Here is a 56895-nt window from a genome sequence, read left to right on the forward strand (position 1 = left end):
CCACGTCCTAAGACTCTACCCCCGACGCCTCGGATCGACGTCAGGAAATAATGTGAATTACCGTTTTTGCACTTTGAGGTGCAACGACATCTGCGGCCATCGAATGCGTTATGTCATGCAGCAGTCCCGTCAGGTGCGGCAACATATCGCGATCAAAATGCGATACCAGCAGTATGTGGTTTAACGCCCGACAGTAATCACACTGTGCTTCGGCGTCTTCAAGCAGCCACTCTTTTTGTCTCGGTTGTTCCGCGTCGTCCTCAAATTCCACCACCTGAAAATCACGCATTGATTCTGTGAGGCCGGCTTTCATTTCTTCCAGATACGCACCCAGGCAGCGGCAGACGGGCTGCGTTTGTGGGAGTGATTTGCAGTCGAGGAGGATTTCAGTGAGCAGTTTGCAGCGCTCTGCAAGTGTTGGGAGATCGGGGTTGAGGGAGAGTTCGCTATAGAGTTGGGCGAAATTATTAGTATCAGTCATATGTGATCCTTTATGCACGTAAGATTGTCTGTGCACACACTTTCAGGACGCCAATCCCGGCACCTTATTTTGCAGGTGCGCCGCCATTTTATTACTGTGGATTTATCCAGCAACTGACTTCGAAAGAAACTGGAAAGCGCCTCGCAAAATTCCTCTGCGGCCTGATGCCCTCACCCCCCCCCTCTCCCACGGGGAGAGGGAGAAAACAAAAAAAACGGCAACCGAAGTTGCCGTTTTGCTTTTACCTTATAACTCAGTGAGCCGCTTCCGGCTTGTGCTTCGCCGCACTCTGGAAATCGTACGTCAGTTCGTTATTCGCCTGATCCAGCGCCACGGTCACCTGACCGCCGTCCACCAGCGAGCCAAACAGCAGCTCGTTCGCCAGCGGTTTCTTCAGGTTGTCCTGAATCACGCGCGCCATCGGACGGGCACCCATCGCACGGTCGTAGCCTTTCTCGGCCAGCCAGTTGCGGGCCTCCTGGCTCACTTCCAGCGACACGCCTTTCTGATCCAGCTGAACCTGCAGCTCGACGATGAACTTGTCCACTACCTGGTGAATCACGTCGGTAGACAGGTGATCGAACCAGATAATGTTGTCCAGACGGTTACGGAACTCCGGCGTGAAGATCTTCTTGATCTCCTCCATCGCATCGGTGCTGTTGTCCTGGTGGATCAGGCCGATGGATTTACGCTCGGTTTCACGCACGCCGGCGTTGGTGGTCATCACCAGCACCACGTTGCGGAAGTCCGCCTTGCGCCCGTTGTTGTCGGTCAGCGTCCCGTTGTCCATCACCTGCAGCAGGATGTTGAACACGTCCGGGTGCGCCTTCTCGATTTCATCGAGCAGCAGGACCGCGTGCGGATGCTTGATCACCGCGTCGGTGAGCAGGCCGCCCTGGTCAAAGCCCACGTAGCCCGGAGGCGCACCAATCAAACGGCTGACGGTGTGACGCTCCATATACTCGGACATATCAAAGCGCAGCAGCTCAATGCCCAGCGCTTTGGAGAGCTGAACCGTCACCTCGGTTTTCCCCACGCCGGTTGGGCCAGCGAACAGGAAGGAACCGACAGGCTTGTGGTCATGCCCCAGCCCGGCGCGGGCCATCTTGATCGCTTCGGTTAAGGCCTCAATGGCTTTATCCTGACCAAAGACCAGCATTTTCAGGCGATTGCCGAGGGTGCGCAGCGTGTCGCGGTCGCTCTGAGAAACGCTCTTCTCAGGGATACGCGCGATGCGGGCCACCACGGACTCGATATCCGCCACGTTAACGGTTTTCTTACGCTTGCTGGCCGGCATCAGGCGCGCACGCGCCCCTGCCTCATCAATCACGTCAATCGCCTTATCCGGCAGATGACGGTCGTTGATGTATTTCACCGCCAGCTCCACCGCGGCACGGACCGCTTTCGCAGTGTAACGCACGTCGTGGTGCGCTTCGTACTTCGGCTTCAGGCCGTTGATGATCTGCACCGTCTCCTCGACGGACGGCTCGGTCACATCGATTTTCTGGAAGCGGCGCGCCAGCGCACGGTCTTTCTCAAAGATGTTGCTGAACTCCTGGTAGGTCGTGGAGCCAATTACGCGGATCTTACCGCTGGAGAGCAGCGGTTTGATCAGGTTCGCGGCATCCACCTGGCCACCGGAGGCCGCACCTGCGCCGATGATGGTGTGGATCTCATCGATAAACAGGATGCTATTGGTGTCCTGCTCCAGCTGTTTTAACAGCGCCTTGAAGCGTTTTTCAAAATCACCGCGGTATTTGGTGCCCGCCAGCAGCGAGCCGATATCCAGCGAGTAAATGGTGCAGTCGGCAATCACTTCCGGCACGTCGCCCTGCACAATGCGCCAGGCAAGCCCTTCGGCAATCGCGGTTTTACCCACGCCTGACTCACCCACCAGCAGCGGGTTGTTCTTGCGGCGACGGCACAGCACCTGGATCGCGCGCTCCAGCTCTTTATCGCGACCAATCAGCGGGTCGATACCGCCAACGCGAGCAAGCTGGTTAAGGTTGGTGGTGAAGTTTTCCATACGATCCTCCCCGCCTGCTTGCTCTTCATTGTTATTGACCTGATTGCTGGAATCCGATGCCTGGTTAGGCTCGTCTTTGCGCGTTCCGTGAGAAATAAAGTTAACCACGTCGAGGCGGCTGACTTCGTGTTTGCGCAGCAGGTAGGCAGCCTGTGACTCCTGCTCGCTGAAGATGGCGACTAAGACGTTTGCGCCAGTCACTTCGCTACGCCCGGAAGACTGGACGTGGAATACCGCGCGCTGCAGCACGCGCTGGAAGCTGAGCGTCGGCTGCGTGTCGCGCTCTTCTTCACTGGCTGGCAGCACCGGTGTGGTTTGTTCGATGAAGGCTTCGAGTTCCTGACGTAGCGCCACCAGATCCACGGAGCAGGCTTCCAGCGCTTCGCGGGCAGATGGGTTGCTAAGCAGTGCGAGCAGTAAATGCTCGACGGTCATAAACTCATGTCGGTGCTCACGCGCTCTGGCGAAAGCCATGTTTAAACTGAGTTCCAGTTCTTGATTGAGCATAGGCACCTCCCCCAATTTTATGCCTTATCAGGCCTTTTCCAGCGTACACAGCAACGGATGCTCGTTCTCCCTCGCATAGTCGTTCACCATCGCCACTTTGGTTTCCGCCACTTCGGCTGTGAAGATGCCGCAGATAGCTTTGCCACGATAATGAACGGTAAGCATCAGTTGCGTTGCACGTTCTACATCATAAGAAAAGAACTTTTGTAGCACGTCAATAACAAATTCCATCGGCGTGTAATCATCGTTCATTAACATAACTTTATACATAGATGGCGGTTTTAGCGCGTCGCGCACTTTATCTTCCGCCAGCTGGTCGAAATCCAGCCAATCGTTGGTCTTACCCATTATGCATAACCACTTTGAATCTACCTCAGATGTTAGATAACAATCATCTATTACTGTCATCCGCGATGTCTGTCACAAACTGTTGCAATAGCGTTAACTGCTTCAAACTTTGGTTGATTATTGTCCCATCTCCAGCGCCAAACGCTTGACGACTTCTTTCGTTTCTCTAAATTGTACAAGCGTGAGATGGCGAGGTTTTGAACAGCCCCCACTCCACCACCGGTTCATTCCATCTTAACTTATAAGATTTACGAAGGATGTCGAAGCATGGAAATGGGTACTGTTAAGTGGTTCAACAACGCCAAAGGGTTTGGCTTCATCTGCCCCGAAGGCGGCGGCGAGGATATCTTCGCTCACTATTCCACCATTCAGATGGATGGTTACAGAACGCTCAAAGCCGGGCAGTCCGTCCGGTTCGATGTACATCAGGGACCAAAAGGCAATCATGCAAGCCTAATCGTACCCGTTGAAGCAGAGACGGTTGCATAGCTCTCTGTTTTATTGTGTACATCCCGCAGTCAAAATGCCAGCCCGATCGGCTGGCATTTTTATTTTCGGGTTATTCCCGAGCCAGCGCGTCCACCGGATCCAGCCGCGCCGCGTTGCGGGCGGGCAACCAGCCAAACAAAATGCCGGTAAAGGTCGAACACAAAAACGCGGTGATAATGGCAACCGGCGAGAAGCCAATCTCCCAGCCGGGTAAAAAGAGCTGGAGCGCAAACGCGATCATCATCGAGAGCGCAATGCCCATCGCCCCGCCGACCAGACACACCAGAACCGCCTCTATCAAAAACTGCTGCAGCACGTCGCTGGCCCGGGCGCCGACCGCCATGCGAATACCGATCTCTCGCGTGCGCTCGGTGACCGACACCAGCATGATATTCATCACCCCGATGCCGCCGACGACCAGCGAGATCACCGCCACCAGCGTGAGAAACAGCTGAAGAGTACGTGTGGTCTTTTCCGCCGTTTTCAAGAGGCCGTCCATATTCCAGGTGAAGAAATCTTTCTTCCCGTGGCGCAGGGTTAACAGCCGCTCAAGCTGCTGTTCGGCGAGCGCGCTGTCGTAGCCCTCCTTCACGCGTACGGTGATGGAATTGAGCCATGACTGCCCCATAATCCGCCCGGAGATGGTGGTATAGGGCAGCCAGACGCGCAGGATCTTGCTGCTGCCAAACATAGACTGCTTCTCTTCCGCCACGCCGATGACAGTGGCAGGCATGTTGCCGACCAGGATCACTTCGCCTACCACGCTGGCTTTATTGGGGAAGAGCTGCCTGCGCGAGTTCGCGTCCAGCACCACCACCTGCGCCCTGCCCGCCAGCTGCTCGGCGTTGAAGGTGGCGCCTTCGCTGAAGGTCATGCCGTAGACGTTGAAGTAGTCTCCGCTGACGCCGTTAGCGCTGGCGGCCACGTCAACGTTGCCCACGCGCAGACGCAGGTTCTGCGAAACCGCAGGCGTGGCGGAGTTCACCCACGGCTGCTTCTGAATCGCCGCCAGATCGTCATACTTCAGCGCCTGTTGATACTGCGGCTCGTCGTCACCAAAATCTTTGCCCGGATAGACGTCAATGGTATTGGTGCCGATGGCGCGGATATCGGCCAGCACCAGCTGCTTGGCCGCGTCGCCCACCACCACGATCGATACCACCGAGGCGATACCGATAATGATGCCGAGCATCGTCAGCAGGGTGCGCATTTTGTTGGCCGCCATCGCCAGCCAGGCCATGGTCAGCGCTTCGCGAAAGCCGCTGGAGAACTGTCCCCAGCCGGTTGATGCCGGTAGCACTTCTTTCGGCGCCGCAGCCCTGGACTCACGCGGCGGTGGATTGCTGACCAGCTCGCCGTCGTGGATCTCAATAATGCGTTCCGCCTGCGCCGCTACCTGCGGATCGTGGGTAACGATAATCACCGTGTGCCCCTGATCGCGAAGCTGATGGAGGATCGCCATCACCTCTTCGCCGGAATGGCTGTCGAGCGCGCCGGTCGGTTCATCCGCGAGGATCACCTGCCCGCCGTTCATCAGGGCACGGGCAATACTCACGCGCTGCTGCTGGCCGCCGGACAGCTGCGACGGCTGGTACTCCACCCGCTCCGCCAGCCCCAGACGCGTCAGCAGCATCTGCGCGCGCTCAAGGCGCTTTTTCCGTTCGACGCCCGCATACACCGCAGGCACCTCCACGTTCTGGGCCGCGTTAAGGTGAGAAAGCAGATGGTAACGCTGGAAGATAAAGCCGAAGTGTTCCCGGCGCAGCTTCGCCAGCGCGTCGCCGTCCAGAGTAGAGACATCCGTCCCGGCCACGCGATAGGTCCCGCTGGTCGGTTTATCCAGACAGCCGAGAATGTTCATCAGCGTCGATTTACCGGAACCCGACGCGCCGACAATAGCCACCATCTCGCCCGCTTCCACGCGCAGGGAGATGCCCTTCAGCACCTCCACCGGGCCGTCGCCTGACGGATAGCTGCGACGAATGTTATTCAGCTCAAGCAGCGCCGTCATTTAGCGGCTCCGGGCAGGCTTTCGCTGACAACAACCTCCTCGCCCTCTTCCAGTCCTTTCACCACCACCACGTCGGTGTCGTTGCGCGCGCCGATAACGACCTCGCGCTCGCGCGTTTCGCCGTTGCGCAGCACTTTCACTTTATAACGACTATCCCCGGCGGATTCACCGAGCGCAGAGAGCGGAATGGTCAGCACGTTCTTCACGCCGGTCAGCTGGATATGCACCTGCGCGGTCATGTCCAGACGCAGCACGCCCTGCGGGTTTGGCACCTCAAAGCGGGCATAGTAAAAGATAGCGTCGTTAACTTTTTCCGGCGTTGGCAGAATGTCTTTCAGCACGCCTTCGTAGCGCGTCTGCGGGTCGCCAAGCACCGTAAACCAGGCGTTCTGCCCCGGCTTAAGATGGATCACATCCGCCTCTGAGACCTGGGCTTTGACCAGCATGGTGCTCATGTCCGCCAGCGTCAGAATGTTCGGCGCCTGCTGCGCGGCAATCACCGTCTGGCCCTGCAGCGTGGTGATCTGGGTGACTTCACCCGCCATTGGCGCGACGATTTTGGTGTAGTCGAGGTTGGTTTTTGCCGTATCCAGCGAGGCCTGATTGCGTTTGATCTGCGCGTCAATCGTGCCAATTTGCGCCTGTTTCACCGCCAGTTCAGTGGTGGCAGTATCTAAATCTTGTTTCGAAATAGCCTGGGTTTTGGCCAGCGCCTGCTGACGGGTCAACGTTACCTGAGCCAGGTTACGTTCTGCCAGAGCCTGGGCACGCTGCGCGCGCAGCTCCATCAGCGTGGCTTCCACCTCGCGGATCTGGTTCTCAGCCTGCTCAGGATCGATAACGCCGAGCAGCTGGCCTTTTTTCACCTTGTCGCCAATCTCAACCGACAGCGTTTTCAACTGGCCGCTGACCTGAGCGCCGACGTCAACCTTGCGCAGCGCGTCAAGCTTGCCCGTCGCGAGGACGTTTTGCTGCAGTTCGCCCGGGCGAACAATCAGCGTCTGATACTGCGGCACCGGCGCATTCAGCACCTGCCATAGCCAGTACCCACCGGCTAAAACCACGACCGCCAGCAGCAGAAACAGCGTTCTGCGTTTTCCCTTGAGGTTCATAAATATTCCAAATAAATGTTCTGGCAATGATAAGCGTTGATTCTAACTAAACGACTCTTCAACGAAAGCCCTGTTCTCCGAAATCGTCCTAATTTGTTTACGAGATGTTGACATTTCTCCTGCTGAAATAGCGATATTCCAAAAGGATCAGGATCTACCATGTCTTCTATCGTCGATACATCACTTTCAAACCTGCCGCAGCCAAAATCCGGCTGGCAGCTCTTCAAAAACCTGGCTTTCGGTGAGATCGCACCCGGGCTGGCATGGGAAAAACCCGCCTATCGACGCAAGTTCATGCTGCGCTCACTGGCGACACCGCTCAGCACCGCTCGACTGCTGTCTGATCTTGCGAAACATCCGCACCTGATGCAAATGCTCCAGGTTCAGCCAGGGCTGCCCTGCCGCCTTCATCGTCCGTGGTTAACGGTCAATATGGAGCGACAGCGTGTGCTGGAGTCGCTGTCCTGGCACTATCAGATGATGTGCCGCCAGCTGCCGGCGACGCTGACAAAGGGTTACCTTTCAAAGCAGGGCGTGACTCTGCTGACCTTAACCGGAAAAGATGAACAGCAATTTACCGTCCGCCTGTGTGCCGACGCGTTTATGGATAAAGAGGGAGAAGCTACCCTCGTTTTCTGTGACAGTCAAAATACGGCGCTGGCGGAGATGACCTTTACGCTATGCCAGTTTGAGGGAAAATCGACGCTGTTCATTGGCGGTTTGCAGGGCGCAAAAGCGCATGTTCCCCATGAGCTGATCCAGGGAGCGACGAAAGCCTGCCACGGCCTGTTCCCGAAACGTCTTCTGGTCGAGGCCGCAATGACGCTCGGCGCCGCGTTCCCGGTAGAGCAGATTGTCGCCGTCAGTAACGATACCCATATTTATCGCAGCTGGCGCTACCGCAAGAAAAAAGAGGGCAAACTGTTGGCCGATTACGATAGTTTCTGGCTCTCCATCGGCGGTGAAAAGCAGGATAACGGTAATTTTATGCTGCCACTCGTCATGCCGCGTAAACCGATGGAAGAGATCGCCAGCAAAAAACGCTCCGAATATCGCCGCCGCTACGCGCTGCTGGATAGCCTGATTCAGCAGATGAAACAGGCGACCCAACGCTAATCCGCTTTCCCGCGTGCCAGCCACAGCACGCGGGAGAACATCTTCCGTAGCAGGGTCGGTACCGCCTCCACGCCCCGCCTACCCGCTTCCGTCGCCACTTCAATGGCTAAATCCGGTTTTGACGAACGGTGAATGGCTTTGGCGATCACCCGCCGCATGTTCATCGGGACATCGACCGGCACCATGGCAATGCGGTGGAAGACGTCGTCGAACCCCTGACGATACATAAAGTGTTCCATGTCCATCGCGGGGAGCATGGTTAAATGGTCGCGTTCTTCCTCGCGCTCGTTATTCAGCAGGCTCCGCACGGTCGAGGCATATTTTTTACCCGCCTCATCACCGTCTACCAGCACGTGCCACTCGATCCCCATCCGGCGGGCGAATTTTATCAGCGGCTTTAATCCCGACTGCGCGAATTCAATCACCTTAATGCCTTCCGCATCAAAATGGTGGCCGCACTGGCGCGCCAGCTCGTTGATGACCCAGGTTTCCGTTTCCCCTTCGACCAGCAGCCAGCAGCGGGCAAAGAGCGACGACGCCCGGTTAAAGCGAATATGAAACGCGATGCGCCGCCCGTCTTCCGCGTTCAAACCGCCCGGCCCAAGCCGGAAAGCGGAGACGCGGGACGATTCACGCACCAGGCGACAGACGTGTTCTACCGGCGTCAGCGATAATAACTCTCCGGAATTGGTGGTCGTAATGCGCTGGAGCGGCAGCAGATTCAGCAGATGCCAGGCCACGGAGAGCATGATGGGATGCAGGCGCGTTTCCGGGTCTTCCACCAGCAGCAGCGGCCGGGCGTCCCGGTCCAGACGAACGGTGCCTTTAGCCTGCAGAAGCGTTGAAAACAGCCCCAGCAGAATCACCCGATGGGTACGACCGCCGGGCCGGTCGATCATCCGGTTAATGATGTCGAGATAACGCCAGCTTCGCTGCTCATCATGGGAGCGGCGGCGCATCAGACGGTGGCGCGACTCCGAGGTTCCCTGCTCGGAAAAATAGTGCTCCAGGAGCTGTACCATTGCGGACAGCCCCTGACGGATTTGTCCGTCGGTCAGATTCTGCGGGCGCGACACCAGCTCTCTGGCCAGAAAATCCAGCTCGCGGGCGGTGACTTCAACTTCCGGCATATTGGGTACGGTTCCGTTACGAATACGCCGCATAAAGCGCGCATCGCGCAGGCGTAACACCGGCGTCAGGCGGATCAGATGACGGGCCAGATCGTCGATATTGTCCAGCGGGATCGGGTTGGCTTTCTCATCGAGAAAATCACGCAGGGTGAGCACCCCCTCGTTCTCCGCCATCTCACCTTCAAGCCGATAGAAAATCCGGTGGAAACCGTCATCGCACGGCACCCAGCAGGGTGACAGCGGGCGGAAGCGACGCACGCGATGACGTCCGGGCTCGGATTCGCGGAACGTCAGGATGATATGCAGGTGCTTCTCACGCCCCGTTACGTCGCCGGGCGGAAACCAGAAATCGTCGCGAACGAAGTGATACAAATCGTCTTCGGGCGAAAGCAGTAGCGTCAATGCATCCAGCAGGCTGGACTTACCCCACGCGTTCTCGCCGATCAGGACGTTGTTCTGCTCCAGCTGCAGCGACAGGCGGTTAATACCGCGAAACCCGACAATTTCCACACGTTCGAGAAGCATAAATCCCCCGCGATATGATCACTTTTTCCTTTAAGTAATCAGCAGTATAGCGGGATGCACACGGGCTTGACACTGCAATCCGCCTCCATAACCTGGCGGAAGCACGAAAAATTCAGAATTTATCCATCAGGTTTCATTTGAAATAACCCACATCTCACAAGATACTACCGCCCGCAAATTGGTCTATGCTCTATTTACCGCTGATTTGAACAAGGATTGACATCACATTGCCTTAAATCAAATTAATCGAATTTATTTAAGTGGCGAAGGGGTGTTGTTGGTTTTTAAAATACGGGCTCTTTGAGTCGTCATCCCTTTATGGCGATATATCCCGTGCGCGGGAAAGCGTGCGGAAAATTATTTGAGGTGGTTATGTTTAGAAAATTGGCAGCAGAATGCTTTGGTACATTCTGGCTGGTATTTGGTGGCTGCGGTAGCGCCGTTCTGGCAGCAGCATTCCCGGAATTAGGCATTGGTTTTGTCGGCGTCGCGCTGGCGTTTGGTTTAACCGTATTAACCATGGCGTTTGCCGTGGGACATATTTCCGGCGGTCATTTTAACCCGGCAGTAACGTTAGGTTTATGGGCGGGCGGCCGTTTCCCGGCGAAAGACGTAATTGGCTACATTGTGGCGCAGGTAGTTGGCGGTATTATTGCGGCGGGCGTTCTGTACGTGATTGCCAGCGGTAAAGCCGGCTTCGACGCGGCGGCCAGCGGCTTTGCCTCTAACGGCTTCGGCGAACACTCTCCGGGCGGTTACTCCATGCTGTCCGCCATCGTGATTGAAATCGTTCTGACCGCCGGCTTCCTGCTGGTGATCCACGGCGCAACGGACAAACACGCGCCAGCCGGTTTTGCCCCGATTGCCATTGGGCTGGCGCTGACGCTTATCCACCTGATTTCTATTCCGGTCACTAACACCTCCGTTAACCCGGCACGCAGCACCGCCGTCGCCATCTTCCAGGGCGGCTGGGCGCTTGAACAGCTGTGGCTGTTCTGGGTGATGCCAATTATCGGCGGTATCCTGGGTGGCGTGCTGTATCGCACCCTGCTGGAAAAACGCGATTAATCTTTCCCTCCCTCTCCCCGTGGGAGAGGGCCGGGGTGAGGGCCACTGGCCGCACACCCCACATCGACACAAGCCGGGTAAGGCGCAGCCGCCACCCGGCTTTCTTTTGCCGCTTTACTGAACAGCCTTTATTGGGTAGTGTCACTGGCGCTTAACCGATACTCAAAAAGGACCGGCTGTTCATGTTTTCAGGACTCCTCATCATTTTGCTGCCCTTGATCGTGGGCTATCTTATTCCGCTGCATCGTGAATCCGCATTAAGGCTCATTAATCGATTCCTGAGCTGGATTGTCTACGTTATTCTTTTCTTTATGGGGATTAGCCTGGCATTTCTGGACAACCTGTCGGCGAATTTACTCTCCATCCTCCATTATTCTGTTGTCACCGTGGTGGTTATTTTGCTGTGCAATATTGCCGCGCTGCTGTGGCTGGAACGCACTATTCCGTGGAAAAATCACCATCATCAGGAAAAGCTCCCTTCTCGAATTGCAATGGCGCTTGAATCATTAAAATTATGCGGCGTCGTGGTGCTGGGTTTTCTTCTTGGGCTGACAGGTTGGGCATTTTTACAGCACGCGACAGAGGCCAGTGAATATACGCTGATCTTCCTGCTGTTTCTGATTGGTATTCAGCTGCGAAATAATGGCATGACGCTGAAACAAATTGTCCTGAACCGTAGGGGGATGATGGTTGCCGTTATGGTTGTCGCCAGCTCAATGGTGGCGGGCGTCATCAACGCCTTTATTCTCGATCTGCCGCTGAAAACCGGCCTGGCAATGGCGTCCGGTTTTGGCTGGTATTCGCTCTCAGGTATTCTGCTGACTGAATCATTCGGCCCGGTGATCGGCAGCGCCGCCTTCTTTAACGATCTGGCGCGAGAGCTGATTGCCATCATGCTGATCCCGACCCTGGTTCGCCGCAGTCGTTCTACCGCGCTGGGCCTGTGCGGCGCAACGTCGATGGACTTTACCCTGCCGGTACTACAACGCTCCGGAGGTCTGGAGATGGTTCCCGCGGCTATCGTGCACGGCTTTATTTTAAGCCTGCTGGTTCCGGTCATGATGGCCTTCTTCTCTGCCTGATACTTCTTTGGCGGTAGGTTTCCTGCCGCCAAAATTGCGCTAAATCAATCTCCCTCTATTTTGTAGCAGAAAGCCCTTTTCTCCGTTCTGGCACAGGCATAACCTTAAACATGTATATTAAATATAACTTTAACAGGTGTGATTATGTTTTGTGTGCAATGTGAACAAACCATCCGTACCCCGGCAGGCAATGGCTGCTCTTACGCACAGGGTATGTGCGGCAAAACCGCAGAAACATCTGACCTGCAGGACCTGCTGATTGCCGCCCTGCAAGGCCTTTCCGCATGGGCGTTCAAAGCCCGCGAATACGGCATTGTCGACCACTACGTCGACAGCTTCGCCCCGCGTGCCTTCTTCTCCACGCTGACCAACGTTAACTTCGACTCTCCGCGCATTGTCGGCTACGCCCGCGAAGCGATTGCCCTGCGTGAAGCGCTGAAAGCCCAGTGCCTGAAGGCGGACGCCAGCGCTCGCGTGGAAAACCCGATGTCTGAACTGCAGCTGGTCAGCGACGATCTCGGCGACCTCCAGCGTCAGGCGGCAGAGTTCACCCCGAATAAAGACAAAGCGGCGATTGGCGAGAACATTCTCGGCCTGCGCCTGCTGTGCCTGTACGGCCTGAAAGGCGCTGCGGCCTATATGGAACACGCGCACGTTCTGGGTCAGTACGACAATGAGATTTACGCCCAGTACCACAAAATCATGGCGTGGCTGGGTACCTGGCCTGCCGATATGAATGCCCTGCTGGAATGCTCAATGGAAATCGGCCAGATGAACTTCCGTGTGATGAGCATTCTTGACGCCGGTGAAACCAGCACCTACGGCCACCCGACGCCGACGCAGGTCAACGTCAAGGCAACCGAAGGCAAGTGCATTCTGATTTCCGGACACGACCTGAAAGATCTCTACAACCTGCTGAAGCAAACCGAAGGCACCGGCGTTAACGTTTATACCCACGGCGAAATGCTGCCGGCGCACGGCTACCCGGAGCTGCGTAAATTTAAGCATCTGATCGGTAACTACGGCAGCGGCTGGCAAAACCAGCAGGTGGAGTTCGCCCGCTTCCCTGGCCCTATCGTGATGACCTCTAACTGCATCATCGACCCGACCGTCGGCGCGTACGATGACCGTATCTGGACCCGCAGCATCGTTGGCTGGCCGGGCGTGAGCCATCTTGAAGGTGACGATTTCGGTCCGGTTATCGCCCAGGCGCAGCAGATGGCGGGCTTCCCGTACAGCGAGATCCCGCACCTTATTACCGTCGGCTTCGGTCGTGAAACCCTGCTGGGTGCCGCTGATTCGCTGATCGATCTCGTCAGCCGTGAAAAGCTGCGCCACATCTTCCTCGTCGGCGGCTGCGACGGCGCGCGCGGCGAGCGTAACTACTTCACCGATTTCGCCACCAGCGTGCCGGAAGACTGCCTGATCCTGACCCTGGCGTGCGGCAAATACCGTTTCAACAAGCTGGATTTCGGCGACATCGAAGGTCTGCCGCGCCTGATCGATGCGGGCCAGTGTAACGATGCTTACTCGGCCATCATTCTCGCGGTCACCCTGGCGGAGAAACTGGGCTGCGGCGTGAACGACCTGCCGCTGTCGCTGGTGCTGTCATGGTTCGAGCAGAAAGCGATTGTCATCCTGCTGACCCTGCTCTCTCTCGGCGTCACCAACATCGTGACCGGTCCGACCGCGCCTGGCTTCCTGACGCCGGACCTGCTGGCGGTGCTGAACGAGAAATTCGGCCTGCGTTCCGTGACCAACGTTGAAGATGATATGAAACAGCTGCTGAGCGCGTAAGGAGTTATTCATGACCATGCCAACCTCACAATGTCCGTGGCGGATGCAGGTTCATCACATCCATCAGGAGACGCCGGATGTGTGGACGCTGTCGCTGCTGTGCCATGACTACTATCCGTACCGTGCAGGCCAGTACGCGCTGGTCAGCGTTCGCAATTCGGCGGATACGCTGCGCGCCTACACGATCTCCTCAACGCCGGGCGTGAGCGAGTACATTACGCTCACCGTCCGCCGCATTGACGACGGCGCGGGCTCGCAGTGGCTGACGCGGGACGTGAAGCGCGGGGATTATATCTGGCTGTCTGACGCGCAGGGCGATTTCACCTGTGACGACAAAGCAGACGATAAATTCCTGCTGCTGGCGGCGGGCTGTGGCGTAACGCCAATTATGTCGATGCGCCGCTGGCTGGCGAAGAACCGCCCGCAGGCCGACGTGCAGGCGATCTTCAGCGTCCGCTCCCCGGAAGATGTGATTTTTGCCGGGGAGTGGCGTAATTATCCGGTGACGCTGGTGGCGGAGCACAACGCGACCCACGGCTTTGTGCCCGGTCGCCTGAGCCGCAAGCTGCTGCAAAGCGTGCCGGATATCGCGAACCGCACCGTGATGACCTGCGGCCCGGCGCCGTACATGGACATCGTGGAAAAAGAGGTGAAAGCGCTTGGCGTGACCCGCTTCTTCAAAGAGCAGTTCTTCACGCCGGTGGCGGAAGCGGCAACCAGCGGCATAACCTTCACCAAACTGCAGCCTGCGCGGACCTTCTTTGGCCGCGTGGGGACCACGCTGCTGGAGGCGCTGGAAAGCAACAAGGTGCCGGTAGCGGCGGCCTGCCGCGCGGGCGTGTGCGGCTGCTGTAAGACGAAGGTGGTTTCCGGGGAGTACACCGTCACCAGCACCATGACGCTGTCCGACGCGGAAATTGCCGAGGGTTACGTGCTGGCGTGCTCGTGCCACCCACAGGGCGATCTCGTCCTCGCATAAACGGTAAGCGTTCGATCGTAGGCCCGGTAAGCGTCAGCGCCACCGGGCTTTTTGTCGGGGGGCACTGCGTTTACCCGACCTACAACAACCTCACCGCCACGCAGGACCTTTCCCTACCGCAAACCGCCCCGCCCCTAAAAACGCGACCGCCAGCGAGCCGATAAAGAAGTACACCAGGCTTTCAATCGCCCATGCGCCTACCTTATCGAGGGCGAGCGTTTCACCCATTCCCACCATCAGCCACGCCACAATCATCGTAAAGGCCAGCACCAGCGCGGCCGGACGTGTAAAGAGCCCGACAATAATCAGAACCGGTGCCACCACTTCTCCAACCAACACGCCGTAGGCGATAAATCCCGGCAGCCCTTTTTCCACCAGCATGCCGCTGATAAAGCCCACGCCGCCAAAAAGCTTGTGCAAACCGTGAAAAAGCATCAGCCCGCCGACGGCAAGTCGTAACAAGAGTTTGCCAAGATCGTCGCACGATAGCTTTTCATTAACAGCGATTAACAATGATTTAACCATTTGAAATAATTCCTGTTTTTACTGAGGTAACACCAGATTATGCCGAATAATTGCGCATGAAAAGCACCTTTTAATTGGGGGGATGCGACGGGCAATACGGAGACTTTCTTCTAAGCTTGTAAGCGATATCACAAAAAGGAGACGGACAACCATGAAACAAACCGTGGCTGCATATATAGCGAAAACGCTCGAACAGGCTGGCGTGAAACGTATCTGGGGCGTAACCGGCGATTCCCTGAACGGACTTAGCGACAGCCTCAACAAGATGAAGACTATCGAATGGATGCCTACCCGCCATGAAGAGGTTGCCGCCTTCGCCGCAGGCGCTGAAGCACAGCTTACGGGGGAACTGGCCGTGTGTGCGGGCTCGTGCGGTCCCGGCAACCTACATCTGATCAACGGGCTGTTCGACTGTCACCGCAATCACGTGCCGGTGCTGGCGATTGCCGCCCACATCCCCTCTTCCGAAATCGGCAGCGGCTATTTTCAGGAGACGCATCCGCAGGAGCTGTTCCGTGAATGCAGCCACTATTGCGAGCTGGTTTCATCCCCGGAGCAGATCCCGCAGGTGCTGGCGATCGCCATGCGCAAGGCCGTGCTGAACCGCGGCGTTTCTGTGGTCGTTATCCCGGGAGACGTGGCCCTCAAGGCCGCGCCGGAAGGGGCCAGCACCCACTGGTATCACGCCCCGCAGCCCGTGGTAACGCCTGCGGAAGAAGAACTGAAAAAGCTGGCGCAGCTGCTGCGTTACTCCAGCAATATCGCCCTGATGTGCGGCAGCGGCTGCGCGGGCGCGCACAAGGAGCTGCTTGAATTTGCCGGGAAGCTGAAAGCGCCGATTGTCCACGCCCTGCGCGGCAAAGAGCACGTCGAGTACGACAACCCCTTTGATGTGGGGATGACCGGTCTGATCGGTTTCTCCAGCGGCTTCCACACCATGATGAACGCCGACACGCTGATCCTGCTCGGCACCCAGTTCCCGTATCGCGCGTTCTACCCGACGGATGCGAAAATCATTCAGATTGATATCAATCCGGCCAGCATCGGCGCGCACAGCAAGGTCGATATGGCGCTGGTGGGCGACATCAAATCCACCCTTGCCGCCCTGTTGCCCCTGCTGGAAGAAAAAACGGACCGCAAGTTCCTTGATAAAGCACTGAGCGACTATCGCGACGCCCGCAAGGGGCTGGACGACCTCGCCAAACCGAGCGACAAAGCCATTCACCCGCAGTATCTGGCACAGCAGATCAGCCATTTCGCTGACGACGATGCCATCTTTACCTGCGACGTGGGCACGCCAACCGTCTGGGCGGCACGCTATCTGAAGATGAATGGCAAACGCCGCCTGCTCGGCTCGTTTAACCACGGCTCGATGGCCAACGCCATGCCGCAGGCGCTGGGCGCAAAAGCGACGGCCCCGGAGCGTCAGGTGGTGGCGATGTGCGGCGACGGCGGGTTCAGCATGCTGATGGGGGATTTCCTGTCGGTGGTGCAGATGAAGCTCCCGCTGAAAATCGTGGTCTTTAACAACAGCGTGCTGGGCTTCGTGGCGATGGAGATGAAGGCCGGAGGCTACCTGACGGACGGCACCGAGCTGCACGACACCAACTTCGCGCGTATCGCCGAGGCCTGCGGCATCACCGGTATTCGCGTGGAGAAAGCCTCAGAGGTGGACGAAGCCCTGCAGCGTGCGTTTTCCATCGACGGTCCGGTGCTGGTGGATGTCGTCGTCGCCAAAGAAGAGCTGGCGATCCCGCCGCAGATCAAGCTTGAACAGGCCAAAGGCTTTAGCCTGTATATGCTGCGCGCCATCATCAGCGGTCGCGGTGACGAGGTGATCGAACTGGCAAAAACCAACTGGCTCAGGTAAAACATTTCGCACGACCTCTTAAAATAAAGGGATGTGAAATGATTGATTTACGCAGTGATACCGTAACCCGCCCGAGCCGCGCCATGCTCGAAGAGATGATGGCCGCCCCGGTCGGGGATGACGTTTACGGCGATGACCCGACGGTCAACGAACTGCAGCGCTACGTGGCTGAACTGAGCGGCAAGGAGGCCGCGCTGTTCCTGCCGACCGGCACGCAGGCTAACCTGGTCGCGCTGCTCAGCCACTGCGAGCGCGGTGAAGAGTATATCGTCGGCCAGGGCGCGCATAACTATCTGTATGAAGCAGGCGGTGCCGCCGTGCTCGGCAGCATTCAGCCCCAGCCGATTGACGCCGCGCCGGACGGTTCCCTGCCGCTCGATAAAGTCGCGGCGAAAATCAAAGCCGACGATATTCACTTCGCCCGCACCCGGCTGCTCAGCCTCGAAAACACCCACAACGGCAAAGTGCTGCCGCGCGAATACCTGAAAGCAGCGTGGGAATTCACCCGCGAGCGCAGGCTCGGCCTGCACGTTGACGGCGCGCGCATCTTTAACGCCGTCGTGGAGTATGGCTGCGAGCTGAAAGAAATTGCGCAATACTGCGACTCGTTCACCATCTGCCTCTCTAAAGGGCTGGGCACGCCGGTGGGCTCTCTGCTGGTGGGCAGCGCGGACTACATCAAGCGCGCCAACCGCTGGCGCAAAATGACCGGCGGCGGCATGCGTCAGGCGGGTATTCTGGCGGCTGCCGGGCTGTATGCCCTGAAAAACAACGTGGCGCGTCTGAAGGACGATCACGACAACGCCGCGTGGATGGCGGCTCAGCTGCGCGAGATTGGCGCCGACGTGATGCGCCACGACACCAACATGCTGTTTGTTCGCGTGGGAGATGACCACGCCGCGCTGGGTGAATTTATGAAATCACGTGGCGTGCTGATCAACGCCTCACCCGTCGTGCGTCTGGTCATGCATCTCGACGTGAGCCGCGAACAGCTGGCGGACGTGGTGAAACACTGGCAGGCGTTTTTACAGCGATAAGGAGCATCACGTGCCGCAACGAATTCTGGTGCTCGGCGCCAGCGGGTACATCGGTCAGCATCTCACCGCGGCGTTAAGCCAGCAGGGACACCAGGTGCTGGCAGCGGCACGCAACACCGAACGCCTGCAAAAACTCAGTTTGCCTGGCGTTACCTGCCACAGCGTTGACCTCAACTGGCCGAAGGAACTTCCCGCCCTGCTGGAAGGGGTCGACACGCTTTACTATCTGGTGCACAGCATGGGCGAAGGCGGGGATTTTATCGCCCACGAGCGTCAGGTGGCGATGAACGTCCGCGATGCCCTGCTGCAAACCCCGGTGAAGCAGGTCATTTTTTTAAGCTCGCTCCAGGCGCCAGAACACGAGCAGTCCGATCACCTGCGCGCCCGCCAGCTGACGGCTGAAACCCTGCGCGGGGCGAATATCCCCGTCACCGAACTGCGCGCCGGGATCATCGTTGGCGCAGGCTCCGCCGCCTTCGAAGTGATGCGCGATATGGTTTACAACCTGCCGGTACTCACGCCGCCGCGCTGGGTGCGCTCGCGCACCACGCCGATTGCGCTTGAGAATTTACTGCATTATCTGGTGGCCCTGCTGGATCACCCGGCGGAGCAACACCGCGTGCTCGAGGCGGCAGGTCCTGAAGTGCTGAGCTATCAGGAGCAGTTCGAACATTTCATGCGCGTCAGCGGCCGCCGCCGCTGGCTGATCCCCATCCCCTTTCCGACCCGCTGGATTTCGGTGTGGTTTTTGAATGTGATCACCTCGGTGCCGCCGACGACCGCCAAAGCGCTGATCCAGGGGCTCAAACACGATTTACTGGCGGACGATCGCGAACTGCGGGCACTCATTCCCCAGGACCTGATCCGCTTTGACGATGCCGTACGCAATACGCTGAAAGAAGAAGAGCAGCTGGTGAACTCCAGCGACTGGGGTTACGACGCCCAGGCGTTTGCCCGCTGGCGCCCGGAGTACGGCTATTACCCGAAACAGGCGGGCTGCACGGTGAAAACCCACGCCAGCCTGGCCGCGCTGTGGGAGGTGGTGAACCAGATTGGCGGCAAAGATGGTTATTTCTTCGGCAATATCCTCTGGCAAACGCGCGGAGCAATGGATCTGCTGGTGGGGCACAGGCTGGCAAAAGGCCGCCCGGCACGTCCGTATCTTGAGGTGGGCGATGCGGTCGACAGCTGGAAGGTCATCATCGTCGAGCCGGAAAAACAGCTGGCGATGCTGTTCGGCATGAAAGCCCCGGGGCTGGGCCGACTCTGCTTTACCCTCAAAGACAAAGGCGACCATCGCGAACTGGACGTCCGCGCCTGGTGGCATCCGCACGGAATGCCGGGTCTGTTCTACTGGCTGTTGATGATCCCTGCCCACCTGTTTATCTTCCGGGGAATGGCGAAACGCATTGCGCAACGGGCAGAACAAAAGACGGAAAAGATCTAAATAAAACTCTCTTTCTTTCACCTTTCCCATTGCATAGCGCCGTAATTCACGAAAGAATGCGCACGAAATTCTTTTCAACACAGTGGATTGATATGAAGGTACTGGTTACCGGGGCGACCAGCGGCTTAGGCCGAAATGCGGTCGAATTTCTGCGCAACAAGGGCATCAGCGTCAGGGCTACCGGTCGCAACGAAGCGATGGGAAAACTGCTGCAAAAAATGGGCGCGGAGTTCGTCCATGCTGACCTGACGGAGCTGGTCTCCTCGCAGGCGAAAGTGATGCTCGCCGGTATCGACACGCTGTGGCACTGCTCCAGTTTTACCTCCCCATGGGGTACCCAGGAAGCCTTCGATCTCGCCAACGTGCGGGCAACCCGCCGTCTGGGCGAATGGGCCGTTGCCTGGGGCGTGCGCAACTTTATTCATATCTCGTCACCGTCGCTCTATTTCGACTATCACCACCATCGTGACGTGCAGGAAGATTTCCGCCCGGCTCGCTTTGCCTGCGAGTTTGCCCGCAGCAAGGCGGCCAGCGAAGAGGTCATTGATCTGCTGGCGCAGTCAAACCCGCACACTCGTTTTACGGTCTTACGTCCGCAGAGCCTGTTCGGGCCGCACGACAAAGTGTTTATTCCGCGCCTGGCACAGATGATGCACCACTACGGCAGCGTGCTGCTGCCGCGCGGCGGCGATGCGATGGTGGATATGACCTATTACGAAAACGCCGTTCACGCCATGTGGCTGGCAAGCCAGCCGGACTGCGATAAGCTCATCTCCGGTCGCGCCTACAACATCACGAACGGCGAACCCTGCACGCTGCGCAGCATTGTGCAGCGCTTAATTGACGAGCTGCAGATCGACTGCCGCATCCGTTCAGTCCCTTACCCAATGCTGGATATGATTGCCCGCAGCATGGAGCGTTTTGGCAGTAAATCGGCCAAAGAGCCTGCGCTGACGCATTACGGCGTATCGAAGCTTAACTTTGATTTCACGCTGGATATTTCGCGTGCGGAGAACGAGCTTGGGTACAAACCGATCGCGACGCTGGACGAAGGGATTACGCGTACGGCGGCGTGGCTGCGGGATCACGGGAAGCTTCATCGGTAGATCGGGTCCTGCATTTTTACGATGAGAAAAAAAACGGCAACCCGAAGGTTGCCGTTTGTCATTTTACTGTTTTGCTGATTACAGCGCAGTCCACGCGTCCTGCCATGCAATCCCTTTACCTGGCTCGTAGTAGGATGGCGCGTTATTGCACCAGCCGCTGTACGGATAAGGTTTGCACTGGAACAGCTGGCCGCGGTTGTTAACGATATCGCCTGCTTTCCATTTGGTTTTGGAAGTCCAGGTCGGGTAAGTCCCGGTCTGGCCGCCGTTGGTCTGCTTAGCCTGGACGTTCAGCGTATAGGTTGTGGTGCTGCTCAGCTCGCCGTCGCTGACGGTAAGGTTGATCGGGTACTGCGTCGCCGCCGCCACTTCCGGTGCATTGAACGTAATAATCGCTTTATCATCGCCGCTTACGGTCTGGCCGTTCGGAGCCGTCCAGGTATAAGTCAGGTGGTTACCGTCTTCGTCAGTCGAGCCAGACGCGTTCAGAGAAACAGATTTCCCCGCTTCAACCGCCCCCACAGGACCGGCGATTTTTGCTACCGGCGCATGGTTTACCGGCGCTGGCGTATTATCATCCGGAGCCGGGGTGTTATCATCTGGCACCGGCGTGGTATTGCCTTCGTCCGTTGGGTCGACAGGGGTCGGCATCGGAGCTGGCGTGACGCTACCGCCGTCGGAAGTCCCGTCTTCACCCACCACGTTGACGTTGAAGTAATGCTTCACGCATTTGGTGTAGTCACCTTCTTTAAAGGCGCTGAATGGCGTCTGGTAACCCACCAGCTGGCAAGAGTAGGTCTGGCCTGACGGGGTATCCGCGCTCCATCCCCAGTCCTGTTCCCAGTAGATCTTCAGCGCGCCGGCACCGCCTTCGTCGAACTGCTTCATGTTGGCGCAGCCCAGCACTTCGTTAGACGGAACAGGCACTTTCAGGTAGTTGGCAAACTCTTTGTAGTATTTGATACGGTTTTGAGACTGGGCGATCTCAGTCGGGCCACCACACTCCACGCCGCCGTTGATGATCTGCGTGGTCACGCCGAAGCCCGGTACCAGACCATTCGCCTTATCGTGATCGTTCGGCTGCCAGGTGCCATCGATAACCTGCAGCATGCTCGGTTTTGGCGGCTGCGGGTAGGCGAAGAAGAAGATCGCGGAAGCAAGGTTCAGCCAGGTGTCCGCCACCAGCTCAGGTTTGTCCAGCAATACGCGGACGTCGCCGTACATCGCTTCAGAGAACGGGCCGTAGTTGTAGTTATAGGAGAGCTGTTTCGCACCGCGACCAAAGTAGCTAACGAAATCACCATCTTTGTCTTTACCGCACGGCCAGGTCTGCCCCTGCCAGACATCCGGGTTACATTCGCCGTTATAGCCACCCTTCTGACCTTCGCTCCAGCCCATCTCACGCACGTAAACCAGCGCCTGACGCCACTCGGCTTCCGGACGCCAGGACTCGTGGCCGCCGGTTTCCTGCGCGAAGTGCGCGAACATGGTTGCCAGAGACTTACGGCAGATGGCATCGCTGTTACGACCATCGGTATAGGTCTGGCACAGCGCCGGGAATTTACCGACCGCTTTCAGGAAGTTGCTGTAGGTATATTCTGGCGCACGCAGTGGGAAGAGGTATTCCCAGTCGCTGGCCTTGATAATCCCTTCCACGCGCTTGACGTTTTCCGGGTTTGTCGATTTACCCGGCTCAATTTGTTCCACCAGGCTGTTGTCCAGCGTGCGAATGGTTGACTTCACTGAAGCCATCAGCGGGAAGTTGGTCAACTCCTGCTCTTTCTTCTGCAGATCGCTGGCCTTAACGGTGTAAGGTTCGCTGCTGGCCTGCAGCTGGGTTGCCTGAGCCATAAACGGTGCAACACATGCGCCCGCAATAAGAACACTGAGTAATGTTCTTTTGTTCATGTCAATGGTCCTCTTAAATATATTAAGGGTCTATAAAAGTTAATTTGTTTCGCGGTTTATTTATTAATCATTTAATAAATAAACCAGGGAGCAGTTTTCGTTTTATGAAGAACACTAGTAGGTACTCTTCAAAAAACAAAAATCAATAATAATAACGGTTACGGGTGCTACGTTTTAACTTCTGATATTTACTCCAGACCTTACGGGCATAGACCATGCGCTGCGAGTAATTCTCTTTTTTCAGACCCGCGTTATAGGCGCCGACCGCCTCCCAGTTATAGCCATAAACTTTAATCATTCCGGATAATATCGATGCGCCAACCATAATCGAGGTGCAGGGCTCGGTAATTAACCGGTACTCATTAATGCCTTTTCGCTCCAGCTCGGAAAAATGTGAACTGTTAATCTGCATCAGGCCGACATCACGCGTGCCATCATTATTCTGTCCAATCGCGTTGGGATTCATTCCCGATTCAACATTAGCAATGGCATACAACAGATAAGGATCCACATGATAATAACTGGCGGCTTTATCCCAGCAGTTGGCAAAGACGCTATGGCTTATTATCAGCAACAATAAAAATAACGTTTTCATTTTCAGTCCGGCTCTTTTTCATTGTCTCCTTACGCGCTTATTGCTCTGTTTCCTGATTTACGGTCCACGTCCGTCGCGGGACGTGGACCGTGATGGCGGGCAAGTTCCTTACCCGCATCGTTATGGCAGTGACTTACTGGCAGTCAGTCGCAGGGCCTTTTTTCACCCATACATCGCTGCTATCTGGTTTATCACCCTTCGTCCACCATTTCGCGGTGTAGGTGTAACCATTGTAGGTAGTGGTGTCGCCGCCGTTATAGACCACGTCGGAGCGCCAGTTGAATTTCACCTGACTGACCAACTCCCATGCATCCACGCCGAAGCCCGGCTGGTTGCCCTGAGTCCAGTATTTTGCTTTCCAGACCAGGTTGTCGAAGCTGACGGTATTCCCGGCGTTGTAAACCTTGCTTGCGCTCCAGGCAGCATACTTACTGGCATTGGCATCAACAGGGTTATCGCAGCTATTGGTGGCAGAACCTTCGTCAGACGGCGTATTGCCTTCATCGGATGGGGTGTTACCTTCGTCAGACGGCGTGTTGCCTTCATCGGCAGGGGTGTTACCTTCGTCAGACGGCGTGTTGCCTTCATCGGAAGGGGTATTGCCTTCGTCAGACGGTGTTTCAGCCACTTTAGGCGTTACCGTTACCTGTACGTTAGTCTGTACGCTGGACTTGCCATCGCTTACCACCACGGTCAGCGTGTACGTAGATTCCGTGTCCACGTCCGGCGCGGTGATGTTCAGGTTCGCGGTGTCTGCGCCTGTCGCCTGCATATTCGCAGGAACGCTCCAGGAGTAGGTCAGCGCGTCGCCATCAGGATCGTTAGCCTGAGCGTGCAGAGAGTAGCTCTGGCCCGCTTCCAGCGTCACGGCTTCCATCTGGTTCACGACCGGCGCCTGGTTTGCTTTCGGCGCTTTGTTCACGACCTGGACGTCAGCGGTGCTGCTCAACCCTTTTGCGTCAGTGACCGTCAGGCGGAACGCCAGAGTCTGGTTACTGGTGACAGCGGCAACGTTGAAGGTCGCTTTCGCTTTGGTGCTGTTGGTGATGGTCACCGACGGGCCAGAGATCTGCGTCCACTTGTAGGTGATGGCATCCCCATCCGGATCGGTGGAAGCCGAGCCATCCAGGGTCACCGTCGCCGGACCGGTTACGCTCTGGTCAGCGGAAGTCGCCACCGGCGCATGGTTGGTCACTACCGGATCAACCGGCGCAGCGCCGCCTGTCAGGCTTTCATTCATCGCGTTCAGAATGTCTCCGGTATCGGAGTCGATAGACCATGAGAACAGACCGCCCAGGTTTTTCGCCAGCACATACTGACCTTTCGCCGTTGCGGAACGCGCATCCTCATAGGTGATCAGATCGCCGGTGGTTTTGTTAAACAGATACGGCGCTTCAGCGGTTGCATCATAGTTGTATTCCCAGCCCGGTTTGCCTTTGTACTCGTTAACGATCTGACGATAGTCAACCACGCCCGGTTCCCAGGTCCCTTTCACCATGCCCGTTGCCGTGCCGGTGAACGGGTTGTTATTGCTGTAACCGTGAACGCCGGTCCAGCCGCGACCATACATGGCCGTCCCCACGACAATTTTGCCGGGCTGTACACCCTGCGCCAGCAGCGCATTCACGCCGTTTTCGGTGGTGTAATTGGTATCCGGTTTGTTCGCCGGCGCTCGCAGTGCCGCCTGGTGACCCAGATCGGTGTTGCTCCAGCCGCCGTAGAAGTCGTAGCTCATCAGGAAGATGTGATCCATGTACTGCTGGGCAGTGGTGTAATCAACGTCTTCAATTTTGTCGCTACCTGAACCGATTGCTGAGGTCAGTTCAAAAGTACGGCCGGTTTCGGCTGACAGTTCATTCATCATGGCGCGCAGTTCGCGCATCAGTGCGGTATAAGTCTCTTTATCCTGTTGTGGGTTGCCCAGCGTTTCGTTCTGACCGCCGCCGCCCGGGAATTCCCAGTCGATATCCACACCGTCGAAGAATTTCCAGGTTTTCAGGAAATCTTTAACGGACGCCACGAAGCGATCGCGGATCGCTTTGTCATGCATTTTGAAGAACGGATCGGAGAGGGTCCAACCGCCGATAGACGGCAGAACTTTCAGGCCAGGGTTGGCTTTCTTCATTGCCATCAGCTGGCCGAAGTTACCTTTGTAGGGGTCGTCCCAGCTGCTGACTCCAGCCTGAGGTTTCTGCAGTGCGGCCCACGGGTCGTGAATCGCCACCTGGAAGTCCTGACGGCCCGCACAGGCGCGCTTAAGCGCTTCGAAGCTGTTACCGCCTTCGATAGTTTTCAGGCTGTCGTTGATGCCATCGCCGCCGCAGATTGGAATGAAGCCATACAGAATGTGGTTAAGGTTAGCCGCCGGGATTTTATCCACCGGGAAATTACGGTCATAAACGCCCCATTCAGGGAAATAGGCACCGACCACTTTATCGGTGTGCTTAGAGAGGGTTTTATTATTTTCCTGCATGGTGGTGTTGAGCGGCAGCAGATGGCTACCGTCGGTATCCGCGACGATAATCAGTTTGCTGGCGCTGGTGCTGCACCCGCTGGCGTTGCAGAGTTCAACCGTTTCCTGATAGCGACCGCCTTTGGTCACTTTAAATGTTGCCGTGCCGGACATGCTGCCTGCACCGGTCCAGACGGTTTTGCCGTCGAGCAGCACTTTCGCAGAAGTCGGCGCCGCGCCGCTCCAGACATCCCACTGCACTTTAACATCAGCGCCATCATGGACTTTGACGAGGCTGTTGTAAGCAGAAGCAGACTGATCAACTTCGACAATGGCAAATTTATCATTACCGCTGGCGATAGTTGCTTTACCCGGCACGGCTGCGAACACCGGGCTTGCAGCCGCTGCAACGAAGAGTGCCAGATATTTAGGCTTCAGAAATTTCATTATTTGATCCTGATAATACGATTTGTGAAATTAAATACCCATGCTTTTCCATTAAACATGGACGAATGTTATTTACTGATAAGTTAATCTTGAACGTTTCTGGTTCGCGAAAGACCTGTTTATAATTGCGCTGTACCTTCCTCCACTCATAAAACCTTCGGAAAATGTTTTATTGCGTAGAGAAGAATACAGTGGGGAATTTATTTTATCCTTTCATTCCCCCGATGAAATAATTTCAAAAAGAACTTGACTGCATTATTTAAAAGATGAGGTATGGGATTTGCGCGATAAATACAACCAGCCCGGAAAATGCAATATATGGACCAAAGGAAATAGGGTTATTTTTATTCTCAAAGGGCTTTAACAGGCAATGCATAATAATGCCACAGAGCGCCGCGATCAGCACAATAGAGGGTAACGCCTGCCAGCCGCACCAGGCGCCAAGCGCCGCCAGCAGCTTAAAATCACCATAGCCTAATCCTTCCCGCCCGGTTAGCAGGCGGAATGCCCAGTAAACCAGCCAGAGCGACAGATATCCCGCCACCGCGCCGTAGATAGCATCGGTCAGCGGTAGCGTACGGAACAGGGCATGGAACATCAGCCCCGTCCACAGCAGCGGCAGGGTCAGGCAGTCCGGCAGCAGCATATGGCGTGCATCGATCACCACCAGCGGCAGCAGCAGACTCCACATCAACCACAGCGCGATCAGCGCCGTAAACGAGGGTGCCAGCGCGGCGCTGGCGGCGAAAAAGGCAGCGCTACATACTTCCACCAGCAGCAGCCGCAGCGGAATCGCGCTATGGCAGTGGCGGCAGTGACCGCGCAGCGCGCACCAGCTAATGATGGGAATATTTTCCCACGCGCTCAGGGCGTGGTGGCAATCCGGGCAGTGAGAGGCGGGAAAGAGCAGATTGCCTGCTCCCTCTTCTTCCATTACCAGCGGCGGAATACGCTCCGCCACTACGCCGAGGAAACTGCCGAGGATCGCGCCCAGCGCTCCGCTCATCATGCACAGACCCGGCAGATTCGCCTGCTGCAACAGCATTAGCGGGTTCATGCGCTTTTCGCCCAGCTCAGCGTAATGTGCGCTTTCACGTCACTCTGACGATCCACCGGCGTTAACGCGAGTTTCTCCAGATGGATACCGGAAGAGACGTTCATCTCACGCAGCCAGTTTTGCAGGGCAGAAACGCTGACGCGCTCGACATCAAAGGTCAGCGACTGCTCTTCCTGACGCACGTCTGTCAACGCGACGTGCACGACTTTGGCACTTTCTTCCACCACGCTGCGCGGGTTCGGGGTATTGACGATTCTGGACTGGAGATGGTTCTTATCAATTTCCTGGCGCATCCAGTTCAGCGTCTGCTTTTGCTTAAATAACACGGCCTCGTTATTTTTGTTCAAAGTATCGAGCGGCATCATCGCGCCGTAATAAACCATCGCACAGCAGAGTGCCCCGCCGCAGAGTTTAAATAAATTACGCTCGCGTGGACTGTAATTTTGCCAGCGGTTTTTTAACTGGGCTATTTGCGTTTTCATTTATAGCTCCCGGTAATAATGGCGGTATAAGGCACCTCGCCGGAAATCGGCTGCATCGTAAATTCAAAAGTTTCGGCGCTGTGGGCAATAAAATCCTGCAGGGTCTGTTTATCCATGGATTTCACATTCAACGTCAGCTGATTTTGCGTTTCGTCATATTCCACGCTGTTGATCTCCAGAGACGGCAATGACTGCCTGATTTGATTCAGCGCTTCGAGCTGCAGGAAGACCCCTTTCTTCGCCTTGCTAATATTTTGCCCGACGTAGTACTTCAGGTTGCTGGTCTGGCGCAGGGTCGGGAAATAGTGCTGCGCTACGGTGGTCATCTCCCAGTGGATCTCGTTTTGCTGATGAGTGAGCATCCACGCCATACCAACGCGGGGGCCGATCAGCAGGCCAAAGCAAAGCAGCGCCGCCGCCGCGAGGGCCGTTTTCGCGTGGCGAAAACGCGGACCGCTGGCGCTGCGTCCGGAAAACTCCCCGTGCAGCATGTTGATACGACAGCCCTGCCACTGGGGCTGGATCAGCACCAGCGGATGCTGCCACGCCAGCCGTTCATCCGCCTGTACCTCCTGCGGCACATCGCCGTAGCAGCACACCTCACCCGCCGGGCATTTACTCAACAGCAGCGGCAGCAGAACCGTATCGACTTCGCCAGCGCTGCCGGGGGAAAAACGCAGCCAGTAGCTCTCCTCCAGGCTCACCAGCGTAGTGCCCCCTTCGCTCACCGGCAGCAGCCAGGCATCCGGCAGCGCCTGGACCACCGCAAGCCCCGCATGAGCGAACAGCTCAAGCCAGTGGCGCAGACGTTCAGCGTCGATGGCCACGGCATCCACCTCCGGCCCCTTTTTGTTCAGCACCGTCCAGTGCAGCGTCTCCACCTCGCCGAGCAGCGTCTCTTCCGCCATCCACGAGAACTGCGCCGTCTGGGCGGAAAGTCCTTTTTTCGGCAGGGTAAAATGACGAAAGATCGTCTCGCTCGCCGGCAGCAGCAGGCACACCTGCTGAGAAAGCGGATGGCAGGAAAGTTCGCTCAGTGCGCTCCAGCCCGTCAGAAATTCCACCCGATCGTTACCGGATTCACACCACCAGATTTTGCCGTCCTCACGGGTGTCAGGACGAATAAAAAGCACCTTTTTCATTTTCTTCTACTTATCTTATTCAACCATTCGGTAGCGGCGTTGCCAGGTCACGACCTTGCCAGCCTCACTGTCAACGTGAAGCTGGCTGACGACGCGCAGCGTTAAATCATCGGTATTGCCGGTGGTATCCACCCGAAAATAGCGACTGTTGACCGCAACCCTGTCCTGGATCTGCGCCAGGATATCTTTGGTCTGCGGATAGTTGCTCTCCAGCACTTTGCTGAATGCCTCCAGCGATGCCCACCCCTCCTCCGGGCGTGAATCGATCAGGCGGGAAGCGTCGTCCGTGTTTAACACGCCGGTAAAAACCGCCGCCAGCAGCGGCGCCTGTTCGCGTGTTAAGGTATTCACATTTATGGTGCCATCCGTATCCGGCAAGGCGCACAGCAGCTTGCCGACCTTCGGCCACGCTGCCTGCGGAAAGGCGGGCAGCAGTCTGATTTCGTTGATGGTTCGCATCATTTGATTCGCCGGACCGCGGGCGGGCGTCACGCTCGCCCAGCCATCAGCCTCCTGGCCCTGCTTCGCCGTCACGTCGTCGGCGTCGAGATAATCCACCAGCTGCTGGTAAATCTCTTCTGCCGCCAGCGTACCGACGCCACTTTCAGCCAGCAGTTGTTCGATAATCTGCTCTTTGACCGGTTTTTCCGGCAGCGCAGTTGGGTCGGCCGGGGCCGCTGGCGCCGCGTCACCGGCCAGCAGACTATTGACGTTAAAGCAGGTCCGGGCATCCTCCACCTGACTCACCACGGTGTAATTATCCCCGTGGGTTTCCAGCGGCTGCGCCCAGTCACCTTGCGGCGACAGGCCCGCCCCTTCTGAACTGGCCGCTTTCTGCAATACGTTTTCCAGTACCTTCTGTTGACGGGCAATGGCCCAGCGCAGCGTCTGCTGGCTGACCTGATAATGCGTTTTTTGCAGGTGGCGGCAGAACTGCTGACTGATCTTCGCCGCCAGGGCGGACATCATCACCAGCAGGATCAGCACCACCAGTAGCGCCACGCCACGCTCTTTTCGCGCTGTTTTGCCGCTCATGAACTCACTCCTGGCTCTGCTGTCGTATCGGGCTGCGGGGTTGTTACGGGCTGGGCCGCATTCTCCGCTGCCGGCTGCGCCGGGTCCGCATTCGTCTCTTTTGGCGCGGTCTGGATCTCAGGCATATCGCCGGGAGTGATAAAAACCCAGCGCCAGGTTTCGCCGTTTTCCATGGTCAGATTCAGCTCAACGCCATCAGGCTGATGGGCGATGTCGGTCCATTTTTCCTGCCAGCCTTCGTGCCAGAAGCGCCATTTCATCTCTTTCACATCGCTCAAAATCGGCACTTCTTCCGGCTGCGCGCTGGCGGGACCGTCGATAGCAGCCCAGACGTTGCGCCACAGGCGCTTGTCCTTTAACGTCCAGCGCACCCGCTCCAGCTGCACCTGGCCGCTGATGCCGTTCAGGGTTGTCATTTCCACACCATTCTGCTGCTGGACGAACACCTCGCCGCTGTTGCGCGGCGCGCGCGCCTGTTGCTGATAAAAGTCACGCGAGAGGAGGTTGTACGTGCGCTGAAGCGCCGTCACTTTTGTCGCCGCTTCGTCGCTGGCCGTCGAGGTGCGCATCGCGCCGTCGAGAGTTTGCCAGGCGAGAATGCTGATCACCGCGAAGATGGCCAGCGCAATCATAATTTCCAGCAGGGTAAAGCCCTGCTGACGCTGCACCTTACTCACGATCCACCTCCGGTTCGGCGAGCTGAAGCGCCAACACCGGTTGCGCATCGCTTGCTTCGCTGTAAACCCGTACCTCATCGGCAAAGGTATTTTCGGCGGTTTTCACCCGCTGGATATGCCAGGTCCAGGTTTGTCCGCCCATGGTTTCGGTGCCCACCTGCTCGGCGTCCGGGAAATCGGTCTGAGCCAGCTGCGCTTGCGCCAGCTGATTTTCCGCCACCCAGCCGGCCTGCAGCGTTTCCGACAGGCTGTGGGTAAAGCGCACGTTCAGGGTGACGGAGTTCATCAGCGCCAGCGCCGCGGTGGAGAAAATCACCAGCGCCACCATCACTTCCAGCAGGGTCATCCCCTGCTCTTTGGTTTTGCGTTTAGTCATCGTTTTCCACCACCACGGGAACAGAGCCCTGTGACGTCACGTGAAAGCGCTGCTTTTTATCCAGGCTTTCGAGGCTGAGCGTGAAGCGGCTAAGCTCGCCGTCCGGCAAAAAAATGATTTGCGGTTCATCGTCCAGCGTGGCCGCCAGCGTTCGCGATGAGAGGGAGACATGCATCTCCTCAGGAAACTCGCCGCGGGTGGCGATCCGCCCCGATTTTAACGGTGCCCAGTGGCGCTCGCCGTTATTTACAACCTGCGTCACCAGTTCAAATTCTGACGAGGTCATCACCAGCCCGACAATATTTCCGTCCATTACCGCACGGTCAGAACCATATTCAACGAGGGATTTTAGCTGCTGACCAAATGTATCTGCGCCGCTGCGTGATGGAATGGTGGTGACCACCATCATGGCGCTCAGGGCGAATATCACCAGCGCCACGATAATTTCCAGCAGGGTAAATCCACGTTGCTTATTCATTACTTATCTTTTTTATCAAAAGACCAGTTGCTGATATCGTCGGCAGTATTAGCTTCTGCATCCGGACCGGCTGAGAAAATATCGACAGCGCCATGCTCACCCGGGCTAACCAGAATATAGTCATTGCCCCACGGGTCCTGCGGCAGGCGGCGAATATAGCCATCGTCACGGTAGCCTTTCGGAATGGGCGCAATCTCAGGCTTGGTCACCAGCGCCTGCAGCCCCTGCTCGGTGGTCGGATAGCGATGGTTGTCGAGTTTGTACATATCCAGCGAACCTTCCAGCGCCACAATATCGCTGGTCGCTTTCTGAATATCGGCTTTTTCTTTATTGCCCATTAAATTAGGCACGACCATACTGGCCAGCACACCGAGAATAACGATAACCACCATTAATTCGAGCAGCGTGAACCCCGCCTGACGCTTCAGGCTATTTTTTTTCAAAGACATGATTAACCCACCATATTATTAAGTTGAAGAAGCGGTTGTAATATTGAAAGAACGATAAATAAAACAACGGTCGCCATAGTTACTACCAGTGCCGGTTCAAATACCGACAGCGTTAACGTAATTCGATGCTGTAATGCAGATTCCTGGTTTTCCGCCGCACGATCCATCAACGAGCCCAGCTCGCCGCTCTCCTCCCCGGAGGCCACCATGTAGAGCATGGTGGGTGGAAAAATTCTCGCCTGTTCCAGCGCGTTGTAGAGGGATGCCCCCTGGCGCACGGTGCCCGCCGCCTGCTCAAGCACCTGCCGGGCATAGAGGTTTTCAATCCCGTCCATCGCGATGTACATCCCCTCCAGAAGCGGAACGCTGCTGGCCTGCAAAATACTCAGCGTACGGATGTAGCGCGCGCTATTGATGGCGCAGACCAGTTTTTTCAGCGGTGACTTTAGCAACAGCCACCGATGATAAACAAACCGGTTCTTTTCTACTTTTATCCAAAATTTAAAGCTCGTCGACGCCCCGAACAGGCCGCCGGCGATAACGATGCCCCAGGCCTGTAGAAAGTCGCTCACCGCAATCAGCGTGCGGGTGGTCATCGGCAGCTCTTGTTTCATGTGGGTGAACTGGTCTATGACCTGCGGCACCACGGCGACCAGCAGAATGGAGATCACCGCAATCGCCACCACCGTCAGGGTGATGGGGTAGACCATCGCCTGGGTGAGCTTGCTTTTCATTTTCTGGCGCTGCTCGTTGTACTCGGCGAGCTTTTCCAGCACGCCACCGAGATGACCGGTCTTTTCACCGGCCATCACCAGGGTGCAGTAGAGCTTATCGAAGCTGCGCGGAAACTGGCTGAAAGCGTCGAACAGCGTGTGACCTTCCACAATCTTGTCGCGGATCTCGGTCACCATCGCCGCCAGGGTTTTATCCTCCGTCTGCTTCGCAATCGCCTTCAGCGCACTCTCCAGCGGCAGTGCGGCATTGACCAGCGTCGCGAGCTGTCGGGTAAACATCGACAGCACCGGAATCGACAGTTTTGCCCCTTTACGGGCGTTTTTTCCCGCTGCCGGATCGCTGGCCGGCGCAATGCTCACGGGCATCAGCTTCTGTTCGCGCAGCATCTGGCGCACCTGCTTTGGCCCTTCGGCCTGAAGGGTGCCGCGCTGGGTTTTCCCCGAAGCGTCCGTCGCGGACCACGCATACCAGGCCATTACGCATCCCCCCCACGCTCGGCGGTGACACGCATCACCTCTTCCAGCGAGGTCACGCCGGAGATCACCTTCAGCAGACCGTTTTCACGCAGGCTGTAGGCCTCTTTGAAAAGCTGCGTTTCGATGGACATCTCATCTTTGTCTTCATGGATCGCACGCCGCATGGCGCTGTCGACCACCAGAAATTCATGGATGCCTGCGCGTCCCTGGTAGCCGCTCTGGCGACACTGTTCACAGCCCACGGCGCGATAAATCGCTTTCGGCGGCGTTTCCATAAAGGTGAACAGCGCTTTCTCATTGTCATCCAGCGGACTGGTCGTGCGACAGTGCGGACACAGCCGACGCACCAGACGCTGGGCAATGACGCCAAGCAGCGACGAACCAATTAAAAAAGACTCCAGCCCCATATCACGCAGACGGGTAATGGCGCCCGCGGCACTGTTGGTGTGCAGCGTGGACATCACCAGGTGACCGGTGAGCGAGGCCTGTACCGCGATTTGCGCGGTTTCACCGTCACGAATTTCCCCGATCATCACCACGTCCGGGTCCTGGCGCAGAATGGCGCGCAGTCCGCGCGCAAAGGTCATGTCCACGCGCGGGTTGACCTGGGTCTGCCCGACCCCTTCAAGTTCATACTCGATCGGATCTTCCACGGTCAGAATGTTGCGTTCATGGCCGTTAAGCGCCGAAAGCAGCGCGTACAGAGTGGTACTTTTCCCCGAACCTGTCGGGCCGGTCACCAGGATGATGCCGTGCGGACGTTCAATCAGTCCCTTTAACTTCACCAGCTCTTCGTCAATCAGACCGAGCTTGTTGATGTCCGGCTTAAGGTTGCTTTTGTCCAGCAGACGCATCACCACGCGTTCGCCGTACTGAGAAGGGATAGTGGAGACACGCACGTCAATGGCCTTACGACCAATGCGCAGCGAGATACGACCGTCCTGGGGGAGACGTTTTTCGGCGATGTCCAGTTTGGACATCACTTTGATACGCGACACCAGCAGCGGCGCGAGCTTGCGCGCCGGCTGCAGCACCGGACGCAGCACGCCGTCAACGCGAAAACGAATGCTCAGGATGCGCTCGAAGGTCTCGATGTGAATATCGGAGGCCCCCTCTTTCACCGCTTCACCCATAATGGCGTTGATCAGGCGGATCACCGGCGAGTTCTCGTCGTTATCCAGCAGATCTTCGTTGTCAGGGATCTCCTCGGTTAACGCCATCAGGTCAATATCGGCGTCCATGTCGTCTACCAGCTGCTGCGAGACGCCGCTGTTCTGCTGCCAGATGTTGGTCAGCAGTTCGTCAAACGCTTCCGCCGCCAGGATCGTCGGGGCATAGGAGCGCCCCAGCACGCGGCGCATCTCCAGCAGGGCATACGCCTGCGCATCCTCGCGGATATAAACCTCGTCGTTATAGAACAGGACCCCGTTCTCTTTCGCCCAGGTGCTGGTACAGAGCGCATTACTCATCTCGGTCATGTCGCTTGCGCCTTATTCTTTAAACGGGTTGCGGGACGACACCGGCGCACTGGCGCTCACCGGCGCGGCGCGGCTCTGGGACGGATAGGCTGGCAGCATCGGTGAATCAGCATTCTCTACGATGCCCAGCTTGTGCTCTTCCATACGCTGCTGCTGACGAGCCTGGATTTGCTCATATTTTTCTTTCGACGCCGCGCCGTAGTTGTCGTCGTCGCGCAGTACGGTGGTGTGGATAAACACCATCAGGTTACGCTTGGCGCTGTCCTGGGAGGTATAGCGGAACAGCTGACCCACCACCGGAATATCACCCAGCAGCGGTACTTTAGAGACCGACTGTTTGGTGACGTTTTCCATCAGGCCGCCCAGTACCACCGTCTGCCCGCTGTGGACCATCACTTCGTTGTTGATGGTGCGGGTATTGAACGTTGGGCCCAGGCTGGCATCGGCCGTCGAGGTGTTATCCACGCTGGAAACTTCCTGCTCGATCTTCAGATGGATCATGTCGCCATCGTTGATCTGCGGTACGATTTTCAGCTTCGTACCGACGGTTTTACGTTCCACCGAGTTAAACACGTTATCGCCGCTGGTGGTCTGCGAACCGGAGAGTACCGGCACGTCCTGACCGACGTTGAACGACGCCTCTTTGTTATCCAGCGTCACCACGCTCGGTGTCGACAGAATGTCGTTTTTGCCGTTAGTGGACAGCGCCGTCATCAGCGCGCCAAAGTCGCCGTTAAAGAAACCGGTCGCCAGGCCCGTATAGCTGCCAATGACTTTTGACTTCTTGATCTGGCTGATCGGCAGACCGGTGGAACCAAACTGAACCCCACCGTGTTTACCGGTCCACTGCACGCCCAGATCCAGACCGTTACCGTCCTGAACTTCGGCAATGATCGCCTCCACCAGCACCTGCGGACGGCGGATATCCAGCTTGTCGATTACTTTTTCCAGTGAATTCATGACGTTTGGCTGGGCGGTGATCACGAGCGAATTGGTAGACTCGTCGGCGGTAATATTCAGGTCACCTGCCATCGGCGCGGCTTTGCTCTTGCCGCCGCCCGCTTTATCTTTCAGTTGCTCGCCGATCCCCGTCAGCACCGGCACTACTTTGCTGGCGTTGGCGTATTTCAGGTAGAAGACGCGGGTGTTGCCCTCGTTGTTCTGCTCGCGATCGAGCTGGGAGATCAGCATCCGGGTGCGCTGACGCGCGTCCGGGCTGCCGCTGATCACCAGGCTGTTGGTTTCGTCGTCGGCGACCACTTTGGTCGCCAGCTGCGGGGCGTTTTGCCCTTTCTGCTCTTCGTTGTTGAGGTTGTTCAACATGTCAGAAAGATCTTTGGCCGAGGCAAAACGCAGCGGCACGATTTCACGGCGCTGGACGCCGCTTTGATCCACACGCTGCACCAGATCCACCAGGCGGTTAACCACCGAGGCTTTGCCGGTTAACAGCAGCACGTTTGACGGTTCAAAATGGACCACGTTGCCGATGCCGGAGGCGTCGTTCAGCTGACGCAGCAGGGGAGCCAGCTCACGTACCGGGACGTTCTCCATCCGCACCACGCGGGTGATGACTTCGTCACCTTTGCCGGGGTTTTTGCTGTCGGCAATCGGTGCGCCCGACATGCGGGCCACCGAAGAGCGCACGACTTTCACCATCCCGTTATCCATCGGAATCACCGACAGACCATAGAGATCCAGCACGCTCAGGAAGAACTGGTAATATTCATCTTCCGTCAGTACGTTGTAGGTGCGAACCGACACCGTTCCCTGAACGGAAGGATCGACCAGAATGGTTTTATTAAGGTTACGCCCGACGGTATCGATAAATTCGCGGACATCGGTATTTTTAAAACTGGCGCTAAAGTTCGCCGCGAACAGCGAACCTGAATATAACGACAATGCGGTCAGCGCTACGCACGCCCATGGAAATTTCTTCATGTCTGTTACACTTATTAATTGTTTAGAACATTGACCCGAATATTTTCAAGGTGAGCGTGACGCCGAATAACGACATCCGCCTCTTTCATTTTTGACCAGCGGGCAACGAGCTCTTTTGCCTGCGCCTCTTTAGTCATATCCACATCGTCAACTTTTACCACCACATCACCTTTTTCCAGGCCAGCATGGCTGTAGAAAGGGGACGCATTGCGTGGATTAATGTTGTAGCCTTCCAGCTGGCCTTTTTCGATTATTGGTTTTAACACCAGATAATCATCCAGATGCAGATTATCTAACCCTGCATCTTTCTTCGATTTGGTTACCGGGGCGCTGTCAACGCCGCCTTTGAAATAGTCTGGTTTTTTAAGTAAAATAACCTGCGGCGCGCCTTCATAATTCACCACCACATTATCAGGATGAATTTCGGCAATATAGGCATTGTCAAAACCGACGAGCATTTCGCCCTCGCGATAGCTCTTTTGTCCGGCGGGGGTTTTTATCACCGCAAAGGACAGCCAGGCTTCATCGCTGCTAAGAATACCTTCTATTTCCGCACTGAGCGGGTTTGTCACCGCCGCTGGCTGTTTCGCTGGCATCACCGCCGGCGAAAAAAGTACAAACGGGCTTTCATCATGACTTTTTTTTTGTATAGTCTTTTTTGAATCAGATAACCTGTTCGTCACTTTTTTATAATCTTTATAAACCATATACCCTTGCTGGCCGCAGAATATAAGCAGCACAAACATGACGCAGGGCATAATCAATTGAGTAACAAATGACATCCGCATTTTTTAACGAGCCTTTCTGCCAGTCAGTAATTCACAGCACAGGGCTGTATGAGTGAGTGGCGTAAATACTAATGTGTGTCCTCGCCCCCGCCCATTCACACTTCCGCTAACAATAATTTAGAAAAAGGTTGAACGTTAAATAAACTCATGATAGAGGCGCAGAGAGAATATTTTTATCCTGCATTCAAATTGCCCCTGCCGCCTATATCCTTTACTTTTCCGGCTCCTTGCTATGAATCAAAGAGACGGTAATACGCTATGTATATGCGCCATTTTAATTTCACTACCCAGCCTTTCCGGACTATCACCCGGATGCCAGGTGATTTTTTTGTTCCGTATCATCAGGATGTGTTCGGTTTGCTGAAAGAGAAGTGCCAGACAACAGGCGTCACTGCGCTCTTGAGCGACGACAACTTTCTCGTCTCGCAGTTTTGCGATGCGCTGAAAAAGCATGACGGCACGCTGCTTGCCATTAACGCCTTCCCGAAACTCAGCGCCAGCGGCCTGCTCTATAAACTCAACACCACCACTAAAGAGAGCAAAACCCGGATCCAGGCTATTGATGCTGTACTGCGTCAGTGGAAGGACGAGATGTTGTCCCGCAAAACCACACGTAAAGTGCTGGTCATTTCGCATATTCAGTCAATGAAAGCGAATTGCCACGACGCTCTGTCCATGTTGTTAACCCGCGCGCAGGAGCTTGATGTGCCTCTGTCGGTTGTGCTGATGGGATCGGCCGACCAGGAAGCTGCCCTCCAGCAGTCCGGGTTGCGTGAATCTCTTCATACGTATCACACACTCCGGCCCCTCACCTGCCGCGAGTCCCTGAGCTATGTTCAGGCCCAGTGTGAAGCGCATGGCAGCGACGCGACGCCGTTCACCCGGGCCCGCATGCGCAAGATGCATGTTCTGACCAAAGGACAGACAGGCAAACTCAACGAGCTGGCGCACCTTGCAATGCTAGCCGCCTGGACCGAACGTTCAGCGCAGGTATCGCCGCGCCATCTGCGCCTCGCCGCAGGAGAAGTTCTGCCGGCGAAACCGAAGGGCAAACGCCTTGCCGTTATGGGCCTTTTTGCCTCCGTACTGTTTGCCGCCTGTGGCTGGACATTGATGCCCACCATTACCGCCAGACTGCCGGTACAGCTGCCCGTGATGGCCAGCTGGAAACCGCAGGCACCAAAAACCGACGCCCCAGCGGTGCCGATTATTGATAATGAAGTGGTGAATAAGCCCGATGCGATGCATCAGCTCTATACCATGTGGGGTTATGACACCACGATGGAAGAGGCGCTCTGCCAGAACGCCGGGCAGGTCAACCTGATGTGTAAGGAGGGCAGCGCTCCGGTCGAAGAGCTGGCAAAAGAGGGTTACCCGTGGATCGGCGAGATCAAAACAGGCGATCATCTGAACTATGCCGTGGTGGCCAGAGTAGATGATAAATCGCTGGATCTGCTGATGAATAATCGCACCTGGCAGGTAAGCCGCAGCTGGTTTAACCAGCATGCTACGGGCAATTACACTCAATTGCACCGCCTTACACCGCAGGGGAAAGATGCCGTGAGCGCCGAAAGCAGCGCCAAAGATCTGGGCTGGATAGATCAGCAGCTTAGCCTGGCGCTGAATCTACCCGAAACCCACACAAAGGTGTGGACGGCCGAACTGATGCAACGTACCCGCGAGTTTCAGCAGAAAATGCATCTGCATGTGGACGGGATTGCGGGTGAAGATACATTGATGCAGTTAATGCGTGAAACCCGGACTACGCCAAGCGTACTTATTCAGTCCGCAAATATATCTGCGACCCCCAACGCGCAGGAGAAGCATTCATAATGTCGACAATTACTCTGGCTGCCCAGCGCAGCGCTACCCTGAACGCACCGGTATGGTTTTCTTACCGGCGCCCCTCGCTGAAAAAAGTGGTCTGTGCCACCCTGATCTGGGTGGTGGGAATAGTGATGACGATCGCTGCGGGACTCTATGCTCATCTCTACTGGGATCTGCGGCATCCCGTACCTGAGCCAGTAAAAGCAAGCGCCGTTAAGCCAGAAACGATGCTATCGGATATGCATTATGTCTATGTCAGTAAACCGTTCCCGCAGCCTGAACCAAAGCAAGAACCGGTGACCAAAGAGATGCCGCCGCTGCACGAGATGCCCATTGATAGCGGCGATGCCGACTGGCAGCAGGCGCCCGACGGTGAAATGCCGCATGATATTTCCCGGGATATATTGCCAGGAACAGAAGTGAAGAATTCTGCTATCCCCGAACAGGATAATACCGGTCAGACTGTTGATGACGGAGCGATCAAGGCATTATTGTTGAAGGCGTTAAAAGAACAGGAAAAAGATTATTCGCAGGGGAAAATGCCCACGCCTCCCGTGGATGAAACCACGTCAGGAACGCAGGCAAATAATTTACTGAAACATAGCCCCCCTTTCAGTTAAAAAGGAGATAAAAGCGATTAATATTTCTCTGGCAATGCTGATAAATACATAAGACGACCTTTCTCAACCTGAATATAATTACCTTTCTTCAGGTCAGCGAGGATTTTAATAATGGTACTGCGGGCCAGGCTGGTATATTCCTGAATATAGTCATAAATATTAATATCGCGCTGATGGTGCACCATCATTTCGTTAATTTCCAGCAAGAATTCGCGAACAATCGAGTAGGCGCTGCGGGCCACCAGCACTTCGTCACGCTTGCTGAGCAGGCAAACGTACCAGGAGAGAACTTTACTCAAGGCTTCCCAAAGATTTTTTTCGCTTATCAGACGGACAAAATCATCTTTTTTAATGGTGCGCACCACGGTATTGGCACGAACCAGGCCGTACATATGCGTTGAGTTGTAATAAATAGAGGAGAGACCAAAAATACATTTATTCTGTAAGGTGAACATACACAGTTCATCCGACTCGCGGCGGAATTCAACTTCACCGCTAACGATAAAATGAATATCTTCGTTGCTCTCGGTACTGATACGCTGCCATTTGCGTAAGGTTCTTTCTTCAAAACCTTCAGTTGCCGCGATAAGGGCGTCAAGTTCTGCTTGTGGACGGCTATTTTTACTGTAGATAGTTAACATTGTTATACCTATTAATATTGAATTGAAAAAGGTGAACGTGTGCAATCACAGCGCATAAATGCGTAGTCCATTTAACAAATGTAAGGTAAAGCTAAGACGTTAGAACATCCGTATTTCTTATTTGTCGTACTGATATATTGTCAACCACGTTTGCGAGTAATTTCGACTGAGGAAACTATAAAACATTTACACCGTGAATGTGATTAACAAATCAGTCCAAAAGAAGATCGTGTAAAGTGGCGTCGGGTAACCCGAAGGATTACCCCTGCCCGTAGCGCTCTAACAGCGCCTCCGCGATAGCCAGCGTTTCGCGATCGGCCACGCCGTCCCAGCGCGCCGGGCGAAAATGCATCTGAAACGCGACGATAACGCGCTTCTGCTGTGCGTTCGTCATGTTATCGGTCACCTCATAGCCGTAGCGCGCCAGCAGATCGAGCAGCACCTTCGGCTCCACGAGCTCATCGCGCGGCTTGCCGTTCAGGTAAAACACCACCCGCGCCGGGTCGGGCCACGCGCCGATGCCCCGCATGGCGAGCGCCTGCCACGGGAACAGCGGGCCGGGATCGTCTTTGCGCTGCGGGGCGATGTCCGAATGGGCTACCACATTTTCAGGCCTGATGTTGTAGCGGGTAATAATGTCTTTGGCGAGCGGAACCAGCGCCGCAATTTGCTCAGGCTCAAACGGCGTAAAATGCTTAACGCCCGACGTTTTTTGCCAGCCGCGGTTCTCAAGCTCAATGCCGACCGACGTATCGTTAATCCGGTTGGTGCCGCGCCAGAAGCTGATGCCCGCATGCCAGGCCAGTTCGCTTTCGGGTACCAACTGCCAGATACGCGGCTTACCGTCTGGTGCCGGGGGTTTAGCCGGGATCAAATAGTGAGAGCTGACGTTCTTATCAGTCAGCGTGGCCAGCGAGCTGTCAAAGTCATCCGCGGTGTAGTGGATTACCAGCACCTTGATGCGCGGGTAAGCCGCCTGCGCCTGATGGCGCGTGTCCAGCTCGTAGGCGCCTTTGTCGATAATCCCTTTTTCCGTGACGCATCCTGCCAGCAGCAGCGCCAGCAGGAGCGTGGCAAGCGAACGCCTCATCGGAGGGTTTTCACCGCCGTACCGCTTACGCTCACCATCAGCATGCTGGCATCTTTTCCGACCGTTTCGTAGTCGATATCAATCCCCACGACCGCATCAGCGCCGAGGGCTTCCGCCTGCTCGCCAAGCTCTTTAAAGGCGATTTCACGCGCTTTGCGCAGCTCTTTTTCGTATGCGCCCGAGCGGCCGCCAACGATATCGCGGATACCGGCAAAAAAGTCGCGGAAGATATTGGCACCGAGAATCGCTTCGCCGGTAACCACACCGCAATACTCGGTTATTGTCTGCCCTTCCAGGGTTGGCGTTGTTGAAAACTGCATGGTTTCTCTCCTTCTTTAGCGTTCAATGCCTTAGGCACAGCATTATCGGTTCGTTACGCTATGATTGAAAGGATAGTTAATAAATAAGGAAATCAACATGCGCTATTCTGCTTTAACACTTTTGGTGCCCTGCGCGCTGGTGCTCAGCGCCTGTACCACCACGGTCACGCCAGCCTTTAAGGATATCGGTACCCGCAGCGGCCCCTGCATTGAGGGCGGCCCGGACGCCGTGGCGCAGCAGTTCTATGATTATCGCATTCAGCACCGCAGCAACGATCTCACCGGCCTGCGCCCGTATCTGAGCGACGGTCTGGCAAAACTGCTTAACGACGCCACCCGCGATCCTCAGCACAACACATTGCTGAAATCCGATCCGTTCTCCAGCCGTACCACGCTGCCGGACAGCGCCGAGGTGGCCAGCGCGTCAACCATCCCGAATACCGATGCCCGCAATATTCCGCTGCGCGTGAAGCTGACGCAGGGAACCCAAACCTGGCAGGATGAAGTACTGATGATCCGTGAAGGACAGTGCTGGGCGGTTGATGACGTGCGCTACGTTGGCGGCAGCGTTCATGCCCCGGCAGGCACGCTTCGCCAGTCGATTGAGAATCGCTAAACCCGCCGATATAACCTGGTAACCCCCGTAAAATGTGCGGCATTTCATGCGGAATGCCGACATTTATACTCACCGACCTTACCGTTCGCTATTTTGTGCTATGTTTAAGAGGAAACACGGGTTATATTTAACTTTTAACGCATAAATATTGCATAACTATTCTGTCAACGGTACTATCTGCGGCCTCAATTGCTATAGATTGCCTGGATGAGTAAAGACTGCCCCGATGAGTATTAAACTAAACGGCATTAACTGCTTCTACGGCGCACACCAGGCGCTGTTTGACATCACGCTGAACTGCCCGGAAGGCGAAACGCTGGTTTTGCTTGGCCCAAGCGGTGCAGGCAAAAGCTCCCTTCTGCGCGTCCTTAATCTGCTTGAAATGCCCCGTTCAGGTACGCTGGCAATTGCCGGTAACCATTTTGATTTCGCGAAAACGCCGTCTGATAAAGCGATTCGCGAACTGCGTCAAAACGTCGGCATGGTCTTCCAGCAATACAATCTCTGGCCGCATCTGACCGTCCTGCAAAACCTGATTGAAGCGCCGTGCCGAGTGCTTGGGTTAAGCAAGGATCAGGCGATCGCGCGCGCCGAAAAGCTGCTGGATCGTCTGCGCCTTAAGCCCTACAGCGACCGCTATCCGCTGCACCTTTCCGGTGGTCAGCAGCAGCGCGTAGCCATTGCCCGCGCGCTGATGATGGAGCCTGCGGTACTGCTGTTTGATGAGCCAACCGCGGCGCTGGACCCGGAAATTACCGCTCAGATCGTCAGCATCATTCGCGAGCTGGCGGAAACCAATATTACGCAGGTTATCGTCACCCACGAAGTGGAAGTGGCGCGTAAAACCGCCAGCCGTGTGGTCTACATGGAAAACGGGTATATCGTTGAGCAAGGTGATGCGAGCTGCTTCGCGAACCCGCAAACCGATGCCTTCAAAAACTATTTATCTCATTGATTGTGTCAGGGGAAATATAATGAAAAAAGTATTACTTGCCGTGCTGCTTGCTGGCGTTACCCTTTCTGCTACCGCAGCCCAGACCATTCGTTTCGCCACGGAAGCCTCTTACCCTCCGTTTGAGTCGATTGATGCGAACAACAAAATTGTTGGCTTCGATGTGGACCTGGCTAACGCCCTGTGTAAAGAGATCGACGCGACCTGTACCTTCAGCAACCAGGCGTTCGACAGCCTGATCCCAAGCCTGAAGTTCCGCCGTATCGACGCCGTGATGGCCGGTATGGACATCACCCCGGAGCGTGAAAAGCAGGTGCTGTTCACCATCCCTTACTACGACAACTCAGCCCTGTTCATTGGTCAGAAAGGTAAATTCACCTCTGTCGATCAGCTGAAAGGCAAAAAAGTTGGCGTGCAGAACGGCACCACGCACCAGAAATTCATCATGGATAAACACCCGGAAATCACCACCGTTCCGTATGACAGCTACCAGAACGCGAAGCTGGATCTGCAAAATGGCCGTATCGACGGCGTATTTGGTGATACCGCGGTCGTGACCGAGTGGCTAAAAGCCAACGATAAACTGGCGCCAGTGGGCGACAAAGTGACCGATAAGGATTACTTCGGTACCGGTCTGGGGATTGCCGTTCGTCAGGGCAACACTGAGCTGCAGCAGAAATTCAACGCTGCGCTGGAAAAAGTGAAGAAAGACGGCACCTACGAAACCATCTACAAAAAATGGTTCCAGAAGTAATTCCTGATGAATGAAATTTTTCCTTTAGCAAGCGCCGCCGGGATGACCGTCGGCCTTGCCGTTTGCGCACTGATTATCGGCCTCGTGCTGGCGATGTTCTTTGCGGTGTGGGAATCCGCGAAATGGTTCCCCGTCGCCTGGACAGGCTCCGCGCTGGTCACCGTGCTGCGTGGGCTTCCGGAAATTCTGGTGGTCCTGTTTATCTATTTCGGCTCCTCACAGCTGCTGTTGACGCTGTCAGACGGTTTCACAATCAATCTTGGCTTTGCGCAGATCCCGGTGCAGATGCAGATTGAAAACTTCGACGTCAGCCCGTTCCTGTGCGGCGTGATTGCCCTCTCCCTGCTCTACTCCGCGTACGCGTCGCAAACCCTGCGCGGTGCGCTGAAAGCCGTGCCGCAGGGTCAGTGGGAGTCGGGTCAGGCGTTAGGCCTGTCGAAATCAGCGATCTTCTTCCGTCTGGTTATGCCGCAGATGTGGCGCCATGCCCTGCCGGGCCTCGGCAACCAGTGGCTGGTGCTGCTGAAAGATACCGCGCTGGTGAGCCTGATAAGCGTTAACGATTTGATGCTGCAAACCAAAAGCATCGCCACCCGCACCCAGGAGCCTTTTACCTGGTACATTGTGGCGGCGGCTATCTACCTGGTGATCACGTTGCTCAGTCAGTACATCCTCAAGCGTATTGACCTGCGAGCGACGCGCTTTGAACGGAGACCAGGCTGATGCTTGAATATTTCCCCGAGCTGATGAAAGGGCTGCACACCAGCCTGACGCTGACCGTGGCGTCCATTATCGTGGCGCTGATCCTGGCCCTTGTCTTCACCATCATTCTGACGCTGAAAACGCCGGTGCTGGTGTGGATTGTGCGCGGCTACATCACCCTGTTTACCGGTACGCCGCTGCTGGTGCAGATCTTCCTGATTTACTACGGCCCGGGCCAGTTCCCGTCGCTGCAGGAGTATCCGGTTATCTGGCATCTGCTCTCTGAACCGTGGCTGTGTGCCCTGATTGCCCTTTCGCTCAACAGTGCGGCCTATACCACCCAGCTGTTCTACGGGGCGATCCGCGCCATTCCTGAAGGACAGTGGCAGTCCTGCGGGGCGCTGGGCATGAGCAAGAAAGACACGCTGGCGATCCTGCTGCCGTACGCCTTTAAGCGCGCGCTCTCCTCTTACTCCAACGAAGTGGTGCTGGTGTTCAAGAGTACCTCTCTGGCCTACACCATCACCCTGATGGAGGTGATGGGTCACGGACAGCTGCTGTACGGGCGCACCTATGACGTGATGGTGTTCGGTGCGGCAGGCGTGGTCTATCTGGTGGTTAACGGCCTGTTGACGCTGATGATGCGCCTGATCGAGCGTAAAGCGTTGGCATTTGAGCGCAGAAATTAACCACGCGAATGCATAAAACGGTATTCATGGAGCGGATAACCTGATGGGTTATCCGCTTTTTTTTACAACAGACATAATATTTAATCATTTTTATTGCATATAAATTCATTAACTGGCATTGTACATCCAGGCCGCAGACACGGCACATAAATAAGACAGACGGGAGCATTACAATGAAAAAGTTAGTTCTGGCCGCATTACTCGCAACCTTCGCAGCTGGCGCATCCGCTGCGGATAAAATCAATTTCGGCGTGTCCGCCACCTATCCGCCGTTTGAATCGCTGGATGCCAGCAACCAGATCGTCGGTTTCGATATCGATCTGGCAAAAGCGCTGTGCAAACAAATGCAGGCCGACTGCACCTTTACTAACCATGCTTTTGACAGCCTGATCCCGTCGCTGAAGTTCAAAAAATACGACGCGGTGATCTCCGGGATGGACATCACGCCTGAACGCAGCAAGCAGGTCGCGTTCACCGACCCGTACTACGCCAACTCGGCGGTGGTGATTGCGAAGAAAGGTGCTTATAAATCCTTTGACGAGCTGAAAGGCAAACGCATTGGGATGGAAAACGGCACCACGCACCAGAAGTACCTCCAGGACAAGCATCCTGAAGTGAAAACCGTGGCCTATGACAGCTACCAGAACGCGATTATCGACCTGAAAAATGGCCGCATCGACGGCGTGTTCGGCGATACCGCCGTGGTGAACGAATGGCTGAAAACCAATCCGCAGCTGGGCACCGCAACCGAGAAAGTGACCGATCCGCAGTACTTCGGCACGGGTCTGGGCATCGCGGTACGTCCGGATAACAAGGCCCTTCTGGAAAAACTGAACGGCGCGCTGAAAGCGATTAAAGCTGAAGGTACGTATCAGAAAATCAGCGAGCAGTGGTTCCCGCAGTAAGATTTTTTTGCCGGGTGGCCCGGCCTACGGGGGTGGTAGTCTGTAGGCCGGGTAAGGCGAAGCCGCCACCCGGCACTCTCTCACAGCGGCACAAAGAACCTGAACCGCGCCCCGCTCACCGACTCCATCAGCCTGATCCCGCCGCCGTGCAGCTCCAGCATACGTTTCACGATTAACAGCCCCAGCCCGCCGCGATTCTCCCGCGATGCCTGGGTATTCAACGCCGACGGCCGCTGGAACAGATCGTCGCGCAGCGAGGCATCCACGCCCGTTCCGCTGTCAGCCACTTCGACCTGAAGCCGTTCATTCTCCTGCCAGACCGCCAGACGAATTTCCCCGCCAGATGGCGTATGGCGCATCGCGTTATCGAGCAGGTTGGTCACCACGCGTTCGATCATCGACACGTCGGCGTTAATCAGCGGCAGCGGTCCCGGCAAGTCAATATGCAGATTCACTTCTCGCGTGCGGGCGGTGAGCTCAAACTTCTGCGCCACGTCGGAAATTAACTCCCCCATCGCGAAACGCTCGCGCTGCGGCTTAATGCCGCCGTGCTCAAGGCGCGCCAGCTCGAACAGCTGCTGCGAAAGATGACGGACTTTTTGTCCCTGACGCAGCGCGGTGGCAAGATACTGCTGGTGCTCCTGCGGCGTCAGCGTGGCGGATTTTAGCGACAGGGTTTCCAGATAGCCCAGCAGCGAGGTCAGCGGCGTACGGAGATCGTGCGAAATGTTGGCGATAAACTCCCGGCGCTGGCGGTCGCTGTCGGCCAGCTGGTCCCACTGGCGGGTGATTTTGCGTGCCAGCTCGATAAAGCTGTTGCGCAGGATCGCCACTTCATCCTTGGCCGCCGCGTCCGATGGCTGCGCCGCCAGCTGTCTGATAGCGCCGATGCTGTCCTGCTCCAGCCCGGCGACCTCCACCGTCAGCTGTTTTACCGGGCGCGTGACCCAGTACCAGACCAGTAAACCTGCCAGCAGGCCAAACAGCGCGACCCACAGCATTGACCACAGCACCGTGCTCCAAAGCGCCTTATGCCAGGCCATTTCCGCCAGGGCGTTTGACTCCTCGCCCTGCAAAATAATGTACAGGTAGCCCTTAAGCTCGCCGTCCTGCCGCAGCGGCGTGGCGCTAAAGACCTTTTTATTTTGACTGCGAGGATCGTCGCCCAGGACCGGTATGGCGGTACCGCTCAGGAAGGTCTGAACCGGGGCCAGATCGATTTTTTGTCGCTGAATGTGGCCCGGCGGTGCGGCATCGGCCAGGATATCGCCGTCCGGGGAGACAACGTACAGCTCAACGCTCGGATTAAAGGTCATGAGCCGATCGAACAGCGGCTTGAGAGCCCTTCGGTCGACCCTGCCCTGCGCGTCCAGAATCGGTTCACGCTGGACTATCTGCTGCGCCAGCCCGCCCGACAGCCGCTGCACCATCGCGTTACCGTACTGCGTACTGGTGTAGAGCTGTACCGCGCAGGCGACGGTGGCGCAGAGCATCATCAGCAGGATGAACAGCAGCGTCAGGCGCTGACTCAGGCTAAAGCGGCGCATTATGATTTGGCTCCGCAAATTTATAGCCCTTGCCCCAGACGGTGCGAATAATCTCCGGCTCGGCTGCGTCCTTCTCAATCTTGATGCGCAGGCGGTTGATATGGGTGTTAACGGTGTGCTCATAGCCATCGTGCTGATAGCCCCAGACCTGCTCCAGCAGCGCCAGACGCGAAAAGACCTCGCCGGGATGACGGGCAAAGAAGTACAGCAGCTCGAACTCGCGCGGGGTGAGATCCACCACCTGACCGTGCAGCAGCACGCTGCGCGCCAGCGGATCGATGGTCAGACCGTGGGCCTGAATTTGACCGTCGGTTTGCGCCTGCCCCATCGCCTGCTGGCGGCGGAACAGCGCTTTGATGCGCGCAATGAGTTCCTGCACCGAGAACGGCTTAGCCAGATAATCATCGGCGCCGGTTTCCAGCCCGGTAATGCGGTCGGTCTCGCTGCTGCGGGCGCTGATGATGATCACCGGCAGGTAGCGCGTCATCTGACGGATTCGGCGGCAAATCTCCAGACCGTCAACGCTGGGCAGCATCAGGTCGAGGATCACCGCATCCCACGGCTGTTTTTCAAGGCGCAGTAAGGCCTTGCCCCCGTCGGGCTCGTGGGTGATGACATAGCCTTCGTCTTCTAAATTGAGTCGCAGAAGCGCCGCGATATCGTGGTCGTCTTCCACCAGCAGGATCTGCTTCATGGGTAAGCCTTTATTCATCTCTTATGACGTAAGCTTACCTGATTTCGAGCGGGGGAAGAGTTCACATTTTGTTTAAGATTTCACGAGCAACGTCAACACTTCATAGTGCGCAGTGTGCGGGAACATATCGAAAAGCTGAACGCGTTCAATGCGGTAGCCCGGCAGGCTGGCAATGTCTTTCGCCATGGTCTGGGCATTACAGCTGGAATAGACGATGTACTCGGGCGCCATCTGGCTCAGGTAGTCGCACAGCGCCTTGCCGATGCCGCGGCGCGGCGGGTTGACCAGCACCAGCTCCGGCACGTTGCCCTGGCCGGTCGCAAACTGAGTGGAGTCCAGCGCCTGGAAGTGCAGATTCGTTAACCCCAGCCCGGCGGCGGACTGTTTCGCGCAGGCTATCGCTTCGGCAGAAATCTCTATTCCGGTGAGCTGCATCTCTGGCGTGGCGCAGTGCAGACCAAAGCCGCCCACGCCGCAGAAGAGATCCCACATATGATGGATGTTTAACGCACGAACCCAATCGCGGGCGGTGGCGTACAGGCTGCTAGCCACGGTTGGGTTAGTCTGGAAGAAGCTTTTCGGGCGGATCCACAGCGGCACGCCGTTGAAGTTTTCGGCCAGCGCGTGCTGGTCGTTGAAGAAAATCTCTTTTTCCCCTTCCATGATCGCCATATGCACCGGCTGAATATTCGCCGTAATGACCTTCAGCTGCGGCAGCTGTTCCTGCAGCCACGGCAGCGCCGCGCGCAGCTGCTCGAGCTTGGCTTCCGAACGCAGCACGAAGCGCAGCATCATGCCGCCGTCGAGTTGGCTTTCCGTCAGCAGAAGGTATTTCAGCTCGCCGCGCCTGCGGGCGACGCTGTAAGGCGTTAACCCTGCACGCGCGATAAACGGTTTCAGCGCGGCAAAGACGGGCTCAAAGGAGGCGGGATACAGCGGGCAGTCGGTTAAGTCTTCCGGCGTGCCGTCGCGGTGCAGCATTCCCAGCAGCGGTTTTTCAACGCTGCCGCTGACCACCATTTTGGCTTTATTACGAAAGCCCTGCTCCGGGCCGCTGACGGGTGCGCACCACTCGCCCACCGCGTGCGCTGCCAGCAGCTGTTGCAGGTCGGCCATTTTGGCGGTGAGTTGTTGAGAGACCGGCTGTTCTATCCACTGACAGGAGCGGCAGCGTCCGGCGTCATAGAGTGCACACTGCATATGAAAACCTTAAGAATCACGAGGGCTGCGATTATACACATTATTGCAGGCGGAAGAACCGCCGGCTTGAGGCCGGAACGAAGAGTAGACAGAGCACCAGCATATCCGGCAGTTTTTGCATAAACAGCGCGCGCAGGATCTCGCGCCTGGATTCACCGGCAATGCTGAACAGCTCCGGGTAGCCGTATCCCAGCGAGGCGGCCCACAGATAGCTTGCGGCGGTAATTTGCGTTAGCAGATAGACCCAGCGCGCCCAGTTGCGCCCTTTGACCAGCGAAAACGCGCAGTAGATCTCGATAAACACCAGCACCAGGCTGCTCAAAAAGACCAGCGTCAGATTCCACGTCTGCACGCTGCGGTGAATGAATTCACCGATGCCGCGCACGCCCAGGGTGTTCAGAATCATCAGCACGTCCAGGCAGCGGATCATAATAATGGCGAGCGCCGCCACCTGAACCAGAGCAGGTACGTTAGGTCGCGCGTGCGTAGTACGTGATTTCTTTAATAATCCCAATGTTTTACTTCCCTGAAAAACAGTGCCGCGTCATGCGCGGCACATCACTGGAAATTTTAAATCCTTCAGCCGCGTCTTGCACGCTGGATATCGCGCACGCGCTGTTTTTCCGCGCGCGCCATCAAATACCAGGCGATAAATCCGACAATTCCGACCACGCCGAGGATGATGGAAGCCAGGGCGTTGATCTCCGGGTTGACCCCCATGCGCACGCTGGAGAAGACCAGCATCGGTAGCGTCGTCGCGCCCGGTCCGGAGACAAAGCTGGCGATAACCAGATCGTCCAGCGACAGCGTAAACGCCAGCAGCCAGCCGGAGATCACCGCCGGCATAATCATCGGCAGGGTAATGATGAAAAAGACCTTCAGCGGCGTCGCGCCAAGATCCATCGCCGCCTCTTCAATGGAGCGATCCAGCTCGCGCAGGCGCGAGGAGATCACTACCGCCACGTAGGCCGTACAGAAGGTGACGTGCGCCAGCCAGATGGTAAGCATGCCGCGATCCGCCGGCCAGCCGATGGCGTGCGCCAGGGCCACGAACAGCAGCAGCAGCGCGAGACCGGTGATCACGTCCGGCATAACCAGCGGCGCGGTAATCATAAACGCGAACCCGTTCGAGCCGCGAAAACGCCCGAAGCGCACCATCACCAGCGCGGCGATCGTGCCCAGCACCGACGCCATTGTCGCCGCCAGGGCGGCAATCGTCAGGCTCAGCCCCACCGCGCTCATCATCGCATCGTCGTGGAACAGCTCGCTGTACCAGCGCGTCGACCAGCCTGCCCAGACCGTCACCAGCTTGGAGCTGTTGAAGGAGTAGATCACCAGCATCAGCATCGGCGCATACAGGAAGGTAAAGCCGATAACCAGGATCGCTATCCGCCACGGGGAGCGCACTACCGGTAAGTTGTTCATCCGTGGTCTCCCATCTGTTTCTGCTGATGCTTGTGGAACCACATGATCGGCACGATCAGCAGCAGGAGCATAACAATCGCTACCGCCGAGGCCACCGGCCAGTCGCGGTTATTGAAGAACTCCTGCCACAGCACGCGGCCAATCATGATGCTGTCCGGGCCGCCGAGCAGTTCCGGGATCACAAACTCCCCTACCGCCGGGATAAAGACCAGCATTGACCCGGCGATAATGCCGCCTTTGGTCAGCGGGACAATGACGCTGAAGAAGGTTTTTAACGGGCGGGCGCCGAGATCGAGCGACGCTTCCACCAGCGAGTAATCAATGCGCGTCAGGGCCGTGTAGATCGGCAGCACCATAAACGGCAGATAGGCGTACACAATGCCGATATAGACCGCGAGGTTGGTGTGCAGGATCGTCAGCGGCTGATCGATAACCCCAAGCCACATGAGAAAGTTATTCAGCACGCCGTTGTTTTTCAGGATCCCCATCCAGGCATAAACGCGGATCAGGAACGAGGTCCACGACGGCAGGATCACCAGCAGCAGCAGGATGTTACGCGTCGACGGTTTGCTGTGCGCCACCGCCCACGCCAGCGGGTAGCCCATCACCAGACAGCAGAGCGTCGAAATCGCCGCCACCTGCAGCGACTGCAGATAGGCTTCGAAATAGAGCGGGTCGTCGGTGAGCTGCAGGAAGTTGCCGAGGTTAAGCGTCAGCGTCAGCTGCCCGTCGGCCCAGTCCAGCAGGTTAGTATAGGGCGGGATCGCCCGCGCCATTTCCGCCAGGCTTATCTTGAAAACAATCAGAAACGGCAGCAGGAACAGCAGGATCAGCCACACGTACGGCATGGCAATCACCAGCTTGCGGCCGTGGTTCATCTGCATGCGCGTCAGCCACTGGGCAAGGCCGCCCGGCTTTTCTGCGCGGGCTGGAGGTTCAAGTGCACTCATTTGCCGCTCCTTATACCGTCAGCACGACGCAACTGTCAGCATCCCAGCACAGGCGCACTTCGTCACCCCATGTTGGCTGCCCCTTGCGGTAGCGATGTTCATTCTGTAGCTGCGCGCTGAGCATCTGCCCGCTTTTCAGCCGCACGTGGTAGATAGACAGGTCGCCCAGATAGGCAATGTGCACCACTTCGCCCACGGCAAAGTTATAGCCATCGGCAGGCGGATCCTCACAGAGCATGATTTTCTCCGGACGCAGCGCGACGTAGACCGGCACGTTATCCACCACCGAGTTGTCAGGATCGACCTTAAGCGGATGCTGCAGCCCCGGCGATTCGATGACCAGGCCATCCTCCTGACGATCTTTCAGCAGCCCTTCGAAAACGTTGACCGAGCCGATAAACTCCGCGCTGTAGCGGGTGGTCGGATGCTCATAAATCTCTTCCGGCTCGCCGATCTGCACGAACTTCCCGCGGTTCATGATCGCGATACGCCCGGCCATGGTCATCGCCTCTTCCTGGTCGTGGGTCACCATCACGCAGGTCACCCCCACGCGCTCGAGGATATCCACCACTTCGAGCTGCATACGGTCGCGCAGTTTTTTATCCAGCGCGCCCATCGGTTCGTCGAGCAGCAGCAGTTTCGGGCGTTTTGCCAGACTGCGGGCCAGGGCCACGCGCTGGCGCTGGCCGCCGGAGAGCTGGTGCGGTTTGCGCTTCGCGAACTCCTGCATGTGCACCAGGCTCAGCATTTCGGCCACGCGCGCGTTAATTTCGGCCTTCGGCAGCTTGTCCTGCTTCAGGCCAAAGGCGATGTTCTGCTCCACCGTCATGTGCGGGAACAGCGCGTAGGACTGGAACATCATGTTAATCGGGCGCTGATACGGCGGCACGCTGGAGAGATCCACACCATCGAGCATGATTTGCCCGGCGGTGGGCTGTTCAAAACCGGCCAGCATACGCAGCAGGGTCGATTTACCGCAGCCAGAAGCCCCCAGAAGGGCAAAAATTTCGCCTTTATAGATAGTCAGGCTGACGTCGTCCACGGCATGCTGGCCATCAAAAGATTTGGTGAGGTTACGAATTTCAAGAAGCGGGGTCAGCGCTTTACGGACTTTCGCCTGCGGGCGGGGGATCGCGTCATTCACGGGGTGTTCTCCGGCAGAAATCAAAACATGGTGCAGGCGCACCAGAACGGTGCGCCTGTTGCCGGGGCGTTTCGCTTCCCCGGCCTGTGACAAAGGGTTATTTACCGCTTTTCACCTTGGTCCACGCGCGGGTACGCACGCGGTCAATTTTTGGATCCTGAACTTTCAGGGTGAAGAGCTTGGCGAACACATCCGCCGGCGGATAGATAGCCGGGTTGTTACGGATGTCTTCGCTTACCAGCGGCACGGAGGCCTTGTTACCATTCGCGTAGTAAACGTGGTCGCTGATGTGGGCGATCACCTCAGGACGCATGAGGTAGTTGAGGAACTGATAGGCTTCGTCTTTGTTCTTCGCATCAGCCGGCATCGCGAAGACGTCGAAGAAGGCCAGCGCCCCCTCTTTCGGAATGAAGTAAGAGACGTTCACGCCGTTTTTCGCCTCTTTTGCGCGGTTAGCCGCCTGCCACACGTCCCCTGCCCAGCCGATCGCGACGCAGATGTCGCCGTTCGCCAGGTCGTTGATGTACTGAGACGAGTGGAAGTAACGAATGTTTGGACGCAGCTTCAGCAGCAGATCGGTCGCCGGACCGGTGTAATCATCGGCTTTACTGCTGTTCGGGTCTTTGCCCAGGTAGTTCAGCACGGTCGCGAAAATCTCTTCCGGCGCATCGAGGAAGGAGACGCCGCAGCTTTTCAGCTTCTCAAGGTTTTCAGGCTTCAGCACCACGTCCCAGCTGTCCAGCTTGACGTCCGGGCCGAGCACCGCTTTGACTTTATCCACGTTGTAGCCGATACCGGTGGTCGCCCACAGGTAAGGCATGGCGTATTTGTTGTCCGGGTCATGCTTCGCCACCAGCTTCAGCACTTCCGGATCGAGGTTTTTCCAGTTCGGTAACTTGCTCTTGTCCAGAGGCTGGAAGACGCCTGCCGTCAGCTGGCGCTCGAGGAAGCTTGCGGAAGGCACCACGAGATCAAACCCGGTGCTGCCCGCCATCAGTTTTCCTTCCAGCACTTCGTTGGAATCGAAAACGTCGTAGACCACTTTAATGCCGGTCTCTTTTTCAAAATTCGCCACCGTGTCCGGCGCAATATAGTCAGACCAGTTGTAAACGTGCAGCGTTTTTTGTTCCGCAGCGAGCGTGCCGGCAGAGACGGCCATCAGAGCACCCGCAACCAGACCCGATAACCATTTTTTATTCAAGGCGATCATATCTTTATTCCTTCTGAAAGCTCGTTAACAAACGAACTAAAACTGTGCAATCTGAAGATATGCAATAATCATGCATAGTTTGTCGCTCTGCCCAAAATAAAAAGAAACCTCTTTACCCGGCAGCTTCCGCTCGCTTTTTTAAGCATCGCAAGAATAACTGTAGCCCGTGTCTCCGGCTATAGCCCAGACGAAAAAACGCCTTTTATCAATTTTTTATGCAGGTTATGTTTACGTGATAAGCCAAAACGGCCTTCAGGGAGGTGAAAAATTCTTTAAAGAAAGGTTAAAAGCAGCTGAAAAAATGGCCTTCTGCAGCCGCTATGGCAGCGACTGCGCAAAAGTCAGACAGGCTTAGTGAAGAAAATTGGGAGATGCATCATTATTCTCTGCATCATCTTCCGCGCTATACAGCAGATGGTGTGCATTGGCTTCCATCATGACCATGGAAATTTGCTCTTCGCTCAAGCGCATAAACCAGGAGAACTGCTTGAACGACAGCCCGGCACCGGAGAATAAAGACTGGCAAACGACCAGTTTTGGCAGATTATCATCCTGTATGTCGAGAAATGCTTTCACCGTCAAAGAACTGGCGTTGATCGCTGACAGGTCGGAGGCCAGCGCCAGAAGCGCGGACGGCTTCACTTCGGCCAGCGCGGAGAAAAGGATCACGTCGTTAATGAGATCGATTTTGGCATCGAAAATGCCGTCGAAATTCTGCATATGAGGCAGATGCAGCGCCTGGCAGGAATCGCATTCGAAGAATGTAATTCCGGCATCATCAAGCCATTGACGTAACGTATCCAGTGTAGGTACGACCTGTAAATCCATCGCTGTGCAGCCTCTTCAATATAATCTGTGCATAGGGTACGCAAAAAGTGCGTTCAATACCATTTAACCGCCCGTTTTCAGACAGTAGCCCGGCGTGGCATGACGCTCGATCCATGAGATCATTTTACCCGCAATATCGACACCTGTGGTTTTTTCCACGCCTTCCAGCCCCGGCGAGGCGTTCACCTCCATCACCAGCGGCCCGCGCGTCGCCCGCAGAAGGTCTACGCCCGCCACGTCCAGCCCCAGGGTTTGCGCCGCTTTGACGGCAATTTCCCGTTCGCGATCGCTAATATCGGCTACCCGCGCCACGCCGCCGCGGTGAAGGTTAGAGCGGAAATCGCCCTCTTTCGCCTGGCGCTCAATGGCCGCCACCACCTCATTGCCGACCACGAAGCAGCGGATGTCGCGCCCTTTCGCCTCTTCAATGTATTCCTGCACCAGAATGTGGGCATTGAGGCCCCGAAAGGCGTCAATGACGCTTTCCGCCGCCTGACGCGTTTCCGCCAGCACCACGCCAATGCCCTGCGTGCCTTCCACCAGCTTAATCACCAAAGGCGCGCCGCCCACCATATCGATAAGATCGCTGGTGTCGTCCGGTGAATGGGCAATCCCCGTGACGGGGAGATCGATCCCCTGACGGGCGAGCAGCTGCAGCGAGCGCAGCTTGTCGCGGGCGCGCGAAATGGCGACGGATTCGTTGAGCGGATAGCTGCCCAGCATCTCGAACTGGCGCAGCGCGGCGGTGCCGTAATAGGTGATCTGAGAGCCGATGCGCGGGATCACGGCATCAAAGTGCGGCAGCTTGCGGCCTTTGTAGTGAATCGACGAGGCGGCCGGGTCAATGTTCATATAGCAGGACATCGGGTCGAGGATCTCAACCTGATGCCCGCGTTTCGCCGCCGCCTCACGCAGGCGTTTACATGAATAGAGCGTTCCATCCCGGGACAATATGGCAATTTTCACCCTGCACCTCTCTGAAGACATGGAAAAAGCCTGCGTATCATATACGCAGGCAGGCGCAGGAGGAATGGACTATCGCGTCGCCCATCCCTGTTTGTGGAGGTAATCAAGAATAAACGGGCGATTTTCTTTAATGATGGTGCGACGAATATGGTCAGTCCAGGTATCGCGGCGGTTATTACTGCCGCGCGTCAGGTAGTAGTTCGCCAGCTCTTCGTCATATTGATTCAGGACGTCCTGATCGACCGGCTGGTAGTGGTTTTCGTGCACCAGCATCGCGGCAGGAATGCGCGGCTTCAGATCCGGGTTATCCGCAGGCCAGCCGAGGCACAGGCCGAACAGCGGCAGGACGTGTTTTGGCAACTTCAGCAGCTCGGTCACGCTTTCAATGTTGTTACGCAGGCCACCGATGTACACGCCGCCTAATCCCAGCGACTCCGCCGCCGTGAAGGCGTTTTGCGCCATCAGCGCGGTATCCACCACGCCCAGCAGCAGCTGTTCGGCCAGCCCCAGCTCGGCCTCAGGGCAGATCTGCAGGTGACGGTTAAAGTCGGCGCAGAACACCCAGAACTCTGCCGCCTGGGCCACATGCTTCTGCCCGCCGGTCAGCGTGACCAGCTGTTCACGCATGGCCTTGTCGGTAATGCGG

Annotated in this window: 54 protein-coding genes (1 of these 54 only partly in view); 18 read left to right on the forward strand and 36 right to left on the reverse strand. The window is 56.5% G+C overall.

Annotated elements, in window-relative coordinates:
- Positions 1-40: 40 nt before the first annotated feature.
- From UTM25_RS15090 to clpS, 3 genes are all read right to left on the reverse strand, one after another.
- On the reverse strand, positions 41-481 hold the full coding sequence (locus tag UTM25_RS15090; protein ID WP_194399961.1) for a hypothetical protein: 441 nt from the start codon (positions 479-481) through the stop codon (positions 41-43).
- A 253-nt stretch (positions 482-734) separates the two neighbouring features.
- Complete coding sequence (gene clpA / locus UTM25_RS15095) at positions 735-3014, reverse strand: ATP-dependent Clp protease ATP-binding subunit ClpA (RefSeq protein ID WP_194399960.1); 2280 nt, start codon at positions 3012-3014, stop codon at positions 735-737.
- A gap of 27 nt (positions 3015-3041) precedes the next feature.
- Positions 3042-3362, reverse strand: a complete 321-nt coding sequence (gene clpS, locus UTM25_RS15100) for an ATP-dependent Clp protease adapter ClpS (RefSeq protein ID WP_006174393.1) — start codon at positions 3360-3362, stop codon at positions 3042-3044.
- A 267-nt stretch (positions 3363-3629) separates the two neighbouring features.
- Between clpS and cspD the strand changes: the two genes are divergently transcribed.
- Positions 3630-3851 carry a cold shock-like protein CspD gene (gene cspD, locus UTM25_RS15105; RefSeq protein ID WP_006809408.1) on the forward strand — a complete coding sequence of 74 codons (222 nt, stop codon included), beginning with the start codon at positions 3630-3632 and terminating at the stop codon, positions 3849-3851.
- 70 nt (positions 3852-3921) lie between these two features.
- On the opposite strand, the gene macB is transcribed toward cspD, so the two are convergent.
- On the reverse strand, positions 3922-5862 hold the full coding sequence (gene macB / locus UTM25_RS15110; RefSeq protein ID WP_194399959.1) for a macrolide ABC transporter ATP-binding protein/permease MacB: 1941 nt from the start codon (positions 5860-5862) through the stop codon (positions 3922-3924).
- Entirely contained in the window at positions 5859-6974 is a 1116-nt protein-coding gene (gene macA, locus UTM25_RS15115) for a macrolide transporter subunit MacA (RefSeq protein ID WP_059445587.1), read from the reverse strand. Before macA ends, macB begins: the two co-directional genes overlap by 4 nt.
- Before the next feature lie 159 nt (positions 6975-7133).
- On the opposite strand from macA, the gene UTM25_RS15120 reads away from it, so the two are divergent.
- Positions 7134-8090, forward strand: a complete 957-nt coding sequence (locus tag UTM25_RS15120; RefSeq protein ID WP_126786636.1) for a VirK/YbjX family protein — start codon at positions 7134-7136, stop codon at positions 8088-8090.
- On the opposite strand, the gene UTM25_RS15125 is transcribed toward UTM25_RS15120, so the two are convergent.
- Entirely contained in the window at positions 8087-9745 is a 1659-nt protein-coding gene (locus tag UTM25_RS15125) for an ATP-dependent endonuclease (RefSeq protein WP_029739481.1), read from the reverse strand. The two genes, UTM25_RS15120 and UTM25_RS15125, sit on opposite strands and share 4 nt — an antisense overlap.
- 372 nt (positions 9746-10117) lie before the next feature.
- Here UTM25_RS15125 and aqpZ point away from each other — a divergent pair, with 372 nt between their 5' ends.
- The 4 genes from aqpZ to hcr all read left to right on the forward strand — a co-directional run bounded on the left by aqpZ (position 10118) and on the right by hcr (position 14671).
- Positions 10118-10813, forward strand: coding sequence for an aquaporin Z (aqpZ, locus tag UTM25_RS15130; protein ID WP_014883193.1), 696 nt, complete (start codon positions 10118-10120; stop codon positions 10811-10813).
- 182 nt (positions 10814-10995) lie between these two features.
- Positions 10996-11895, forward strand: coding sequence for a lysine exporter LysO family protein (locus UTM25_RS15135; RefSeq protein WP_320714995.1), 900 nt, complete (start codon positions 10996-10998; stop codon positions 11893-11895).
- A gap of 144 nt (positions 11896-12039) precedes the next feature.
- A complete protein-coding gene (gene hcp, locus UTM25_RS15140; RefSeq protein ID WP_033145071.1) occupies positions 12040-13692 on the forward strand; it encodes a hydroxylamine reductase in 1653 nt (550 codons plus the stop codon).
- Between the two features lie 10 nt (positions 13693-13702).
- Positions 13703-14671 (forward strand): NADH oxidoreductase, encoded by a 969-nt coding sequence (gene hcr / locus UTM25_RS15145; RefSeq protein WP_194399958.1) that lies wholly within the window; start codon positions 13703-13705, stop codon positions 14669-14671.
- Positions 14672-14761: 90 nt separating this feature from the next.
- Here the strand turns inward: hcr and UTM25_RS15150 are convergent, their stop codons facing one another.
- Positions 14762-15196: a DoxX family protein gene (locus tag UTM25_RS15150; protein ID WP_109846002.1), complete on the reverse strand. Its 435-nt coding sequence runs from the start codon at positions 15194-15196 to the stop codon at positions 14762-14764.
- Between the two features lie 151 nt (positions 15197-15347).
- Between UTM25_RS15150 and poxB the strand changes: the two genes are divergently transcribed.
- From poxB to UTM25_RS15170, 4 genes are all read left to right on the forward strand, one after another.
- On the forward strand, positions 15348-17066 hold the full coding sequence (gene poxB / locus UTM25_RS15155; RefSeq protein WP_023310968.1) for a ubiquinone-dependent pyruvate dehydrogenase: 1719 nt from the start codon (positions 15348-15350) through the stop codon (positions 17064-17066).
- Between the two features lie 38 nt (positions 17067-17104).
- Positions 17105-18103, forward strand: coding sequence for a low-specificity L-threonine aldolase (gene ltaE / locus UTM25_RS15160; RefSeq protein ID WP_194399957.1), 999 nt, complete (start codon positions 17105-17107; stop codon positions 18101-18103).
- Positions 18104-18113: 10 nt separating this feature from the next.
- Positions 18114-19550 carry a DUF2867 domain-containing protein gene (locus tag UTM25_RS15165; RefSeq protein WP_194399956.1) on the forward strand — a complete coding sequence of 479 codons (1437 nt, stop codon included), beginning with the start codon at positions 18114-18116 and terminating at the stop codon, positions 19548-19550.
- A 92-nt stretch (positions 19551-19642) separates the two neighbouring features.
- On the forward strand, positions 19643-20656 hold the full coding sequence (locus UTM25_RS15170) for an NAD-dependent epimerase/dehydratase family protein (RefSeq protein WP_194399955.1): 1014 nt from the start codon (positions 19643-19645) through the stop codon (positions 20654-20656).
- A gap of 78 nt (positions 20657-20734) precedes the next feature.
- Here UTM25_RS15170 and UTM25_RS15175 read toward each other — a convergent pair whose 3' ends face one another.
- The 15 genes from UTM25_RS15175 to UTM25_RS15245 all read right to left on the reverse strand — a co-directional run bounded on the left by UTM25_RS15175 (position 20735) and on the right by UTM25_RS15245 (position 37127).
- Positions 20735-22564: a chitinase gene (locus UTM25_RS15175; protein ID WP_194399954.1), complete on the reverse strand. Its 1830-nt coding sequence runs from the start codon at positions 22562-22564 to the stop codon at positions 20735-20737.
- A gap of 142 nt (positions 22565-22706) precedes the next feature.
- Positions 22707-23159 carry a type III secretion system invasion protein IagB gene (iagB, locus tag UTM25_RS15180; RefSeq protein WP_194399953.1) on the reverse strand — a complete coding sequence of 151 codons (453 nt, stop codon included), beginning with the start codon at positions 23157-23159 and terminating at the stop codon, positions 22707-22709.
- Positions 23160-23292: 133 nt separating this feature from the next.
- Positions 23293-26058: a glycosyl hydrolase family 18 protein gene (locus tag UTM25_RS15185; RefSeq protein ID WP_194399952.1), complete on the reverse strand. Its 2766-nt coding sequence runs from the start codon at positions 26056-26058 to the stop codon at positions 23293-23295.
- A gap of 259 nt (positions 26059-26317) precedes the next feature.
- Positions 26318-27115: a prepilin peptidase gene (locus UTM25_RS15190; RefSeq protein ID WP_194399951.1), complete on the reverse strand. Its 798-nt coding sequence runs from the start codon at positions 27113-27115 to the stop codon at positions 26318-26320.
- Entirely contained in the window at positions 27112-27597 is a 486-nt protein-coding gene (gspM, locus tag UTM25_RS15195) for a type II secretion system protein GspM (RefSeq protein ID WP_194399950.1), read from the reverse strand. Before gspM ends, UTM25_RS15190 begins: the two co-directional genes overlap by 4 nt.
- A complete protein-coding gene (gene gspL / locus UTM25_RS15200) occupies positions 27594-28739 on the reverse strand; it encodes a type II secretion system protein GspL (RefSeq protein ID WP_194399949.1) in 1146 nt (381 codons plus the stop codon). The genes gspM and gspL overlap by 4 nt, the downstream gene beginning before the upstream one ends.
- A gap of 15 nt (positions 28740-28754) precedes the next feature.
- On the reverse strand, positions 28755-29774 hold the full coding sequence (gspK, locus tag UTM25_RS15205; protein WP_194399948.1) for a type II secretion system minor pseudopilin GspK: 1020 nt from the start codon (positions 29772-29774) through the stop codon (positions 28755-28757).
- Complete coding sequence (gene gspJ / locus UTM25_RS15210) at positions 29771-30451, reverse strand: type II secretion system minor pseudopilin GspJ (protein ID WP_194399947.1); 681 nt, start codon at positions 30449-30451, stop codon at positions 29771-29773. Before gspJ ends, gspK begins: the two co-directional genes overlap by 4 nt.
- Positions 30444-30827 carry a type II secretion system minor pseudopilin GspI gene (gspI, locus tag UTM25_RS15215; protein ID WP_194399946.1) on the reverse strand — a complete coding sequence of 128 codons (384 nt, stop codon included), beginning with the start codon at positions 30825-30827 and terminating at the stop codon, positions 30444-30446. The genes gspJ and gspI overlap by 8 nt, the downstream gene beginning before the upstream one ends.
- Positions 30820-31305: a type II secretion system minor pseudopilin GspH gene (gspH, locus tag UTM25_RS15220; protein ID WP_023310954.1), complete on the reverse strand. Its 486-nt coding sequence runs from the start codon at positions 31303-31305 to the stop codon at positions 30820-30822. The genes gspI and gspH overlap by 8 nt, the downstream gene beginning before the upstream one ends.
- Entirely contained in the window at positions 31305-31754 is a 450-nt protein-coding gene (gene gspG, locus UTM25_RS15225) for a type II secretion system major pseudopilin GspG (RefSeq protein WP_029739462.1), read from the reverse strand. Before gspG ends, gspH begins: the two co-directional genes overlap by 1 nt.
- A gap of 2 nt (positions 31755-31756) precedes the next feature.
- Complete coding sequence (gspF, locus tag UTM25_RS15230) at positions 31757-32965, reverse strand: type II secretion system inner membrane protein GspF (protein WP_194399945.1); 1209 nt, start codon at positions 32963-32965, stop codon at positions 31757-31759.
- A complete protein-coding gene (gene gspE, locus UTM25_RS15235; protein ID WP_194399944.1) occupies positions 32965-34443 on the reverse strand; it encodes a type II secretion system ATPase GspE in 1479 nt (492 codons plus the stop codon). Before gspE ends, gspF begins: the two co-directional genes overlap by 1 nt.
- A gap of 12 nt (positions 34444-34455) precedes the next feature.
- Complete coding sequence (gene gspD / locus UTM25_RS15240) at positions 34456-36381, reverse strand: type II secretion system secretin GspD (protein WP_320715002.1); 1926 nt, start codon at positions 36379-36381, stop codon at positions 34456-34458.
- A 14-nt stretch (positions 36382-36395) separates the two neighbouring features.
- The gene (locus UTM25_RS15245; protein ID WP_320715084.1) at positions 36396-37127 is read right to left on the reverse strand and encodes a type II secretion system protein N; all 732 of its coding nucleotides are present in this window, start codon (positions 37125-37127) and stop codon (positions 36396-36398) included.
- Between the two features lie 300 nt (positions 37128-37427).
- Here UTM25_RS15245 and UTM25_RS15250 point away from each other — a divergent pair, with 300 nt between their 5' ends.
- Complete coding sequence (locus UTM25_RS15250; RefSeq protein ID WP_194399942.1) at positions 37428-39002, forward strand: ExeA family protein; 1575 nt, start codon at positions 37428-37430, stop codon at positions 39000-39002.
- Complete coding sequence (locus UTM25_RS15255; protein ID WP_194399941.1) at positions 39002-39616, forward strand: hypothetical protein; 615 nt, start codon at positions 39002-39004, stop codon at positions 39614-39616. The genes UTM25_RS15250 and UTM25_RS15255 overlap by 1 nt, the downstream gene beginning before the upstream one ends.
- A gap of 17 nt (positions 39617-39633) precedes the next feature.
- Here UTM25_RS15255 and UTM25_RS15260 read toward each other — a convergent pair whose 3' ends face one another.
- From UTM25_RS15260 to UTM25_RS15270, 3 genes are all read right to left on the reverse strand, one after another.
- Positions 39634-40257: a helix-turn-helix domain-containing protein gene (locus tag UTM25_RS15260; RefSeq protein WP_194399940.1), complete on the reverse strand. Its 624-nt coding sequence runs from the start codon at positions 40255-40257 to the stop codon at positions 39634-39636.
- A 259-nt stretch (positions 40258-40516) separates the two neighbouring features.
- On the reverse strand, positions 40517-41347 hold the full coding sequence (locus tag UTM25_RS15265; protein ID WP_194399939.1) for an N-acetylmuramoyl-L-alanine amidase: 831 nt from the start codon (positions 41345-41347) through the stop codon (positions 40517-40519).
- Positions 41344-41667 carry a heavy metal-binding domain-containing protein gene (locus tag UTM25_RS15270; protein WP_023310944.1) on the reverse strand — a complete coding sequence of 108 codons (324 nt, stop codon included), beginning with the start codon at positions 41665-41667 and terminating at the stop codon, positions 41344-41346. The genes UTM25_RS15265 and UTM25_RS15270 overlap by 4 nt, the downstream gene beginning before the upstream one ends.
- A gap of 97 nt (positions 41668-41764) precedes the next feature.
- Here UTM25_RS15270 and UTM25_RS15275 point away from each other — a divergent pair, with 97 nt between their 5' ends.
- The 6 genes from UTM25_RS15275 (at position 41765) to artJ (ending at position 46285) form a co-directional block, all read left to right on the forward strand.
- Positions 41765-42283, forward strand: coding sequence for a lipoprotein (locus tag UTM25_RS15275; RefSeq protein ID WP_045403666.1), 519 nt, complete (start codon positions 41765-41767; stop codon positions 42281-42283).
- A gap of 226 nt (positions 42284-42509) precedes the next feature.
- Positions 42510-43238 carry an arginine ABC transporter ATP-binding protein ArtP gene (gene artP / locus UTM25_RS15280; protein ID WP_023310942.1) on the forward strand — a complete coding sequence of 243 codons (729 nt, stop codon included), beginning with the start codon at positions 42510-42512 and terminating at the stop codon, positions 43236-43238.
- 19 nt (positions 43239-43257) lie between these two features.
- Positions 43258-43989: an arginine ABC transporter substrate-binding protein ArtI gene (gene artI / locus UTM25_RS15285; protein ID WP_194399937.1), complete on the forward strand. Its 732-nt coding sequence runs from the start codon at positions 43258-43260 to the stop codon at positions 43987-43989.
- 6 nt (positions 43990-43995) lie between these two features.
- Positions 43996-44712, forward strand: coding sequence for an arginine ABC transporter permease ArtQ (gene artQ, locus UTM25_RS15290; protein ID WP_023310941.1), 717 nt, complete (start codon positions 43996-43998; stop codon positions 44710-44712).
- On the forward strand, positions 44712-45380 hold the full coding sequence (artM, locus tag UTM25_RS15295) for an arginine ABC transporter permease ArtM (protein ID WP_194399936.1): 669 nt from the start codon (positions 44712-44714) through the stop codon (positions 45378-45380). Before artQ ends, artM begins: the two co-directional genes overlap by 1 nt.
- 173 nt (positions 45381-45553) lie before the next feature.
- Positions 45554-46285: an arginine ABC transporter substrate-binding protein ArtJ gene (gene artJ, locus UTM25_RS15300; protein WP_194399935.1), complete on the forward strand. Its 732-nt coding sequence runs from the start codon at positions 45554-45556 to the stop codon at positions 46283-46285.
- Positions 46286-46365: 80 nt separating this feature from the next.
- Here the strand turns inward: artJ and UTM25_RS15305 are convergent, their stop codons facing one another.
- The 11 genes from UTM25_RS15305 to nfsA all read right to left on the reverse strand — a co-directional run.
- A complete protein-coding gene (locus UTM25_RS15305) occupies positions 46366-47835 on the reverse strand; it encodes an ATP-binding protein (protein WP_194400103.1) in 1470 nt (489 codons plus the stop codon).
- Positions 47819-48526 (reverse strand): response regulator transcription factor, encoded by a 708-nt coding sequence (locus UTM25_RS15310; protein ID WP_194399934.1) that lies wholly within the window; start codon positions 48524-48526, stop codon positions 47819-47821. The genes UTM25_RS15305 and UTM25_RS15310 overlap by 17 nt, the downstream gene beginning before the upstream one ends.
- 72 nt (positions 48527-48598) lie before the next feature.
- Positions 48599-49726 (reverse strand): 23S rRNA (uracil(747)-C(5))-methyltransferase RlmC, encoded by a 1128-nt coding sequence (rlmC, locus tag UTM25_RS15315; RefSeq protein WP_194399933.1) that lies wholly within the window; start codon positions 49724-49726, stop codon positions 48599-48601.
- Positions 49727-49766: 40 nt separating this feature from the next.
- On the reverse strand, positions 49767-50240 hold the full coding sequence (locus UTM25_RS15320; RefSeq protein WP_194399932.1) for a YbjO family protein: 474 nt from the start codon (positions 50238-50240) through the stop codon (positions 49767-49769).
- 65 nt (positions 50241-50305) lie between these two features.
- On the reverse strand, positions 50306-51151 hold the full coding sequence (gene potI, locus UTM25_RS15325; RefSeq protein ID WP_023310934.1) for a putrescine ABC transporter permease PotI: 846 nt from the start codon (positions 51149-51151) through the stop codon (positions 50306-50308).
- Entirely contained in the window at positions 51148-52101 is a 954-nt protein-coding gene (potH, locus tag UTM25_RS15330; protein WP_103142217.1) for a putrescine ABC transporter permease PotH, read from the reverse strand. Before potH ends, potI begins: the two co-directional genes overlap by 4 nt.
- A gap of 10 nt (positions 52102-52111) precedes the next feature.
- The gene (potG, locus tag UTM25_RS15335; protein WP_023310932.1) at positions 52112-53245 is read right to left on the reverse strand and encodes a putrescine ABC transporter ATP-binding subunit PotG; all 1134 of its coding nucleotides are present in this window, start codon (positions 53243-53245) and stop codon (positions 52112-52114) included.
- Positions 53246-53342: 97 nt separating this feature from the next.
- Positions 53343-54455, reverse strand: coding sequence for a spermidine/putrescine ABC transporter substrate-binding protein PotF (gene potF / locus UTM25_RS15340; RefSeq protein ID WP_194399931.1), 1113 nt, complete (start codon positions 54453-54455; stop codon positions 53343-53345).
- A gap of 351 nt (positions 54456-54806) precedes the next feature.
- Entirely contained in the window at positions 54807-55283 is a 477-nt protein-coding gene (locus tag UTM25_RS15345) for a YbjN domain-containing protein (protein WP_014169308.1), read from the reverse strand.
- Positions 55284-55346: 63 nt separating this feature from the next.
- Entirely contained in the window at positions 55347-56249 is a 903-nt protein-coding gene (gene rimK, locus UTM25_RS15350; RefSeq protein WP_048990925.1) for a 30S ribosomal protein S6--L-glutamate ligase, read from the reverse strand.
- 69 nt (positions 56250-56318) lie between these two features.
- Positions 56319-56895, reverse strand: partial view of a nitroreductase NfsA gene (gene nfsA / locus UTM25_RS15355; protein ID WP_194399930.1) — the 3' portion only. 146 nt of this gene lie beyond the right edge of the window; 577 of the gene's 723 nt are visible here — the last part of the coding sequence; its start codon lies off the right edge, out of view — the gene reads right to left on this strand; the stop codon is at positions 56319-56321.

The sequence above is a fragment of the Enterobacter sp. 61D5 genome (genome assembly GCF_034107965.1).
In the GTDB taxonomy this organism is placed as follows: domain Bacteria; phylum Pseudomonadota; class Gammaproteobacteria; order Enterobacterales; family Enterobacteriaceae; genus Enterobacter; species Enterobacter cloacae_M.

Excerpts from the sequence above, each read along its gene's own strand:
- clpS (WP_006174393.1), bottom strand. The coding sequence starts at position 3,362 with ATGGGTAAGACCAACGATTGGCTGGATTTCGACCAGCTGGCGGAAGAT.
- gspE (WP_194399944.1), bottom strand. The coding sequence starts at position 34,443 with ATGACCGAGATGAGTAATGCGCTCTGTACCAGCACCTGGGCGAAAGAG.
- UTM25_RS15260 (WP_194399940.1), bottom strand. The coding sequence starts at position 40,257 with ATGTTAACTATCTACAGTAAAAATAGCCGTCCACAAGCAGAACTTGAC.
- UTM25_RS15135 (WP_320714995.1), top strand. The coding sequence starts at position 10,996 with ATGTTTTCAGGACTCCTCATCATTTTGCTGCCCTTGATCGTGGGCTAT.
- UTM25_RS15120 (WP_126786636.1), top strand. The coding sequence starts at position 7,134 with ATGTCTTCTATCGTCGATACATCACTTTCAAACCTGCCGCAGCCAAAA.
- UTM25_RS15345 (WP_014169308.1), bottom strand. The coding sequence starts at position 55,283 with ATGGATTTACAGGTCGTACCTACACTGGATACGTTACGTCAATGGCTT.
- potI (WP_023310934.1), bottom strand. The coding sequence starts at position 51,151 with ATGAACAACTTACCGGTAGTGCGCTCCCCGTGGCGGATAGCGATCCTG.
- UTM25_RS15310 (WP_194399934.1), bottom strand. The coding sequence starts at position 48,526 with ATGAAGCAGATCCTGCTGGTGGAAGACGACCACGATATCGCGGCGCTT.
- clpA (WP_194399960.1), bottom strand. The coding sequence starts at position 3,014 with ATGCTCAATCAAGAACTGGAACTCAGTTTAAACATGGCTTTCGCCAGA.
- macB (WP_194399959.1), bottom strand. The coding sequence starts at position 5,862 with ATGACGGCGCTGCTTGAGCTGAATAACATTCGTCGCAGCTATCCGTCA.
- cspD (WP_006809408.1), top strand. The coding sequence starts at position 3,630 with ATGGAAATGGGTACTGTTAAGTGGTTCAACAACGCCAAAGGGTTTGGC.
- UTM25_RS15125 (WP_029739481.1), bottom strand. The coding sequence starts at position 9,745 with ATGCTTCTCGAACGTGTGGAAATTGTCGGGTTTCGCGGTATTAACCGC.
- artJ (WP_194399935.1), top strand. The coding sequence starts at position 45,554 with ATGAAAAAGTTAGTTCTGGCCGCATTACTCGCAACCTTCGCAGCTGGC.
- ltaE (WP_194399957.1), top strand. The coding sequence starts at position 17,105 with ATGATTGATTTACGCAGTGATACCGTAACCCGCCCGAGCCGCGCCATG.
- rlmC (WP_194399933.1), bottom strand. The coding sequence starts at position 49,726 with ATGCAGTGTGCACTCTATGACGCCGGACGCTGCCGCTCCTGTCAGTGG.
- UTM25_RS15245 (WP_320715084.1), bottom strand. The coding sequence starts at position 37,127 with ATGTTTGTGCTGCTTATATTCTGCGGCCAGCAAGGGTATATGGTTTAT.
- hcp (WP_033145071.1), top strand. The coding sequence starts at position 12,040 with ATGTTTTGTGTGCAATGTGAACAAACCATCCGTACCCCGGCAGGCAAT.
- gspD (WP_320715002.1), bottom strand. The coding sequence starts at position 36,381 with ATGAAGAAATTTCCATGGGCGTGCGTAGCGCTGACCGCATTGTCGTTA.
- UTM25_RS15275 (WP_045403666.1), top strand. The coding sequence starts at position 41,765 with ATGCGCTATTCTGCTTTAACACTTTTGGTGCCCTGCGCGCTGGTGCTC.
- iagB (WP_194399953.1), bottom strand. The coding sequence starts at position 23,159 with ATGAAAACGTTATTTTTATTGTTGCTGATAATAAGCCATAGCGTCTTT.
- potF (WP_194399931.1), bottom strand. The coding sequence starts at position 54,455 with ATGATCGCCTTGAATAAAAAATGGTTATCGGGTCTGGTTGCGGGTGCT.
- hcr (WP_194399958.1), top strand. The coding sequence starts at position 13,703 with ATGACCATGCCAACCTCACAATGTCCGTGGCGGATGCAGGTTCATCAC.
- gspL (WP_194399949.1), bottom strand. The coding sequence starts at position 28,739 with ATGAAAAAGGTGCTTTTTATTCGTCCTGACACCCGTGAGGACGGCAAA.
- potH (WP_103142217.1), bottom strand. The coding sequence starts at position 52,101 with ATGAGTGCACTTGAACCTCCAGCCCGCGCAGAAAAGCCGGGCGGCCTT.
- gspK (WP_194399948.1), bottom strand. The coding sequence starts at position 29,774 with ATGAGCGGCAAAACAGCGCGAAAAGAGCGTGGCGTGGCGCTACTGGTG.
- UTM25_RS15265 (WP_194399939.1), bottom strand. The coding sequence starts at position 41,347 with ATGAGGCGTTCGCTTGCCACGCTCCTGCTGGCGCTGCTGCTGGCAGGA.
- UTM25_RS15255 (WP_194399941.1), top strand. The coding sequence starts at position 39,002 with ATGTCGACAATTACTCTGGCTGCCCAGCGCAGCGCTACCCTGAACGCA.
- aqpZ (WP_014883193.1), top strand. The coding sequence starts at position 10,118 with ATGTTTAGAAAATTGGCAGCAGAATGCTTTGGTACATTCTGGCTGGTA.
- UTM25_RS15150 (WP_109846002.1), bottom strand. The coding sequence starts at position 15,196 with ATGGTTAAATCATTGTTAATCGCTGTTAATGAAAAGCTATCGTGCGAC.
- poxB (WP_023310968.1), top strand. The coding sequence starts at position 15,348 with ATGAAACAAACCGTGGCTGCATATATAGCGAAAACGCTCGAACAGGCT.
- UTM25_RS15270 (WP_023310944.1), bottom strand. The coding sequence starts at position 41,667 with ATGCAGTTTTCAACAACGCCAACCCTGGAAGGGCAGACAATAACCGAG.
- UTM25_RS15175 (WP_194399954.1), bottom strand. The coding sequence starts at position 22,564 with ATGAACAAAAGAACATTACTCAGTGTTCTTATTGCGGGCGCATGTGTT.
- artI (WP_194399937.1), top strand. The coding sequence starts at position 43,258 with ATGAAAAAAGTATTACTTGCCGTGCTGCTTGCTGGCGTTACCCTTTCT.
- UTM25_RS15185 (WP_194399952.1), bottom strand. The coding sequence starts at position 26,058 with ATGAAATTTCTGAAGCCTAAATATCTGGCACTCTTCGTTGCAGCGGCT.
- UTM25_RS15090 (WP_194399961.1), bottom strand. The coding sequence starts at position 481 with ATGACTGATACTAATAATTTCGCCCAACTCTATAGCGAACTCTCCCTC.
- artM (WP_194399936.1), top strand. The coding sequence starts at position 44,712 with ATGCTTGAATATTTCCCCGAGCTGATGAAAGGGCTGCACACCAGCCTG.
- artP (WP_023310942.1), top strand. The coding sequence starts at position 42,510 with ATGAGTATTAAACTAAACGGCATTAACTGCTTCTACGGCGCACACCAG.
- artQ (WP_023310941.1), top strand. The coding sequence starts at position 43,996 with ATGAATGAAATTTTTCCTTTAGCAAGCGCCGCCGGGATGACCGTCGGC.
- gspI (WP_194399946.1), bottom strand. The coding sequence starts at position 30,827 with ATGACTAAACGCAAAACCAAAGAGCAGGGGATGACCCTGCTGGAAGTG.
- gspH (WP_023310954.1), bottom strand. The coding sequence starts at position 31,305 with ATGAATAAGCAACGTGGATTTACCCTGCTGGAAATTATCGTGGCGCTG.
- gspF (WP_194399945.1), bottom strand. The coding sequence starts at position 32,965 with ATGGCCTGGTATGCGTGGTCCGCGACGGACGCTTCGGGGAAAACCCAG.
- UTM25_RS15170 (WP_194399955.1), top strand. The coding sequence starts at position 19,643 with ATGAAGGTACTGGTTACCGGGGCGACCAGCGGCTTAGGCCGAAATGCG.
- UTM25_RS15250 (WP_194399942.1), top strand. The coding sequence starts at position 37,428 with ATGTATATGCGCCATTTTAATTTCACTACCCAGCCTTTCCGGACTATC.
- UTM25_RS15190 (WP_194399951.1), bottom strand. The coding sequence starts at position 27,115 with ATGAACCCGCTAATGCTGTTGCAGCAGGCGAATCTGCCGGGTCTGTGC.
- gspG (WP_029739462.1), bottom strand. The coding sequence starts at position 31,754 with ATGTCTTTGAAAAAAAATAGCCTGAAGCGTCAGGCGGGGTTCACGCTG.
- gspM (WP_194399950.1), bottom strand. The coding sequence starts at position 27,597 with ATGAAAACGCAAATAGCCCAGTTAAAAAACCGCTGGCAAAATTACAGT.
- macA (WP_059445587.1), bottom strand. The coding sequence starts at position 6,974 with ATGAACCTCAAGGGAAAACGCAGAACGCTGTTTCTGCTGCTGGCGGTC.